Genomic DNA, 57,393 nt, shown 5'->3' with positions numbered 1-57,393 from the left:
CGGCTCGCCAGCGCATCGCGGAGATGGCCAAGGCCGGTCGCCGCCGTACGCTCGAAGAGCTGTTCAGCGACTACGAGAAGGGCAAGATCGACGAGCTCAAGCTCATCATCAAGGGTGACGTGTCCGGTTCGGTGGAAGCACTGGAGGACGCGCTGCTCAAGATCGATGTGGGCGAGGAGGTCAACCTCCGGGTGCTGCACCGCGCGGTCGGCGCGATCACGGAGTACGACGTCAACCTGGCGATCGCGGACGACAACGCCGTGATCATCGGCTTCAACGTGCGGCCCGAGGTCCGGGCCCGCGACCTGGCCGAGCGCGAGGGCGTCGACATCCGTTACTACTCGGTCATCTACCAGGCGATCGAGGAGATCGAGGCGGCCCTCAAGGGCATGCTCAAGCCGGAGTTCGAGGAGGTCAGGACCGGCACCGCCGAGGTCCGCGAGGTCTTCAAGGTCCCGCGGATCGGCAACGTCGCCGGCTCCCTGGTCCGCTCGGGCGTCATCACCCGCAACAGCAAGGCGCGGATCATCCGCGACGGCGTGGTCGTGGCCGACAACCTCACGGTCACCTCGCTGCGCCGCTTCAAGGACGACGCGACCGAGGTCCGCGAGGGCTACGAGTGCGGTATCGGTGTCGGCTACAACGACATCAAGATCGACGACGTCATCGAGACCTTCGAGATGCAGGAGAAGCCCCGCGCCTGAGGCTCAGCAGTAACCGGTTCCCGGGTCCGGCAGGACCCGGGAACCGTCCCGTCCTCACGACCCTCGCGTCAGGGTTAATTGACGCTCACACACATGTATGTCGGTGCTCTGACGTTGGACATCCTGCTCGGCGAGGTGCACTCGCTGAAGGAGAAGCGTTCGGTGATCCGCCCCCTCGTGGCCGAGGTGAAACGCCGTTTCCCGGCGGTCGCCGTGGCCGAGACCGGCCACCAGGAGCTGCATCGGCGGGCGGAGATCGGCATCGCCGTGGTCTCCGGTTCCGCCGTCAACTGCGGCGAGGTGCTGGACGCCTGCGAGCGGGTGATCGCCTTCCATCCGGAGATCGAGTTGCTGTCGGCGCGACATCGGCTCTTCAACGACGAGGAATAAGGCGGCTGCATGCCAGCGTCAGCCGTACATTGAAGGAAAGGGGATCGCGATCATGGACGCCGCGCGAGCCAGGAAGCTCGCGGACCGGATTCAGCAGATCGTCGCCGAGATGCTGGAGCGCCGGATCAAGGATCCTCGGCTCGGTTTCGTGACCATCACCGACAGCCGGGTCACCAACGATCTGAGCGAGGCCACCGTGTTCTACACGGTGTTCGGATCCGAAGCCGAGCGCAAGGACACCGCCGCCGCGCTGGAGAGCGCCAAGGGCATCATCCGCTCCGAGGTCGGCAGGCAGACCGGGCTGCGGCACACGCCCACGCTCGTGTTCACCCACGACCCGCTGCCGGACAGCGCCCGCCACCTCGACGAGCTGCTCGCCGAGGCCAAGGCCCGGGACGAGGAGATCGCCAAGCGGGCCGAGGGGGCCGAGTACGCCGGCGACGCCGATCCGTACAAGCGGGACGAGGAAGAGGACGAGGACGTGCCGGGGCATGTAGGACGCGCCGCCACGTGACCTCGGATCTCACCTCGGATCTCGGTTCGGAGCTCGGTTCGGCTCGACCCCGGCCGCCCGCGGTCGCGGAAGCGGACTGGCAGCGTGCGGTCGATCTGGTGCGCGGTCACGACACCGTCGCGCTGGCCTGCCACGTCACTCCCGACGGCGACGCGCTCGGCTCCATGCTCGCGTTCGGGCAGGCGCTGCGGCAGACCGGCCGGCGGGTGGTGGCCTCCTTCGGGGACCGCTCGTTCGCGGTGCCCAGGCTGCTGCGTTTCCTGCCGGGCCAGGACCTGCTGGTGCCGCCCGGCGAGTTCCCGGCCGCGCCCGAGCTGATGCTCACGTTCGACGCGTCCACCCGGGACCGGCTCGGCCTGCTCATCCCGGCCGCCCGCGCGGCCGGGGAGCTGGTGGTCGTGGACCACCACGCCTCCAACACCCGCTTCGGCACGCTGCACCTGGTGGATCCGCGGGCCGCCGCCACCTCGGTGCTGGTCGAGGAGCTGATCAACCGGCTCGGCCTGCGGGTGGACAAACCTATCGCCACCTGCCTGTACGCGGCGCTGGTGACCGACACGGGCTCGTTCCGCTACTCCTCCACCACCCCGGCCGTGCACGCCATGGCCGGCCGGCTGCTGGCGGCCGGGCTCAACCCGGACGAGATCGCCCGCGAGCTGTGGGACCGTTCGCCCTTCGGCTATCTGGGGGTGCTGGGCGCCGCGCTGTCCAGGGCCGTGCTGGAGCCGGACTCCGCCGGGGGCGCGGGCCTGGTCTGGACGTACGTGACGCGGGCGGACCGCGCGCTCAACGCCTTGCCGTACGACGAGGTGGAGGGCGTGATCGACGTGATCCGCAAGGTGGACGGCGTGGACGTGGCCGTGGTCCTCAAGGAGGACGACGCGGGCGCCTGGAACGTCTCCACCCGCTCGAAGGGCGCGGTCGACGTCGGCCGCGCCTGCGCGGCGCTGGGCGGCGGCGGCCATCCCAGCGCGGCCGGTTTCTCCGCCACCGAACCCCCGGACCAGACGATGGCCCGGCTACGGGAGATGCTCTCTTGAACGGCAAACGCACCCCGCCGCCGAGCGGGCTCGTGATCGTGGACAAACCCGCGGGCTGGACCTCGCACGACGTGGTGGCCAAGATGCGCGGCATCGCGGGCACCCGCAAGGTCGGCCACGCGGGCACGCTGGACCCGATGGCCACCGGCGTGCTGGTGGTCGGCGTGGAGAAGGCGACCCGGCTGCTGGGGCATCTGGCGCTGACCGAGAAGGTGTACGAGGCGACGATCCGGCTCGGGGTGGCCACCAACACCGACGACGCGGAGGGCGAGATCACCGCGGTCACGCCCGCCGGGCACGTCACCGACGCGGCCGTGCTGGCCGGGACCGCCGCCCTGACCGGTGCGATCATGCAGGTTCCGCCGCAGGTCAGCGCCATCAAGGTGAACGGGGAGCGGGCGTACAAGCGGGCCCGCGCGGGCGAGGAGATGGAACTCCAGGCACGGCCGCTGACCGTGCGCGCCTTCGACGTGACCGCCATCCGGCGGGACGGCGACACGGTCGACGTGGACGCTGTGATCACCTGCTCGTCCGGCACGTACATCCGGGCGCTCGCCCGCGACCTGGGCGCGGGTCTGGGGGTGGGCGGGCATCTGACGTATCTCCGGCGCACGAGGGTCGGGCCGTACACGGACGGCAGGACGCTGGAGGAGCTCCAGAAGGAGTGCGTGATCATGCCCATCGCGGACGCGGTGGCGGCGGCCTTCCCGCGCAGGGACGTGACCGAGGAGGAGGCCCGGCTCGTCGCGCACGGCGGCCGGCTGCCCGCGGCCGGCCTCGGCGCCGGGCCGATCGGGGTCTTCGGGCCGGACGGCACGCTGCTCTCGCTGGTGGAGGAGCGGCAGGGGGCGGCCAAGCCCCTCGCCGTCTTCGTGGCATGAGGCGTGTGGCACGCTTGTCTTCTCATCGATGATTGGGGTCGACGTGCAGGGCTGGCACGGACTGGACGACGTGCCCGGGGACTGGGGCAGATCCGTCGTCACGATCGGCGTGTTCGACGGAGTGCACCGGGGTCACCAGCAGATGGTGGCGCGGGCGGTCGCCAAGGCGCGCGAGCTCGGCGTGGCCGCGGTGGCGGTGACCTTCGAGCCGCATCCGGACGAGGTGATCCGTCCCGGCAGTCACCCGCCCCAGCTCACCCAGCAGCGCCGCCGCACCGAGCTCCTCGGCGAGCTGGGCGTGGACGCGGTGCTCGTGCTGCCGTTCACGCTGGCCTTCTCGCGGATGAGCCCGGACGAGTTCGTGCAGACCGCCCTGGTGGACCGGCTGCACGCGGCCGGGGTCGTGGTGGGGGAGAACTTCCGGTTCGGCCACAAGGCGGCCGGCGACCTGGAGACCCTGCGCACCCTGGGCGAGAAGTACGACTTCGTGGCCGAGGGCGTGCCGCTGGTCAGCGACGGCGAGGCGATCTCCTCGACCCTGGTCAGGGAGCGTCTGGCCGCCGGTGACGTGGCCGCCGCCGCCCAGTCGCTGGGCCGCCCGCACCGGGTGGAGGGCGTGGTCGTGCGCGGCCATCAGCGGGGGCGGGCGCTCGGCTTCCCCACCGCGAACGTGGAGTCGCCGCTCTACACGGCCATCCCGGCCGACGGGGTCTACGCGGGCTGGCTGCTGGTGACGCAGTCGCCCTCGCCGTACGAGGGGGAGCGGTGGCCGGCCGCGATCTCCATCGGCACCAACCCCACCTTCTCCGGCGTGGAGCGCACCGTCGAGGCGTACGCGCTGGACCGCGACGACCTGGACCTGTACGGCGCGCACGTGGCCGTGGATTTCGGCATCCGCCTCCGCGACACCCTGAAATTTTCCTCAATTGAGGCGCTAATCGACCAAATGCGTGCCGACGTGGACGAGGCGCGTGACTTCACTGACACGGAAAGCTCCGCGATATAGCCGATCCGGGCGTAATGTCGCCGTGAACTATCTCTCTGGTGTTGGCTGACTTCCCAGAGTGCCGGAACCCCGCTCCTGGGACCGGCGTGCACGGTACGACTATCCGACTTGGTCCCGCTCGCGCGCCCGCGGGCGGGACCCCGGCTTTCACTGGCGGCAGCACATGGCTGACGATCTTCTTGAGTACTACCGGCACCTGCTCGACAAGCACTGGATCCTCCGCGAGGGCGCCTGCGTCTGCTGGATCGGCGACGCCACGAAACCCCTGGCGGCCCGACATTTCGGCATGGACCTGGTCGGGCCCTCGCCGCAGACGCTGCTGGAGGTGGCCGAGGAGGCCGACGGCGCCGGGGAGCACGCCCCCGCCATCGTCATCCTGGACCAGCTCCAGGACGGCTGGGCCCTGTCCGTGGAGCCGCGCGGCGCCGAGGCCATCCGTCCCGAGGTGATGCGCGGCCTGTCCGAGCGGAGCACGGCCTTCGCGGTCAGCTTCGGCGAGCGCCCCGAGTTCGCGCTGTACCGCCTGGGCGCGCGGATCGGCCACGTGCAGCAGGCGACGGGACGCTGGGGCGCGGCCCCGCACGAGCTGGACGAGCCGATGAAGGGCCTGCCGTGCGCGGAGGGCTCGCCGGAGGACACCTGGAAGGAGGCGGCGCTGGCGCTGGGGGAGCGCATCACCGGTGTGCGCCTGGACGCGGACCGCCTGGGCGAGAACCTGGACCGGTACACCATCCTGCGCCGCAAGCCGGTGGATCCGGTGCCGCTGGCGCTGCGCGAGCATCCGGTCGCCCGGGATCCCGAGTTCGCCGCCATCCTGGCCGACCCGGCGGCGCGGCGCCGGACGATCGCGGTGCTGGCCGCCCGGCAGGCGGTCGCCGACACGGGGGTGAGCGGGCCCGAGGTGACGGCCGCGCTGCGCTCCATCGGCACGATGGCGTCGCGGCCCATGGGCGCCGGCGGCCGGCTGGACGCGGCGGCGCTGCGGGCGGGCCTGCGCACCATGCTCCCGGGGCTGGACGGGGAGCGGGCGCAGGCGGTCAAGGTGCTGATCGCGGCCCTGGACCCGGACGACGCCCTCGCGGCCGGGGAGTCGACCCAGGTGGGCTGGCGGATCCGCTCGGGCGGGGCCGAGGCGGAGGTGCGCTGGACGATCCTGCGGACGTGCGCCCGGATGCCGTCGCCCTGATCCGGCCCCGCCAGATCTAGGTCGGGGTGCTGAGCTGCGGTGGTAACCTTGAGCGTCGGCTGAGTATTCGTCGGCCTCGTCACGGCGACTGTAGGCACGCACGGTCGTTCGAGGGCTTGGAAATTCGTTTACCGCGTGCCTCCCAAAGAAGGAGTGAGAGTGTCGCTCGACACCGCCACCACGAAGGCCATCATCAGCGAATACGGCACCGCCGAAGGTGACACCGGTTCGCCCGAGGTCCAGATCGCGCTGCTGAGCCGGCGCATCAGCGACCTCACCGAGCACCTCAAGACGCACAAGCACGACCACCACAGCCGCCGCGGCCTGCTCCTGCTGGTCGGCCGCCGCCGTCGCCTGCTCAAGTACCTGCAGGCCAAGGACATCACGCGGTACCGTACGCTGATCGAGCGGCTGGGTCTGCGCCGATAGCGTGAAAGGAGCGGCGACACCTTCGCCGCTCCTTTCCCATATACGAGTCTCGTAAGCACGAGGCCCGCAGGAAAACTGAATAGCCGAAAGGGAGAGGAAGCCGGAAGGCGGACTCGACCCCGAGAACCAGTGCCCCGCGTCCGCACAGCAAGCACGACACGCGCGATCCCGCGGCGTGAGAGGGCCGGTCCTCGGTAGTGGCCCCCGGTCAAGGTGAACCGGGCGCTTCGATCGAAGACCGGCACTGCACCAACGGGGAGCCGGCGCAACACTCACGGACGTGGGGTGACCGACCGAAAAGGAGGTCCCCCGTGGAGGGTGTCCACAGCACGGAAGCCGTCATCGACAACGGCTCATTCGGCACGCGTACCATCCGGTTCGAGACCGGGCGGCTGGCCCGGCAGGCGGCCGGTTCCGCCGTCGTCTACCTGGACGACGAGACCATGGTCCTGTCCGCGACCACGGCTTCCAAGAGCCCCAAGGAGAACCTCGACTTCTTCCCGCTCACGGTGGACGTCGAGGAGCGCATGTACGCGGCGGGCCGCATCCCCGGCTCGTTCTTCCGGCGTGAGGGCCGGCCGTCCGAGGACGCGATCCTCACCTGCCGCCTGATCGACCGGCCGCTGCGCCCGTCCTTCGTCAAGGGCCTGCGCAACGAGATCCAGGTCGTGGCGACGGTCATGTCGCTTCACCCCGACCACCTCTACGACGTGGTCGCGATCAACGCGGCGAGCCTGTCCACCCAGCTCGCCGGGCTGCCGTTCTCCGGCCCCATCGGCGGCGTCCGGGTGGCGCTCATCAGCGGCCAGTGGGTGGCCTTCCCCACCCACACCGAGCTGGAGGGCGCGACCTTCGACATGGTCGTGGCCGGCCGCGTGCTCGCCGACGGCGACGTCGCGATCATGATGGTGGAGGCGGAGTCCACCAAGGACACGCTGAAGCTGGTCGCCGAGGGCGCGGTCGCGCCCACCGAGGAGACCATCGCCCAGGGCCTGGAGGCGGCCAAGCCGTTCATCAAGGTGCTGTGCGACGCGCAGTCCAAGGTGGCCGAGGTGGCCGCCAAGGAGACCGCCGAGTACCCGATCTTCCTGGACTACCAGGAGGACGCGTACCAGGCAGTGGAGAGCGCGATCCGCAGCGAGCTGGCCACGGCGCTCACCATCGCCGCCAAGCAGGACCGCGAGACCGAGATCGACCGGGTCAAGGCGCTGGCCGCGGAGAAGCTGCTGGCCGACTTCGAAGGCCGGGAGAAGGAGATCTCCGCCGCCTTCCGCAGCGTCACCAAGAAGCTCATGCGGGAACGCGTGATCAACGAGGGCGTGCGCATCGACGGGCGTGGCCCGAAGGACATCCGGCAGCTCAACGCCGAGGTCCACGTGGTGCCGCGGGTGCACGGCTCGGCCCTGTTCGAGCGCGGCGAGACCCAGATCCTGGGCATCACCACGCTGAACATGCTCCGCATGGAGCAGATGATCGACACGCTCAACCCCGAGCGCACCAAGCGGTACATGCACAACTACAACTTCCCGCCGTACTCCACCGGCGAGACCGGCCGGGTGGGCTCGCCCAAGCGGCGTGAGATCGGCCACGGCGCGCTGGCCGAGCGGGCGCTCATCCCGGTGCTGCCGACCCGCGAGGAGTTCCCGTACGCGATCCGCCAGGTGTCCGAGGCGCTCGGCTCCAACGGCTCCACCTCGATGGGTTCGGTCTGTGCCTCCACGATGGCGCTGCTGGACGCGGGTGTGCCGCTGAAGGAGATGGTCGCGGGCATCGCGATGGGCCTCATCGGCGAGGGCGACCAGTTCATCACGCTGACCGACATCCTCGGCGCCGAGGACGCCATGGGCGACATGGACTTCAAGGTCGCCGGCACCAAGGACGTCATCACCGCGCTGCAGCTGGACACCAAGCTGGACGGAATCCCGGCCTCGGTGCTGGCGGCCGCGCTCAAGCAGGCCCGCGGGGCCCGCCTGGCCATCCTGGACGTCATGCAGGAGGCCATCGACTCGCCGGCCGAGATGAACCCGACCGCGCCGCGGATCATCACCATCAAGGTCCCGGTCGACAAGATCGGCGAAGTCATCGGCCCCAAGGGCAAGATGATCAACCAGATCCAGGACGACACCGGCGCCGAGATCACCATCGAGGACGACGGCACCATCTACATCGGCGCCACCGACGGCCCGGCGGCCGAGGCGGCGCGCAGCGCGATCAACGCGATCGCCAACCCGCACATGCCGGAGGTCGGCGAGCGCTACCTGGGCACGGTCGTCAAGATCGCCGCCTTCGGCGCGTTCGTCTCGCTGATGCCCGGCAAGGACGGACTGCTGCACGTCTCCCAGATCCGCAAGCTGCACGGCGGCAAGCGGATCGAGAACGTCGAGGACGTGATGGGCGTCGGCGAGAAGATCCAGGTGGAGATCGCCGAGATCGACGCGCGCGGCAAGCTGTCCCTGGTCCCGGTCGAGGTCGTGGAGAAGGAGGCCGCCGAGAAGGCGGCCCGCGCCGAGGCCGGCGAGCCCGAGCCCGCGCCCGAGGCGCGCGAGCCCAGGGAGCCCAGGGAGTCCCGGGAGTCCCGCGACGAGCGGTCCGACCGGCCGCGCCGCAGCCGCACCCGCGGCGGGCGCGACGAGCGCAACTCGTGAGCGTGACCACCACCAGCACGTTGTTCCCCGGGAAGGACGGCGCCGGCGTCGTACGCCGCACCGTCCTTCCCGGCGGGCTCCGGGTGGTGACCGAGACCATGCCGACCGTGCGCAGCGTCGCGGTCGGCGCCTGGGTGGGCATCGGGTCGCGGGACGAGGCCCCCGAGCACACGGGGGCCACCCACTTCCTGGAGCACCTGCTGTTCAAGGGCACTCCGACCAGGGACGCGATGGAGATCTCCGCCTCCATCGAGGGCATCGGCGGCGAGATCAACGCGTTCACCGCCAAGGAGTACACCTGCTACTACGCGCGGGTCCTGGACGAGGACCTGCCGCTGGCCATCGACGTCCTGGCCGACGTGGTGACCTCCTCGCTGATCAGCGACGCGGACGTGGAGTCCGAGCGTGGCGTGATCCTGGAGGAGATCGCCATGCACGACGACGACCCCTCCGACGTGGTGCACGAGGCCTTCGCCGAGCAGCTCTACGGCGACACGCCCATCGGGCGGCCCATCCTCGGCAACGACGACTCCATCAACGCCCTCACCCGGGACCGCATCCACGAGTACTACCAGCGGTACTACCTGCCCTCGCACACCGTCATCTCGGTGGCGGGGAACGTGTCGCACGAGCGGGTGGTCGAGCTGGTGGCGGCCGCCTACGAGCGGGCCGGCGCGTTCGGCGGGACCGGCGAGCCGATCGCGCCCCGGCTGGACGGCCCCGGCGTGGCCGAACGCTCCGGCGTGCGGGTCGTGGACCGGCCGACCGAGCAGGCCAACCTGGTGCTCGGGACCACCGGCGTCAGCAGGACCGACGAGCGGCGGTTCGCGCTCGGGGTGCTGAACGCGGCGCTCGGGGGCGGCATGTCGTCGCGGCTGTTCCAGGAGATCCGGGAGAAGCGCGGGCTGGCCTACTCCGCGTACAGCTACACCTCGCAGTACGCGGACACCGGGCAGTTCGGGATCTACGTCGGGTGCCTGCCGTCCAAGATCGACGATGTGTTGAAGATCTGCAGGGACGAGGTGGCCAGGGTGGTCGCCGACGGGCTCACCGATGAGGAGATCGCGCGCGGGAAGGGCCAGATGCGGGGCGGTCTCGTACTCGGCCTGGAGGACACCGGTTCCCGGATGTCCAGAATCGGCAAGAGCGAACTCGTCTACGACCACTTGATGTCGGTCGACGAGGTTCTCACCCGAATCGAGTCCGTCACCCCCGACGCCATCGCCGACATCGCGTCCACCATCCTCAGCCGTCCCCTGACCCTCGCCGTCATCGGCCCCTACGGCGACAAGGACTTCAGCTACGCCATCGCCTGACCAGAGGCCCGCGTTATGCGGGCCTCTGGCTTCTCTCTTTACGGCTATCGCCCACCACCCCCGCCCGCCGTCCCCGGATCGCACCGTTCCCGGCGCTCACCATCGCTCCCGCCCCGCTGCCTTACGGCGGTCGGTTGCCATCTCTGCTCGCGGTTCCGGGATCGTGTCATTTGCTGCATTGGCGTGTTGCTGTAGCCCGGGTGCGAGATGACGCGGGTGATCGGCGGCCGACCGCTCGCGCCGGGTGGTCGCCGCCGTTTCTGTTCCGCTGGTATTACGCCCATCGGCTGCTATCTCCGCCCGTCGTTCCGGGGTCGCGGTGCATCCCGAGGGCAGTGTCGTTCCCGTTCCTTGTCGTCATGGGTGGGGCGATAGCCTTGGGCAATGATTCGAGTTGGGGTGCTTGGGGCCCGCGGGCGGGTGGGGGTTGAGGTCTGCAAGGCTGTGCACGCGGCCGCGGACATGGAGCTGGTCGGGGCGGTCGACAAGGACGATCCGCTGGAGTTGCTGGCTCCGGCGGAGGTCGTGGTCGACTTCACGCACCCCGACGTGGTCATGGGGAATCTTGAGTGGTGCATCTCGCGGGGGATTCATCCGGTTGTGGGGACCACGGGGTTCGATGGGGACCGGCTGGAGCGGGTGCGGGAGATGCTCGCGGCCAATCCCGGGACCAATGCGCTGATCGCGCCCAACTTCGGGATCGCGGCCGTGTTGATGATGCATTTCGCGCAGCAGGCGGCCAAGTACTTCGAGTCGGTTGAGATCGTGGAGCTTCATCATCCGGGGAAGGCGGACGCGCCGTCGGGGACGGCTCGGCGGACGGCTGAACTGGTGGCCGAAGCGCGGCGCAAGGCCGGGCTCGGGCCTTCACCCGATGCGACCACGCAGGAGATCGACGGAGCCCGGGGCGCGGACGTCGACGGTGTGCATGTTCACGCGGTGCGTCTGGCGGCTCTCATCGCCCACCAGGAAGTCATCCTCGGCGGCGAAGGCGAAGTCCTCACCATCCGTCACGACACCATGAACCGCTCCTCCTTCACCCCCGGAGTCCTCCTCGGCGTCCGCCGGGTCCGCTCCCTTCCCGGCCTGACTGTAGGCCTGGACGCCCTCCTCGATCTCTAACTCCACGAGCACCATCGCCGTCCCGGCCAGCCCGCTGATCGCGGTGCGGCCTGGACGCCCTCCTCGATCTCTAACTCCACGGGCACCATCGCCGTCCGGGCCAGCCCGCTGATCGCGGTGCGGCCTGGACGCCCTCCTCGACATCTGACCCCACCCCCGGCAAGCCGACTCCCGCTTGCCGGGGTTCTCACCCACTTCGCCGCTGCCCAACCTTTCCGGCCTGGTTGTGCCGGAGACAGGTGACAGCGTTCGCCGGTCCCCTGCGGGAGCGACATCATTGAGACCGGCACTGAGTCCTATCGGCTCGCCCAGCGGGCGCCGGGTATCCGGCTGCTTCGCCCGGGTCTCCGCGGTTAGCCGCGAAGTGGCGGTATCACCGCAGGCGAATCCCCTTCAGTCCCCGGGCCGAAAAGCAGTTGAGGCGACAGCCATGGTGAACCAGGATCCCACCCATGCCGAACACGACGCCCCTATGTCCCGACCCGTCGCTCTCATCACCGGTGCGGGCGGACGCACCGTCGGCATCGGAGCCGTCGTGGCGCGAAGCCACGCCACGATCGGCTGGGATATCGCGTTCTGTCCCCGAGCCCTGCCGAACCTGATGAGCAAACGCCGCTGCTAGTTACGGGCCCGGTATCGCCGCGATCAACCGGTAGGCGCGGTTCGGCCCAAGGAAGTTTCGGGGAGCATCCCAGTTCATGACCGATACGTTCACGACGAAGGCCACCTATGGCCAGGTCTTCGCGGTCACCCAGTTCCGTGCCCTGTTCGCCGCTCGGCTGCTTGGCGTCATGTCGGACACGCTGCGGTCCGTCGCGCTGGCGGTGCTGGTGTTCAGCCAGACCAGCTCTCCGTTGCTGACGGCGGTGGCGTTCACGATCGGCTTCCTTCCCCAAGCGGCGGGCGGCCTGTTTCTGGCCGCGATGGCGGATCGGTTCTCGCCGCGGACCCTCATCACCACGGGCTACGCACTCCAGTGCGCGGTCGGACTGCTGCTCGCGTTCGCGCACCTCCCGGTCGCGGTGAGCCTGCTGCTCGTCGCGGCCGTGGCCTGTCTGACGCCGGTCACCACCGGGGCCGCGGGCCGAGTCCTGGCGGAGATCCTCACCGGCGATACCTACGTGCTTGGGCGTTCGCTGAACTACCTGGTCGCGGTTGCGGCGCAGTTGGTGGGGATGGCCGCTGGTGGGGCGTTGACCACGTGGCTGGGCGTGGAGCGGACGATGCTGGTCACCGCGGGGGCGCACCTGCTCGCGTTGGTGATCAGCCGCCTGTTCCTGTCGCGCACCGAGGTGGTTCGCGTGGGTGGGTCGATCGTGCGTAAGACCTTGCAGGGTAACGCCGCGCTCGTCGCCGCCCCCGGGGTCGCCAAGCTGATCATGGTCCACTGCCTGCCGGCCGCGTACTTGGCCGCGGCGGGAAGCTTGCTCATTCCGTACTCCGCGCAGCGTGCGTTCGGCCCGACGGAGACCGGCCTGCTGTTGGCGGCCACGTCGGTCGGCATGCTCATCGGCGACGTCGTGGTCGGGCGGGCATTCGGGCCTGCCACCCGAGAACGACTTGTCCTGCCATTGCTGCTGATCATGGGTACGCCTTCGCTCGCGCTCGTCCTGGACCTGCCGTATCCGGCGGTCGCCGCGGCGTACGTGATCACTGGGGTGGGATCCGCCTACCTGCTCGGCCTGCAGCGACGCTTTCTGGAGGCGGTACCGTCCGAGCTCCAGGGACAGGGGTTCGCGCTGCTCAACACAACCACCATGACCATCCAGGGGATCGGACCCCTAGTCTTCGGCGTGTTCGCGGAATTCCTTTCGGTCGGCCTCGTGATCGCCCTGACCGGGGTGAGCAGCGTGGCCACCACACTCCTCCTGCGCGACGCGATCCGCCCACGCACGTCCGGCCGAACCTGACGACCAAACGCTGCTCCTGGTCACGCGCGGGCTCACCGACCATGACTAGCCACGTTGTGCCGCCACGCGATTGTCCGCAGGGTTTCTCCCACCCGCCCACCCTTCATTGCCCTGCGGGCCACCCAGCTCGTCGCCCTGCGGGCGTCCCCGCGCGCACCCCTGCGGGTGTCATTGCCTTGCGGGTGTCCATTGCTGGATCAGCTCCCGAGTGCGCCCTGCGTAGGCGCGTCTTGACATGCAGCCTTTTGGCTGCCTAAGTTAAAGGCAGCCTTTTGGCTGCATATCGACAGGTGGCAATCCGGGGACGAGGGCGGGCATGGACGAGGTGTTCAAGGCGCTGGCCGATCCGAGCCGGCGCGCGCTGCTCGACTCGCTCAACGCCCGCAACGGGCAGACGCTGCGTGAGCTGTGCGCGGGACTCGACATGGCCAGGCAGTCCGTCAGCAAGCACCTCGCGGTGCTGGAGGAGGCCGGGCTCGTCGCCACCGTGCGGCGGGGCCGGGAGAAGCTGCACTACCTCAACGCCGCGCCCGTGCACGAGATCGCCCACCGGTGGATCAGCCGTTACGACCGGGCCAGGGTCCAAGCCCTGGCGGACCTGAAACTCGCCCTAGAGGAGACCCCGATGGACGCGCCGACCTTCGTCTACACCACCTACATCCGAACCACCCCGCAGAAGCTCTGGCAGGCGCTGACCGACCCCGCCTTCACCCGCCGCTACTGGGCCACGGAGTTCACCACGGACTGGTCCGTCGGCTCCTCTCCTACAGCTGGCACACCGTCACCCCGGAACTCGCCAAACGCTTCGGCTGGGACGACGAACTGCTCTCCCGGCTGTCCGGCGAAACCCGCTCAAAGGTCACCTTCACGATCGAGGAGTCCGCACAGGTCGTGAAACTCACCGTCATACACGACGGCTTCGAGCCCGGATCGGCCCTGGCCGAGATGGTCAGCCACGGCTGGCCGAACGTGGTGGCAAGCCTCAAGACGCTCCTGGAAACCGGCGAACCCCTGCCAGCCGACGCGTGATCCCCAGGGCGACCAGCCGGCGAGGCCAGGTCGCGACCGCAAGCACTGCAGTGCCGCGGTCATGCCGATGGTCCCGCGTGCGAGTACTGCAGAGTGGTGGCCGTGGCCGGAGCGGGGCGGGGCGGGCAGAGCGCCAGCTCAGAAAGGGTGGGCGGGTGGGAGAACCCCCGTCAGATGTCAGGAGAGCGCCAGGCCGAGTGTGAAGAGGGCGCCGAAGGCCAGTTGGAGGCGGGCGGTTTGTTGGAGGGTGGCGATCAAGGCAGGGCCGGTGGCGCCTTCGCGGATGGATTTGATGGGGGCGATGGCGAGGAAGCCCGAAAGGAGGGTGAGGGCGGTGAAGGGGGCGATGGGGGTGAGGGCTAGGACGACGCCGAAGGGGAGGAGCAAGCAGGCGATGTAGAGGGCCCGCGTACGGGGGTCGCCGAGAAGGACCGCGAGAGTACGTTTGCCCGCGGGGGTGTCGGTGGCGATGTCGCGAAGGTTGTTGACGATCAGGAGCGCGCAGGCGAGCAGCCCCACGGGTACGGCCGCGGCAACGGCGAGCCAGGGAAGCCCTTCGACCTGGACGTACGTGGTGCCCGCCACCGCGACGAGCCCGAAGAAGACGAAGACGGAGAGCTCGCCGAGCGCGCGGTAGCCGTACGGACGGGAGCCGCCGGTATAGAACCACGCGGCCAGGATGCTGAGCGCCCCGACGGCGAGCAGCCACCACGCCCGCGTGACGATGACGAGAACGAGCCCGGCGACGGCGGCGGCGAGGAAGCTGCCCAGGGCGGCCCGGAGCACCTGGGGACCGGTCGCGACACCGGAACCGACCAGCCGCATCGGCCCGACCCGATCGGTGTCGGTGCCCTTCACCCCATCGCTGTAGTCGTTGGCGTAGTTGACGCCGACCTGCAGCGCGAGCGCCACGAACAGCGCCAGCAGCGCCCGCCACCAGACCCAGCCGTCGGCCTGAACCGCCACCCCGGTACCGACCGCCACAGGAACGACGGCCGCGGGAAGGGTACGCGGGCGCGCGCCCGCCAGCCATTGTGCAGGAGTTGCCACGATGAAGCCTCAGCTGATGTCGGTGCCCAGCCGGATCATCCGGATCGGGCGGCCCATGTCGAGCACCCGCTCGGCCATGTCCTCACCCCACCCAGCGGACTCCAGGAACCCGAGCATCGGGTGATTGTCGGCGAAGACCCAGGTCACAACGGCGCTGTAACCGTCTTCGCGGAGATGGTCGACGGTCGCGTTGAGCAGGCGGCTGCCGTGCCCGCGCCGGATGTGGTTGGGGTCCACCAGGAGCGTCAGCAGTTCGGCGGTGGTCGCCGGATGCAGGTCGGGATCCTCGGCCGGCCCGTGCGAGGCCAGCCCGACCACCCGGTCGGAGGCCCGCTCGTACGACGGCGGAGCCAGGATGCCTCCGGGCCCGAGAGCGCTCCAGTGGTCGGTGTCCATGACGACCCGCTCCACCGCGACGAGCACCCGGTGGCGGGGGCTGGGCGGGGACAGGATGGCCTCGTCCCACTGGCGCCGCCACATCTTCTCCGCCGCGGCCCCGGTCATCTGCTCCAGCGGGCCAGGCGGCAGGAATTCCCGGTAACCCTGCTTCCACGCCCGAATCTGGGTGCTCGTCACCGCGTCGACGTCTTCGAGACGGGCAGGTCTAACACCCATTGGGCCGGCTCCTTTCTGTGCCTGTAACACCGTACTGGTCAGGAGGGCCTCGCCGAACCTTCCGCCTGGCGTCGTGCCCGATATGTCCTGGTTTTCGTTCGATTTCCGCAGACGCGCATCGAGCACCATGAGCGGGAACGGTTCTTGGACGAATCGAGGAACGCCCATTGGCACGTGCCCTCGACGCACACCTTAAGGCGTGGCCAGCTTCCGTCGGCATGACTGGCCGAGATCAGTGCCGCGATCCTCGCCAGGCCGCCCGGCACCCCGGTCATGCTCGGCTCCAGCCCGGGCGCCCCCTGGACCAGCGTCACGTGCAGCGGAAGCGCCGCGAGAGCCGCCGCCAGCTCGGGCGGGGCGTCCCGCGTCTCGCCGTCGTGATTGTGCCGCAGCGTGATCCTCAGCCCTTCCCGCAGCCGTACGGCGACCGCCAGGTCGCGGTCCACGGCCCGCGCGCCGGGTTCGGCCAGGCCGCGCTCCCGCAGCCACACCGCCAGCTCGGCGGGGGACGCCAGCTCGTCTATGCCCCCTTCGACGTCGTAGGTGTTCACGAAGTCGCGGAGCAGCTCGGCCGGACTGGACATGGTCACCTCCAAAACCACTGTACGGGAGTTGCAGGTTGCCGGAATAATAGACACCGGTGTAACGCTTTTGCTGGTGTTAGAACTTCCCGAGGAGGAAACCATGCACGTCAGCTGGCTGGCCTACCTGGCCTATGAACAGAAGAAGCGGCGGGCACGCATCGAACGCTTACTCAACGACGACATCCCCACCGCCAAGCGGGCACGCAAGCACCTCTGAGTCATCCGCTGACTCACCCGCTGAGTCATCCGCGTTCGAACGCGGACGCCAGCCGGACCACGCCCTCGGTGAGCTCCGCGTGGTCGGCGGGAGCCGTGTGGGTGAGCCGGATCCGGGGACCGGGCGGTTCCGCGGGGTAGTAGATCGCGCCGGGGCTGACCAGCGCCCCCGCCCGGTGCGCGCGTTCCACCAGCGCGGGTTCGTCGGTCTCGTCCGGAAGGCGTACCCACAGATGCAGGCCGCCGGGTGGGACCAGGTGGACCTCGGCGGCGGGCAGGTGGCGGGCGAGCAACGTGAGCAGCAGGCGCTGGCGTTCGCCGATCTCCCGGCGCGCGGCGAGGAGGTGGCGCCGCCAGGCGGGCGAGGTGACGAACTCGACGGCCGTCTCCTGCAGCGGCCTGGCCACGAAGAACGACTCCACCACCTGGCTGGCGCGCAGCCGGCGCGCCGCGGGCCCGCGCGCGATCAGCCCGGCCACCCGCAGGCTGGGCGCCGAGATCTTGCTCAGCGACAGCACATGGACGACCGTGCCGTGGTCGTCCATGCTGACCAGCGCCGGAGGCGGCGTGCTGGTGGCCAGATAGCGCGAGAAATCGTCTTCGATGATGAACGCGCCGGCCGCCCGCGCCACGGCCAGCACCTGCTCCCGCCGCTCCGGCGTCAGCGTCGCCCCGGTCGGATTGTGCAGCGTCGGCTGGCAGTAGAAGACCCGCGCCCCCGTCACCGCGAACGCCTCCGCCAGCAGCTCGGGCCGCACCCCGTCCCGATCGACCGGTACGGCGACCGCCCGCAACCCCGCCAGCTTCGCCGTCGCCAGCGCCCCCGGATACGTCGGCGTCTCCACCAGCACCGGCTCACCCGGCGCGGCCAGTGCGCGGAACGCATGACTCAACGCCGCCTGCCCGCCGCTGACCACCAGCACGTCGTTGCGCGAAACCCCGACTTCCCCGGCGAACCACCGTCGCAACTCGGGCAGACCGCTCAATGGCGGCAACGCCCACGCGTCCGGCCGCCGTACGGCCCTGGCCGCCGCGGCCGACAGTTCGCGCGCCGGACGCAGATTCGCGTTGAGATAGCCCCCGGTCAGCGGGATCACGCCCTCACCCGGCTCGGCCAGCAGCCCCGCGACCCCGGTGTCGTCCACCACCCGGTCGCCCAGCGCCACTGTCTGCCACGACGAATCCGACGCCTCCGAGGACGCGCGGCGTCCGGGCGCCGCGAAAGCACCGCTACCCGGGCGAGTGATCACCCGTCCTTCGGCGGTCAGGCGCGCGATGGCCCGCGACACGGTCACCGGGCTGACTCCCAGCTCCCGGACCAGCTCCCGGCTGGATCGCAGCTTCGCGCCGGGCCCGAGCCGGTGGGCCTCCTCGCGGAGGATGTCGGCCACCTTGGCGATACTGCTATCCTCATTCATGAGAGATAAGAATAGCGCTATCGCCCCCGGTTCAGTAGCGCTCGCCGAGAGCCCCGCGGAACCCCCCGTCCCGTCCGAGACGGACCGGAGGGTGGCCTGGCGGGGCACGATGCTCGCGGCGCTCGGCGTGCTGGCCTTCTCGATGACGTTTCCGGGCACCGTGTTCGCGATGCGCGGGTTCGACCCCTACCTCGTGGCGATCGGCAGGGCGGTCCTCGCGGCGGCGGTCGCGGCCGTCTGCCTCCTGGTGGCCCGCGTTCCGCTGCTGCCACCCCGCCGGCATCTCCGTTCGTACATCCTGACGTCCCTGGCCGTCGTCTTCGGGTTCCCCCTGTTCAGTGGCCTCGCCCTGTACGGCGGCGCGAGCACGTCCCACTCGGCCGTGGTGATCGGGCTGCTCCCGGCGGCCACGGCCGCGTTCGCGGTGCTGCGCGCGGGGGAGCGGCCCCGGCCGATGTTCTGGGTCGCGGGCGGGCTGGGCGCGGTGTCGATCACCGTCTTCACCCTCGGCCAGGGCGGCGGCCGGCTCTCGGTGGCCGACCTGCTGCTCGTGCTGGCGCTGCTGTCGGCCGGATTCGGCTACACCGAGGGCGCCAAGCTGTCCCGGGAGACCCCGGGCTGGCGCGTCATCTCGTACGCGCTGGTGGTGGCCGTGCCGGTCTCCCTCCCCGTGACGATCGTCCTGGCGTTCACCACCGAGATCCGCCCGTCCTTCGAGGCGTTCGCAGGATTCGCCTGGGTCGGGGTGATCTCGATGTTCCTCGGCTTCGTCCCCTGGTACGCCGGTCTCGCCATGGGCGGCATCGCCAGAGCCGGCCAGACCCAGCTGCTCCAGCCGCTGCTCACCCTGCTCTGGGCCTGGCTCCTGCTCTCGGAGGACTTCGGCGCGTCCACCGTGGTGGCCGCCCTGGCCGTCCTGGTCTGTGTGGCCGCGACCCAGCGTGCCCGGATCGGGGCGATGCCACCGCGGGGTTAGGGGGACGCTGTTTCGGATGGCGTCGGGGGCCAGTGCTCCGGTGGTGAGGCGAAGGTGCCCCGGTAGGGGACGGTGAAGACCCAGCCCTCGGTGCGGAGCAGGGCGATGGCCTGGCGGATGGTGGCCTTGGCGACGCCGTGCTCCAGCATGAGGGTGCGTTCGCTGGGGATCGGGCGGTTGGCGCCGATCTCGCCGGATCTGATGGTGTCCGCGATCTCGTCGGCGATCTGGCGGTAGAGGGGGGCGAGGTAGGAGGCGCGGGGGGTGCCGGGCGTGCCGACGAACGAGCCTTCGCCGGGCACGGTGTGGATGAGCCGGCGGTCGCGGAGCTCCCGGTGCACCCGGCGGGCCGTCATCTGCGCGATGCCGTAGTCGCGCTTGAGTTCGGTCTCGCTGGGCACCGGTTCCCCGGGGCTGAGGTCCCCTTTGACGATCTGTTCCCCCACGATGTCGGCGATCTGCCGGTAAAGCGGTATGTGGCCGTCCCTATCGAGCATGCTCGTATTATAGACGTCTCCATACGATGAGTGGTCGCTATTTCGGCCACTTCTCCGGCTCGTTGGGGTAGGTCCCGCGATGCGGAACCGTGAACACCCAGCCCTGCTCCCGCAGTCGCTGTACGGCCTGGCGGGCGGTGACCTTGGAAACACCGTACTGGTCGATCAGGCCCTGCTCGCTGGGGATCGGGCGATTCGGCGGGAGCTCCCCGGTGCGGATGCGTTCCGCCAGTTCCGTCGCGATCTGCTGGTAGCGGGGGATCTTGCGCAGGCCCCGGGGTGAGCCTTCCGTGCCGACGAACGTGCCCTCGCCCTGGACGGTGAAGGCCAGGCCCTGCTCCCTGAGTTCCCTGGCCACCCGGCGGGCGGTCGTTCTGGCTATGCCGTACTCGTCGACGAGTTCCGCCTCGCTGGGGATCGGGCTGCCTTCGGGCAGGTCGCCGCTGCGGATGCGTTCGGCGATGACATCCGCGATCTGCTTGTAGACGGGGTTCGGCCCCTCGCGATCGAGCACATACGGATGCTATCCAAAACCGGACATGGCACCACAAACCAGACACCTGATCAGGTGTCTACAGACGTATGTAATACGAGCGAAGACATTGCTATGTCGTAGGCGAGTCGCTAACTTGATCCGCAGGGAGTTCGGGCAGGTCCCACCCGCCCGGCCGCTAGGGGCGGCTCTCGTGGGGGTTCCCGTGCGAGAGGCCGTCCCGGCGGTCGGGCGGATCGATCCGGCGCCAGGCGGTGTCGGTGACGACGAGGTGGTCGAGCAGGCGGAGGCCGACGGTCTCGGCGGCGAGATGGAGGTGCGCGGTGACGGCGACGTCGGAGGGGCTCGGCTCCAGGGAGCCGCTCGGATGGTTGTGGGCGAGGCCGAAGGCGGCGCCGCCCGAGACGAGGACGGTGGTGATGATGTCGCGGACCGGGGCCGGCGTGTGGTCGCTGCCGCCCTCGCTCACGACGGCCCGGCGCAGGATGGTCCCGCGCCCGTCGCAGACGACCACGACCAGGCGCTCCCTGGCGTGGCCGTGGAGCATCGGCGCGACCGCCCGGGCCAGATCCGACGAGGACGCGATCCTGGCCCGCTCCGGCTGGGTCTGGGCTCGTCTGACCAGGTGGAAGGCGGCGGAGATGCGGGCGGCCTTGGCCGGGCCGACCCCCGGCACGGCCAGCAGCCGATGCGCCTCCGAGCGCGCCAGCTCGGTCAGATCCCCGCAGTGCTCGATCACCCGCGACGCCAGCTCGACCGCGCTCACACCCCGGCTGCCCGACCCGAGCAGCAGCGCGAGCAGCTCACGATCCGCGAGCGCCACCGCCCCCGACGCCAGCAACCGCTCCCTCGGCTGGTCGGCAACCGGCATGTCCTTGACCCGCATCTCCACCCCCGACTCAGAGACCCACCCCGGTTCTACCAGCCCCCACCGACGTTCCCCCCACCCCGACACCCCACCTCAAAGCCCCGCTCCGGTGTTCGGCCAGCTTCGCCCGTCCGCCCCGGTGTCCGGACGGTGGCGGCACGCGATTCCCCGCCTGCTTCGCGGACGCCGCAGCCTGCGTCCGGCGCCTTCGCGGCTCTGGTCCAGGACGCGGGTTCCCACGCCGCGCGGCCGTGACCGGTCGGTCCGCCGCTCCCGTCGGAGGAACACCCGCCGTCCCGGCCCACGCCCCAGCCCCGGCGAACCACGACCGCCCGTTTCTCCCGCCGCCCGTGTACGCCCCGCCCCGCTCGCCCATCACTGCGCTCCGACCGTTGTCCCGACCGTTGTCCCGGCGCTTCCGCTGGCTCCGACGCGGGCGGTTCCGACTCATGCGGATTCATTCGATGTGGTCACGCACGCTGACATACCGGTCACGACCCCCGTGCGGACGGAGGCGACTCTGGCGTACGCGTGCGGAGTGCCGGAGCGATCAGGGCACGGGGAGGCTGTAGACGAGGCGGAACTGGTCGCAGGGGATGACGATGTCGCTGGTCTCGACCGGGCGGTCGCCGGACCAGTGGGTGCGTTCGATGTGGAGCACGTGGACGCCGGCGGGAAGGTCGAGGACGTCGCTCTCGGCGGGCTGGGGCACGCGGCTGGAGACGTGCTCGATCACCTCGGTGATCTTCATGCCGAGGGCGGAGAGGCGGGCGGCGATGTTGCTGGCGTCCTCGGAGCCGTCCCCCAACCCGACCGGTTCGTACGACGTGGCCAGCTGCACGGGTTTCCCGTCGCCGCGATAGACGAAGCGGGTTCGGGTGATGGGGGCCGCGATGTCGAGGCGCAGACGGGCCGCGATGTCGGGGGTCGCCTCGGCGGGTTCGGACTGCCAGTCCCAGGTGGCGCGCCGGCCCTGGGCCTGCATGTCGGCGGAGAACGGGGCCTGGCCCCGGTGCAGGGGGAGCAGGGTGGGGCGCTGCCTGACCCGGTGGCCGGAGCCGACTCGGCCGATGATCAGACCTTCCTGCGCCAGGACCCGGAGCGCGTGACGGGCGGCGGTCTCGCCGACGCCGTACTTGCGGGTGATCTGGTGCCGGGACGGGATCGGGGCTCCCGGTGGGAGGGTGCCGTCGGTGATCTGTCGGCGGAGGTCCTCAACGACGCGCAGGTAAACCGGATCGGAGTTGGCCATCCATCCATCCCTCGGATTGTGAAGCGTTTTCCAATCTTGGCGTATCCGACGGACAACCCAGAGTAATGGACATGATCTGTGATTCCAACTTTACGCGTCATCACCAGGCCGTCTCGGGAGGATGAGTGGGGGCTCGTGAGGTTGATCATCCGGGCGAACGGGACGGGAACGCCCATGATCCTTCCGGCCTTCCCCAGGAGCCCATCGACCTTCCGGAGGACGGACCGCTCCCCGAAGACACCACGGATCCGCCCGGACGGGACAGGCCCGGCCGCGCGTCTCCCCGTAATCTCCCCGGCGGGTACGAGGTGCACGGACTCCACGTAGCCCCCGCCCAGCCGGGTTGCGAGGCGCTGCTGTGGCTGCCGCCGGTGCCCCGGACCGACCGCACCCGGGTGCGCCAGCACACCTGCGAATGCCGCGCCACCATCTACGAGCTCTGCCAGGCGGGCGGCCTCCGCTTCATCCGCCGTACGGTCAGGGGACCGGACGGATCCCGGATCCACGAGACGGAGCGGGTCGTCACGGCCAGGGCCGAGCAGGTGTGGCTGAGGCTGCTGCTGGGGCAGGCCCGCTGACCTGCGGCTTACTCCAGTCCCAGAAGCGCGAAAAATTCTCTCCAGGAGTCTGTAACGCGCCCGTAAGAAACCGCGATTCTCCGGATAGAGGCCGCTGATGTGTGTACCCCCGAGCACATATCGGCGGCCTCTTTCTCGTTCCCGCCCGCCGTGACAGGGGGCTAGCGGGGTGGCGAGGTCCACCGTTTCGGCGGATCCGGGTAGCGTTCGGTCTATGGCCCCGCCAACTCGAACCTCCGACGCCCCCTTCGGCCGCATGCTCACCGCCATGGTGACCCCGTTCAACGCGGATGGAGCGGTCGACTACCCGGCGGTGCAGCGACTCGCCACCTATCTCGTGGACGAGCAGCGCAACGACGGCCTGGTCGTGAGTGGCACGACCGGAGAGTCCCCGACCACCACGGACGCGGAGAAAGAGCGCATCCTGCGGGCGGTGCTGGAGGCGGTGGGGGACCGGGCGACGGTCATTGCCGGGGTGGGGACCAACGACACGCTGCACAGCGTCGAGCTGGCGCGCGCGGCGCAGCGGGCGGGAGCGCACGGGCTGCTGGTGGTGACGCCGTACTACAGCAAGCCGCCGCAGGAGGGGCTGTACCAGCATTTCGCCACGGTCGCCGACGCGACCGCGCTGCCCGTCATGCTGTACGACATTCCGGGCCGGACCGGCGTGCCGATCCAGGTGGAGACGCTGCTCCGGCTGGCCACCCATCCGGCCGTCCTCGCGGTCAAGGACGCCAAGGCCGACCTGTTCACCAGCTCCCTGGTCAACGCCCACACCGAGCTGGCCTTCTATTCTGGGGATGACACGCTCAACCTGCCCTGGCTGTCCGTCGGCGCGGCCGGGTTCGTCAGCGTGATCGGTCACGTCGCGGGGGCGGACCTGGCGGCGATGATCGCGCACTACCGGGCCGGGGAGGTCGCGGCCGCGCTGGAGATCCACCAGCGCCTGCTCCCCGTGGTTTCCGGGATCATGAACCGCGCCGGGGGCGCGATCATGGCGAAGGCCGCGCTGAGACTTATCGGCCAGGACGCCGGCGTGGTCCGGCTCCCGCTGGTCGACGCAACAACCGAACAAATCGCGCTGCTCCGCGCGGATCTCGTCGCGGGCGGCCTCAAAATCACAGGAGACTGAGTGCTTTCAGGAGAACATAGCGAGGATCGCCGATGAGCCATCCTCACCCCGAACTCGGCCCCCCTCCGCCGCTTCCCGAGCATGGTCTGCGCATCGTCGCGCTCGGCGGCCTCGGGGAGATCGGCCGCAACATGGCGGTCTTCGAGTTCGAAGGGCGACTGCTGATCGTCGACTGCGGGGTGCTGTTCCCGGAGCCCGACCAGCCCGGCGTCGATCTGATCCTGCCGGACTTCGAGTACATCCGCGGGCGCCTGGACGACATCGAGGCGGTCGTGCTGACCCACGCGCACGAGGACCACATCGGGGCGGTGCCGTACCTGCTGCGGGAGCGGCGGGACATTCCGCTGGTCGGCGCGAAACTGACGCTGGCGCTGATCGAGGCCAAGCTCACCGAGCACCGCATCCAGCCGGTCAAGCAGGAGGTGGTGGAGGGGCAGCGGCACCGGTACGGGCCGTTCGAGTGCGAGTTCTTCGCCGTCAACCACTCCATTCCGGACGCGCTGGCGGTGGCCGTGCGCACGCCGGCCGGGATCGTGCTGCACACCGGCGACTTCAAGATGGACCAGCTGCCGATGGACGGCCGGCTGACCGACCTGGGCGGTTTCGCCCGGCTCGGTGCCGAGGGCGTGGACCTGCTCATGTCCGACTCCACCAACTCGGAGGTGCCGGGCTTCGTCACCAGCGAGCGGGACATCGCGCCGGTCATCGACGACGTGATCAGGACGGCCGAGAAGCGCATCATCGTGGCCTGCTTCGCCTCGCACATCCACCGCGTGCAGCAGGCCATCGACTCCGCCGAGAAGTACGGCCGCAAGGTCGCCCTCATCGGCCGTTCGATGGTCCGCAACATGGGCGTGGCCCGCGACCTGGGCTACCTGAGGGTGCCGCCGGGCCTGCTGGTGGACTCCCGCGAGATCGAGGAGTGGCCGCCGGAGGACGTGGTGCTGATCTGCACCGGTTCCCAGGGCGAGCCGATGGCCGCGCTCTCCCGGATGGCCAACCGGGACCACCCGATCCGGGTGGCCGAGGGCGACACCGTGCTGCTGGCCTCCTCGCTGGTGCCGGGGAACGAGACGGCGGTCAACAAGGTCATCAACGGGCTGACCCGGTGGGGGGCCCGCGTGGTGCACAAGGGCAACGCGCTGGTGCACGTGTCCGGGCACGCGGCGGCCGGTGAGCTGCTGTACGTGCTGAACGCCACCAAGCCGTCCAACTTCATGCCGGTGCACGGCGAGTGGCGGCACCTGCGGGCGCACGCCAAGCTGGCGCGCCTGACCGGCGTCCCGGACGAGAACATCGTCATCGCCGAGGACGGCGTCGTGGTGGATCTGCTGGACGGCCAGGCCAAGGTGGTCGGCGCGGTCCCGGCGGGCTACGTGTTCGTGGACGGCACGTCCGTGGGGGACATCACCGAGGTGGCGCTCAAGGACCGCCGCATCCTCGGCGACGAGGGCTTCATCTCGGTCGTGGTCGTGGTCGACACGACGACGGGCAAGCTGTCGGGCGGGCCGGAGATCACCGCCCGCGGCTCCGGCATCGACCCGGACTCGCTGGACCTGGTCATCCCGCAGATCGAGCGGGCGCTGCAGGACGCGGCGGCCGACGGGGTGGCGGACGTGCAGCAGATCCGGCGGGTGCTGCGCCGCACGCTGGGCCGGTGGGTGAGCGACTCCTACCGCCGCCGCCCGATGATCATCCCGGTGGTCGTGGAGATCTAGTACGGCCGAACGGCGCGTGACCTGGGGTCACGCGCCGTTCGTGTGTGATCGGTCAGCCGGTTCTGGCCGGTTCGTCCACCTGGCCTTCGTCGTCCAGGACCACCTCGGGGATCTCCTTGGGGACGCCGCGCAGCGCGTACAGGACGGTGAGGGACAGGACGGCGAGGAGGCAGGCGCCGGTGAGGGCGCTCACCTGCATGCTGTCGATGTAGGTGCGCTGGGCCGCGCCGACCAGGGCCTCGGCCAGGTCGGGCGGGAGCGTGGCGGCCACCTTGAACGCCCCGCCGAGGGACTCGCCGGCCGCCTCCGCGACGCCGGCGGGCAGGCCGGGGGGCGGGGTGAGCCGCTGGCTGTACAGGCCGCCGATGACGCTGCCCAGCACGGCGATGCCGAGCGAGCCGCCGACCTCGGTCGCGGTCTCGGAGATGGCCGAGGCCGCGCCCGCCCGCTCCCGCGGCACCGCGGCGAGGATGGTGTCGTTGGTGACCGCGAAGGTGAAGCCCATGCCCACGCCCGAGATCATCATCGCGGGCAGCATGAGCAGGTACGGCGTGTCGAGTTCGATCAGGCTGTACAGGAACAGCCCGCCGCCGGTGAGCAGCAGTCCGAGCGTGACGACCTTGGCCCGGCCGATCGCGCTGACCAGGACTCCGGCGAGACCGCCGCCGATGGCCGCGGAGAACCCGCCCGGGAGGCCGGCCAGCCCGGCCACCAGCGGCGACCAGCCCCGGATGAGCTGGAAGTACTGGGCGAAGGCGACCGACATGGCCAGCATGGCGAAAAGGATGATCACGTTGGCGCCGATCGAGCCGGTGAACGCGCGGTGCCTGAACAGCCGGACGTCGATGAGCGGTTCGGCCAGCCGGGTCTGCCGCCGGACGAACACGACCAGGGAGAGCACGCCGATCGCGGCCGAGATCCAGACCGCGCGCTCGCCGAGGCCGTCGTGGGCGGCCACCTTCATCGCGTACACCAGGCCGATGACGCCGGCGAACGAGAGCGGCACGCTGATCAGGTCGATCGGGCGGGAGCGCGGGTTGCGGGACTCGGGCAGCAGCAGCCAGCCGCCGATCAGCAGCAGGGCCGTGATGGGCACGTTGATCAGGAACACCGAGCCCCACCAGAAGTGGTCCAGCAGCAGCCCGCCGACGACCGGGCCGCCCGCGAAGCCGAGGGCGGAGATGCTGCTCCAGATGCCGACGGCGGCGGTGCGCTCCTTCGGGTCGGTGAACACGTTCCTGATGATCGACAAGGTGGACGGCATGACGGTCGCCCCGGCCACGCCCAGCAGGGCGCGGGCCGCGATCAGCAGTTCCGGCGTCGGCGCGTACGCGGTGAGCGCGGAGGCGGCGCCGAACGCGGCGGTGCCGATCAGCAGCAGCCGTTTGCGGCCGATGCGATCGCCCAGGTTGCCCATGGTGATCAGCAGGCCGGCCAGCGCGAAGCCGTAGATGTCCAGGATCCACAGCAGCTGGGTGGCGGAGGGGGCGAGGTCCTCCATCAGCTTGGGCATCGCCTGGTGCAGCACGGTGAGGTCGAGCGCGAGCAGCAGCATGGCCAGGCAGGAGATGACCAGCGTGCCCCACTTGCGGGTGTTCGTTACTGGCACTGAGGAAGAAGTCATGGGAGCAGCGTGAGGGAGGCCGCTGACCAGCTGCCCACCGCTCGCTGACGGCCGCTGACGAGGCCGCGCTCATGCGCCTGTTCGAAGCCCGCGGGGCCCAGCGCGGCCCGGCACTGCTCGGCCACCCAGGTGCGGTCCGGGTCGTCGGGGTCGTTGCCGTCGCGCAGGGCGGTACTGACGCCGAGCAGGGAGGCGGCGCGGACCTGGTCGCCGCGGAGCAGCTCGACCCCGGCCAGGCCCTCGGCGACCCGGGCGGAGATGAGCAGGTTGCGGTGCGGGAAACCGGAGGCGAGGGCGGCGCGGTACCAGTGCTCGGCCTGGTCGGGCTCGCCCTCCGCGATGCAGATCCAGCCGAGCGCGATCTGCGCGACCAGCCGGATCTCGTCCGCGCTGAACCATTCGCCCGAGCCGGTCAGCGCGGCCTCGCAGAGCCGCCGGGCGGCGGGCAGGTCGCCCTCGCGGCGGGCCAGCTCGCCGAGGCCGATCCGGGCGCGGGCCAGCATCTCCGGAGCGCCGGCCCGGCGGGACAGCTCCGCGGCCCGCTCGAAGTCGGCGCGCGCCGCGTCCCGCGTGCCGGCGGTGACGGCGAGGTTGACGCCCCTGCGGCACAGCAGCTCGGCCAGGTCCACCGTGGCGTCGAGGCGCTCCATCAGCTCCATGGCCCGCTCGATGTAGGCGAGCGCGCCGGGCCGGTCACCCCGCCATTCGGCCACGTCGGACAGCCCGATCAGCGTCATCGCCATGCCCCAGCGCTCGCCCAGGGCCTCGAAGGCCCGGTAGGCCGGCGTCAGCGCGCCCTCGGCGTCCTCGGTGTGCCCCTCCAGGAGGGCGAGCAGCCCCCAGCCGAACTGGGCGAGCGCGTGGGTCCACGGATCCATCGCCATCCGCCGCTGCTGTTCCATCAGGTAGTCGGACCTGTCCGGCGTGGGCGGCCCCATGACCATCGCCCAGAGCACGTTCAGGTACGGCTGTCGCGGCAGCCAGTTGATCGTGCGCATGATCTCGTCGGCGCGTTCCAGGTGGGGCCGCAGGTCCATCGCCACGTCCCCGCCGGTGGCCAGGGTGAGCACGCACAGCGCGTACTCCTCGCGTTCCGGGGGCTCCGGGCCGAGCTTGGCGAGGAGCTCGCCCGCCAGTCCCGCGCTCTCGCTGCGCAGGCCGCGCAGCCACCAGTACGAGGTCAACGCCGAGAACAGCCGCAGGGCGCTGTCCTCGTCGGCGCGGTGCAGCGCGGAGACGAGGTTGTCGTGCTCGGTGTCGAGCTGACGCAGCCAGTCCAGCTGGTCGGCCGTCCGCAGCCACGGATCCGCCGTCTCCGCCAATTCCACGAAATATCCGACGTAGGCGGAGTGGAGGGCGTCGCTTTCGCCGGCCTCGGTGAGCTTCTCGGCGCAGAACGCCCGGATCGTGTCGAGCATGCGGTACCGGTCGCCGGCCACTTCGAGCAGGGACTTGTCGGCCAGGCCGGTCAGCAGGTCGACGACGTCGTCGGCGGGCAGGCCGCTCACCCGCTCGGCGGCGGCCAGCGTCGCCCCGCCCGCGAACACGGTCAGCCGCCGCGCCAGCGTCCGCTCGGCCTCGTCGAGCAGGTCCCAGCTCCACTCGATCACCGCCCGCAGCGTACGGTGCCGGGGTTCGGCCACCCTGCTCCCCCGGGAGAGCAGCCGGAAGGTGTCCGTACGCTCCAGCCGGGCCGAGATCTCGGCGGCCGTCAGCGAACGCAGCCGGGCGGCGGCCAGTTCGATCGCCAGCGGCAGCCCGTCCAGGGCCCGGCAGATCCTCGACACCGGGCCCAGGTCGTCGGCCGTCAGCGTGAAATCCGGGCGTACGGCGGAGGCGCGGTCGGCGAACAGCCTCATCGCCGGGTACGCCAGCGCCTCCGCGAGGGTCGCGTCCACCGGCGGCAGGGCGAGCGGCGGGACCGGGCAGAGCCGCTCCCCGGTGATGCCCAGCGGTTCCCGGCTGGTGGCCAGCACCCGCAGGTCCGGGCAGGCGCCGAGCAGCCTGCCCGCCAGCGCGGCGGCCGCCTCGATGACGTGCTCGCAGTTGTCCAGAACCAGCAGCAGCGCCCGGTCGGCCAGCGCGCTCGCCAGCCGGTCCAGCGGGTCGGCCGGCTGCCGCACGGCGGACCGCAGCATCCAGGTCTCCCGCAGCCCCACCGCCGCGAGCACGGCCTGCGTCACCTCGGAACCATCCGCCAACGGCGACAACTCGACGAAACAGACCTCGATCCCGTCCCGCGCGCCGGTCCCGCCGCCCGCAGACGTCGTACGCCCTCGCGCGCGTCCCGGAGGCGTCGAGTTCTCTTGCGTGTGTCTGGATGTTTGCGCGCGTTCCGGAGGTGTCGGGTTCTTTTGCGCGTATCCGGATATTTCCGGGCGTTCCAGAGGTGCGGAGTGGCTGGGTGGCTCCGGGCGTTTCGGAGGTGCGGAGTGGCTGGGTGGCTCCGGGCGTCTGGCGCTGCTCGCCTGGATGGCAGCTTCGATGGCGAGGCGGGTTTTGCCGGTGCCGCCGGGGCCGGTCAGTGTCACCAGGCGGGACTCGGCCAGCAGGCCGCCGATCACGGCCAGTTCGTCGCCGCGACCGATCAGCGGGGTCAGCTGGGCCGGGAGGCCGGTGCGCGCGGGCGGGGCCTCCGCGCGCAGGATGGCCAGGTGGATCCCGGCCAGTTCGGGGGAGGGGTCCGCGCCGAGTTCGTCGGCGAGAGTCCGGCGTGCCTCCTCGTACGCCGCGAGGGCTTCGGCGGGCCGGCCGGAGGCGACCAGGGCGCGCATGAGCAGGCCGCGGAGGCGTTCCCTGAGGGGGTGCGCGGCGACCAGGTCGGCCAGTTCGGCGGTGAGGTCGTGGCCGGCGGCCGGAGCGTGGCCGAAGTCGGCTTTGGTGGTGCGGTGGCCGGTGGTGCCGTGGCCGAAGTCGGCTTTGGTGGTGCGGTGGCTGGCGGTGCCGTGGCCGTAGTCGGCTTTGGTGGTGCGGCGGTCGGCGGTGCCGTGGCCGAAGGCGGCGGTTGGGGTGATGTCGGCGGTGGGGTTCAGGCTGAGGACGGCGTCGGCGTGGTCTTCGAGGGCGGTCAGGCGGAGTTCTTCGAGGCGGACGGCGGCGGACGCCAGGTTCTCGCCGAGGTCGGCCAGGGCGGGGCCGCGCCAGAGGTCCAGGGCTTCGCGGAGCAGGCCGGCGGCTCCGCGGTGGTCTCCGACAGCGAGAGCGGCCCGGCCGGCGGCGGCCAGGCGCTCGAACCGGCGGGCGTCCACGGACTCGGGGTCCACGTCCAGCCGGTATCCCGCCGGGTGGCGTACGATCACGGGCTCGTCCAGCAGTTGGCGGAGCCGGGAGACCTGGGCCTGGAGGGCGTTGGCGGCGCCGGTGGGCGGGTCCTCGCCGTACAGGCCGTCGATGAGGTGGTCGACGGTGACCACGCGGCCGGCGTCCAGGGCCAGCATCCCGAGCAGGAGCCGCAGGCGGGGGCCGCCCACGGCGACCGTCTCCCCGCTGTCCCGGCGGACCTCCGTCGGGCCCAGGATGCCGAACCGCATACGTCAATTCTGGCGCACGATCAGTTATTGTCGGCTGATGTCCGGCATCGAGGTGGTCTATCGCAAGTACGGCGGCATCCTGCACTGGAACCATCCGGCCACGCGGCTCGGCGAGGACGAGCACGGGGTGTGGGTGGGCTGCCCCGCCGGAACCGTCGGCCGGCTGGGGGAGGGGCCGCCGGTGGTCTGGCAGCGGCCGTTCGTGCTGCTCTTCCCGAGGGACACGTGGTGGACGGCGACGTTCAACCCGGTCGGGCACAAGATGGCGGTCTACTGCGACATCACCACCGTGCCGGAGTGGCGGGACGGCGAGGTCACGATGATCGACCTGGACCTGGACGTGATCAAGCGGGCCGACGGCACGGTCTTCCTCGACGACGTGGACGAGTTCGCCGAGCACCAGGTCTGGTTCGGGTACCCGCCGGACGTGATCGAGAACGCGGAACGCGCGGCGGAGTGGCTGATGGCGGCCGTCGCCGCGGGAACCGGCCCGTTCGGCGGCGCGCACCGGCGCTGGCTCGACCAGGTCAGCTGACGCCCCTAGGCTCGATCGGCGGCCGTCGGCGCCGCTGACTCGGCTCCGTGGGTCAGGACCACCCCGGCTCCATGATCAGCAGATGGCCCTGCTTTCGTAATACGAGCACTTATCCCAATAAAGTGGCACATATTACTGAAAGGTGGCTAAAATGATCATTTCGTTGGATCCACGGACTGGCCAGGCGGTCGGCGAGCCGATCCCGGAGAGCACGGAAGAGCAGGTCGCCGCCATCGTGGAAGCGGCGGCCACCGCCGGACGGGCCTGGCGCGCCGCCTCCGCCGCCGACCGGGCCGCCGTCCTGGAGTCGGTCGCGGACGCGCTCCTGGCGAGCGCCGACGACCTGTGGCGCGCCGCCGACACCGAGACCGCCCTCGGCGAGGTACGGCTCCGCGGCGAGATCGGCCGTTCCGCCGGCCAGTTCCGTTTGTTCGCCGAAGTCCTGCGTGACGGCGGCTACGTGGACGCGATCATCGACCACGCCGACCCCGGGCTGACCCCTCCCCGCCCGGACATCCGGCGGATGAACCAGCCGTTGCCCGGTGTGGTCGGGGTGTTCGCCGCGAGCAACTTCCCGTTCGCGTTCTCCGTCGCGGGCGGCGACACGGCCTCCGCCCTGGCCGCGGGCTGCGCGGTCGTGGTGAAGGCCCATCCCGGGCATCCTGTCCTGTCCGAGCTGGTCGCCACCGTGGTCCGGCGGGCACTGCCGGCGCCGGAGCTGCTCGGCCTCGTGCAGGGCGCGGACGCCGGGCGTTACCTCGTCCAGCACCCGTCCGTGGCCGCGGTCGGCTTCACCGGCTCGATCCACGGGGGCCAGGCCATCCAGCGCCTGATCAACGAGCGTCCCGACCCGATCCCGTTCTACGGCGAGCTCGGGAGCGTCAATCCCGTCGTCGTGCTGCCGTCCGCGCTCGACGGCGACGTGGCGGCCCTGGCGAGCGGTTTCGCGGGGTCGCTGACGCTCGGCGTCGGCCAGTTCTGCACCAACCCCGGCCTGCTCTTCGTGCCGGACGACGACACCCTGATCAAGGCCATCGCGGACGCGGTCGCCGCGACGACCGGCGGCCCGATGCTCACCCCGAAGATCCGCGACGGGTACGAGGAGGGCGTGGCCCGGCTCGCCCTCGGCGCGGTCCCGCTCGCGAGCGGCCAGGACGACGCCCTCGCGGGAGGCGTTGTCGCGGCGGGCAGTGGGGTCACGGCCTCCGGCGGCGCGACGTCCGGCGGCGTGGTCTCCGGCGGTGCGATGTCCGGTGGTGCTGCCTCCGGTGGTGCGATGTCCAGCAGCGCGGCCCCCGGCGGTGCTCTGGCGGGCGACATTTCCGGTATTGGAGATGCTGTGCCGCAGGTGTTCGTCACCGACATGGATAACTTCGCGGGCCGTCTCCCCGACCTGGCCGAGGAGTGCTTCGGCCCTGCGGCGCTGGTCGTGAAATATGGGGACGTCTCGAAGGTCGGGGACGTCCTGGAAAGCCTCCCGGGTTCGCTGACGGCCACCGTGCACGCGACCGACCCCGCCGAAGCCGAGCAGATCGTCCCCGTCCTTACCCGCCTCGCCGGCCGCGTGATCTGGAACGGCTGGCCGACCGGTGTCGCCGTCTGCTGGGCCATGCACCACGGCGGCCCCTGGCCCGCCTCGACCTCCCCGGCCCACACCTCGGTCGGGGCCACCGCGATCAGTCGCTGGCTGGCGCCCGTCGCGTACCAGAGCTGGCCGGAGGCGCTGCTGCCCCTGGAGTTGCGTGACGCCAACCCGCTCAACGTCCCCCGCCGGGTGGACGGGGTCCGCTGAGGGATCCGCGCGCGGCCGTGGGAGCCCGGTCGCGCGCGGAAGAGTGAGGCGCCGGGCCGGTCACGCCGGCCCGGCGCGGTCAGCGCCGGTGCAAGTGCCCGCGCGTCCGGAGCCCTGCGTGTCCGGAACCTTGCGTGTCAGGAGCCCTGCGTGTCAGGAGGCCTGCGCGTCAGGAGGCCTGCGCGTCAGGAGACTTCGCCCGCGCCCGCGTGCCGGGACACCGAACGCCGCACGTCCTCAGCCGGTTCGACGGCCGTGTGCAGGGTCGGCGTCCAGCCCGCGTCCGGCAGGAAGTCCGGGTCGTTCTTGGCGTTGTACACGGCCACCAGGTCGATGGGCGTGACCTTGCCGCCGACCCGCAGCACGTCGCCGCGGGTCGTCAGCGCCGTCCCGCCCCAGTTGTAGAGCAGCGTGGCCGGATCGACCGCCCGGCCCAGCCGGAAGAAGTTGTTCTCGGCGAAGATCTGCGACTGCACGCCCACCCCGAGCGCGTAGACGAAGTCCTCCGCGTCCGGGATCTCGTAGTAGTTGTTGTAGACGTGCACCTGCCCGAAGCGCACCCGCGGCAGCCGCTGCAGCGTGGTGTCGAACGCGTTGTGGTGCACGGTGACCCTGAGCTTGCCCAGGTCCTGCGCCGGGTTGTTGGTGGACCCGATCAGCATGGTCTTGTCGTGCCCGCGGAAGACGTTCCACGAGACGGTCACGAAGTCGGACCCGTTGGTGATGTCCAGCTGTCCGTCGTGCACCTGGTACGGCCGCCCGAAGTACACCGGCTGCGCCGAGTCCGGGTTCCTCCCGTCGGTGAAGGTGTTGTGGTCGGCCCACACGTGCGTGGACCCGGTCACCGAGATGTTGTCGTACAGCGAGTTCCAGTTGCCGGTCGCGCCGTCGGTCGGGTCCCACTGCGGGAAGCAGTCGTACGCGTCCTCGAAGGTGATGTTCCTGATGATGACGTTGTCGACCTTGTCCACGTGCAGGTTGAACCCGCGCAGGACGGCGCCGGGCAGCCCGACGATGGTGGTGTTCGCGCCGACCTTGCGCTTGATGTGCGCGGTCTGCGCGGCGGCGGAGGCGGCCCTGGCGTCCTCCATCGGGCCGGACGGGTCGGCGGTGCCCCAGGTGGCGGGGTCGTAGGCGGCCAGGTATCCGGCCAGGGTGTAGCCGTTCCTCGCGTACGAGGCGCAGGTCAGCTTCCGGCCGGCGTCGTCGGTGTTGCCGTCGACGACGCCCTTCACGTAGATGATCTTCGGGCCGGGGGCGGCCAGGGCGGTCACGAACTGGGACCGAGTGGAGACCTGGTGGATGGTCGTGGCGGCCGACCCGCCCGTCGTACCGGCGCCTTCGGAGCCCCAGCCGTCACCGGCGGGGAGCGTCTGGCGGCCGAGGTCCACGGCGGCGGCGGGGGCGGTCAGGAGGCAGGAGACGGCCAGTAAGGCCGTCGCCAGAGCGGTTTTGCGCATGGGTCGGGAACTCCTCACGAAAGGGGGTCCGCGCGGCTCCCGCCAGGTCAGGGGGCGGGAGACGCGCGGTGGTCAGGGATGTTCACGGATGCGTAGTCACCCGCCGTTGCGCTGCTTCCAGCCGGCCTGCGCCTCGGTCAGCGCGTTCGCGATCTGGTCGAGCAGCTGGCTCGCCGGCGCCTCCCCGAGCAGGACCTTCTGGAAGACCGGCTCCGCGTCGGTCTTGGTGATCGCGTTGAACTCCGGCAGGTAGTACGGCATCTGAACGATCTTGGTCGCGGGGTCGTTGAGGACTTCCACGGCGGCCGAGATGTGCTGCCGCTCGCCGATCCACGCCTCGCCGTTGACCTCGGTGTTGGCCGGCAGCACGCCGGTCTTGTCGGCCCAGTAGCTGTCCATCTCCTTGGACGCGGCGAACTCGGCGAACTTGAACGCGAGGTCCTTGTTCTTGCCGCTGGAGAAGACGCCGATCCCGGCGACCGGGTTGGACAGCACGACCCGGCCCGCGCCCTCCGCCGGGCGGGGCACCGGCAGGGCCGCCACCTTGTCCGCGCCGAGGGTGTTCACGTGGTCGTTGTAGGAGCCCAGGTTGTGCTGCATGATCCCGATGCTGCCGCCGTCGAACTGGGCGACCATCTTGGGGTAGTCGTTGGTCACGTCGGCGGTGGGCGTGTGCGCCTTGTAGAGCTTGACCAGGCGTTCCAGCGCGGCCACGTTCTTCGGGTCGTTCACGGTGGACTTGCCGGCGGCGTCGAAGATCTCGGTGATGCCGGACTGGCCGTACACGACTTCGAGCATCTGGGCGATGGAGCCGGCCGCGCCGCGGATGGTGAAGCCGTTGCGGTTCTGGTCCTTGTCGGTGAGCTTCTCCACGGTGCTGAAGAACGCGTCCCAGGTCTGCGGGGGCTCCAGCCCGGCTTCCTTGAGCCAGTCGGTGCGGTACCAGAACACGCCCATGTTGGTCGACAGCGGCACCATGTACGTCTTGCCGTCCGGCACGGTGGCCTTCACGGTGTTGACGACCTGCTCGTTGAGCTTGCCGTTCAGGCCGCCGCCGGCGATGCGGTCGTCCACCGCGTCCAGGGCCTTGCGGGCCACCATGTTGCCCAGCATCGCGGTGGAGACGCCGCCCACGTCGGGCAGGCCGCCGCCGGCGATGGCGGTGTCGTACTTCTGCTGGGCCTGGGCGATGGGGATGCCGACGTACTGCACGTCGACGGTGGGGTTGGCCTTCTCGAACTCGGCGATGATGTGCTCCCACACCGGGGTGCGGGCCGGGCCGCCGTTGTCGTCCCAGAAGGTGATCTTCGTTTTGGCGTCGCCGGAAGGGGTCGTCGCCTCGCCGCCGCACGCGGACAGTGTGCTCACTGCGGTCACTGCGACGATCGCGGAGATGAACAGGCGTCTAGCCATGATCGGATGCCTTTCTCGTTGGATTTCCCCCCGACGTTCTGAGGGCGAGCGCCTCGGCCTGGCCACGGGTCAGCCGCCCGTCCGCCACCACCGTGACGACCCGCCGGGTGAGCGTGCGCTCCACCACCAGCGGCCGGTCCCAGGCCAGGGCGGGACCCACGCCCGGGTACTCCTCGACCCGGGCGAACCAGGCGTCCCCCGGGTCCTCGTCCTGGACGAAGAGCAGCGTCCAGTCGCCCTCCGGCGCGCTGCCGGACAGGGCCAGCCAGGGCGAGCGGCTGCCGTGCGGCTCGCCGCCGTCCTGGACGAAACAGTCCCGGCCGGTCGAGGAGCCGGGCGCGCGCCAGAAGAAGCCGCCGTAGCCCGCGCCGGCCCTGCCCTTGGTGGCCGAGCTCTGGACCAGCAGCCGTTCGCCGGTCAGGTCGCTCAGCGTGAACCGGAAGTCCAGCGCCCAGCACCCGGCCAGCGGCACGGCCGTCACCGTGCGCTGCTCCTCCAGGATGTCCACGCCGTCCGGACCGGCCCAGCGCAGCACCTCGGTGAACCCGTGGTCGTCCCTGCGGGTGAACGTCACGTGCCGCTGCACGCCGTGGTCGTCCAGCCAGGTCGGCCCGACGTCCCGGACGTACGTGCGGCCGCCCCAGAAGTTGCGCCCGCCCACGTCCGCGATCGCGACCGACACTCCCAGGTGGTGCACGTGGTCGGCCGGGTTCAGCTCGGTCACCGTGACCCCGCCCAGCGTGCGCACCGGATGCAGGTACGGCCGGGGCGACAGCGTGGCCGCGAGCTCGGGCCGCCAGCTGTACTCGGCCACCGGCCGGTCGCCCACCCGCAGCACCGTCCGCGGGGCGGCCCACGGCACGTCCAGCTCGGAGTAGAGGGACAGATGCTCGGCGCTGCGCGCGGTCAGGTTGGCGATCCCCGGCAGCACCCGCCGTACGGCGGTTCCGTGCTCGTCCCGGTCGATCTCCTGGTGCTCGTCGGGGATCGCCACCGGGTCCGGCGCCAGCCGGATCGCCTCCAGCACCCGCATGAACGCGCCCGTGCCCGCCAGCGGCACCAGCAGCGGCTCCCCGTCCGTGACGTGCGCGACCAGGTTCTCCAGCAGGTCGGTACGGGCGTACGCCACCGTGGTCACCTCCCGGCAGACCCGCTCCACCCGCACCCGGTCCAGCGTGTAGGTGAGCGTGATCCGCCCCTCGGTGCCGTGCACGATCACGTACGGCTCGTGCCGCCGCGACGCCGTGAGGCTCACCGCCACCGTGATCGGCGGCCCGTCCGCGAGCCGGACGCGCAGGCAGGAGGTGTCGTCGGCCTCGATGGCGTTGGCGTGGTAGAGCTCCACGTCCACGCCGGTCACCTCGTCGGCGGAGCCGCGCCCGGCGACGGCCAGCGCGGTCGCCACGGCGTGCGCGAACGGGTTGGTCAGCGCCCCGTCCATCACCTCGACCCCACCCGCCCGCCGCCGCCCGGCCCAGGCGGAGCGGGTGAAGTACGCGGTGTCGCGCTCCCACGCTCCGGCCACCCCGATGCCCTTCACCCGCCCCACGACTCCGTCGGCGATCAGCTGCCGGATGGCCGGGATCGCCGCGGACCCGAGGCTCTGGAACCCCACCTGGCATCCCAGCCCGGTCCTGGCCGCCGCCGCCGCGATGCGCTGGAAACCGGCGAACGTGGCCGCGGGCGGCTTCTCCAGCAGCAGGTGCGACCCCGCCTCCAGCGCCCGCACGGCCAGGTCGGCGTGGGTATGGATGGGCGTCACCAGCACGGTGACGCGCGCGCCGGTCCGCTCGATGAGCCTGCCGAGGTCGCCGGACTGCTCCGGCCGTCCCAGCCCGCGCAGCCGCTCCGGCTCGACCGGCCGTACGTCGCACACCCCCGCCAGCCGGACGATCCCGGCCTCGGTGAGCCTGCGCAGGTTGTCCAGGTGCCACCACCCGTGCCCGTACGCGCCGGCCAGCACGACCGGCACGGGCGCGCGGGTCAGCAGCGGCGCCGGGGTCTCATGTCGAGCCGTGCCGTTCATCGGTGGCCTCCGATCGGTTGGAAGCGGATCCCATGGCCCAGGTGGTCGCGTGCCTTGAGCCCGCCGGGCCCGAGCTCGACGGGCGAGGCGGCCAGCAGCCCGAGCGCGGTGAAGGAGGCGTCCTCGACGTCCTCGACCATGCACGGCAGCGGGAGCGCCAGCGCGAGCTGCCCCGACAGCTCGGGCAGCAGATGCGGATAGGTGGGCACGCTGTAGGCGCGGGCGAGTTCGGCGATGCGCAGCAGCGGGGTGATGCCGCCGACCCTGACCACGTTGGGCTGCACGATGTCGCACGCGCCCGCCGCGAGCAGGTCGCGGAACTCGTAGACGGTGTAGTTGCTCTCGCCGACCGCGATCGGCACGTCGACCAGGCCGCGCAGCCGGGCCAGGCCGTCGATGTCGTCGGCGGGCAGCGGCTCCTCCACCCAGTGCAGCCCGTACGGTTCCAGGGCGGCGATGGCGCGGCGGGCCTGGGGGAGGTTCCAGCGCTGGTTGGCGTCGACCATCAGGAGCGTGCCGGGGCCGATGGCCTGGCGTACGGCCGCCACGCGTTCGACGTCGTCGTCGCGGCCGACCTTGATCTTCACGGCCGGGTAGCCGGTCCAGCGCGCGGCCTGCCGGAGGAGTTCGGGGAGGGTGTAGTGGCGGTTGACGCCGCTGCCGTACACGGGGACGGTGTCGCGGCGGCGGCCGAGCAGGTCGGCCAGGCCGAGCCCGGCCCGCAGCGCCCGCAGGTCCCACAGCGCGATGTCCACCGCGGCCAGCGCGATCGTGGTCAGCCCGCCGCCGCCCGCTTCCCGGAGCGAGGACCAGAGGTGGTCCCAGACGAGTTCGGGATGGGCGGGCAGGCCGGCGACCAGGTCGGCGATCTCGCCGTCGAGCAGGGCCCGCGCCGCCGTCGCGCCGATCTTGGGCGTCCAGGAGAAGCCGGTGCCCACGCTGCCGTCGGCCAGGGTCAGCTCGCAGGCCACCACGTGGTTGGCGGGCACGTCGGGGCCCCACGGGCGGGGCAACTCCGCCCGGTGCAGTTCGGTGCGCAGCCCGGTGACGGTCATAACAGGCTGAGCCCGGTCTTGATGAGCCCGTCGAGCTCGTCGAGGTGGTCGGGGGACAGGTCGGTCAGCGGCGGGCGTACCGGGCCGACGTCCAGGCCGCGCAGGCGCACCCCCGCCTTGACCAGGGAGACGGCGTAGCCGGGGACGCGGCCGCGGAGCCGTACGAGGGGGGCGTAGAAGTCGGTGAGGAGGCGGTCGTGGCCGGAGCGGAAGGCCAGGGCGATCTCGGGGGCGAACGCGAAGACGGCGGAGGAGTAGAGGGTGACGCCGATGGCCCGGTAGGCGGGGATGGTCAGCTCGGCCGTCGGCAGGCCGTTGAAGAAGGTGAAGTCCGGGCGGCCGGCCAGGGCGAGCACGATGCGCTGGATGCGGTCGATGTCGCCGACGCCGTCCTTCAGGCCGACCACGCCGGGGATCTCGGCGAGTTCCAGGACGTCCTCGGGGTCCAGGACGACCGAGTCGCGGGCGTACACGATGACGGGCAGGCCGACGGAGGCGACCGCGCGGACGTAGGCGAGGTAGCCGCCGCGCGGGCCTTTGGCCAGGTAGGGCGGCATCAGCAGGAGGCCGTCCGCGCCCGCGTCCAGGGCGGCGCGGGCCTGGCCGAGCGCGGCCCCGAGCGGACCGCCCGCCCCGGCCACCACCGGCGCGCGACCGGCCACGGTGCCGGTCGCCACCCTGACGGCCTGGGCGTGCTCGGCCTCCGACAGCGCGGTGAACTCGCCGGTGCCGCAGGCCACGAACACCCCGCCGGGGCCGTGGCGCATGCCGGCCGCGATGTGCTCGGCGAGCACGTCGCCGGCCAGCCTGCCGTGCGGGTCGAACGGGGTCACGGGGAAGAACAGGACGCCGGTGAGGTTCATGTGAGGTCTCCCAGTTCGGTACGCCAGCTGCGCTTGGCCTGCCAGCCGAGCAGACGTTCGGCCTTGGCCGAGGAGAACGCGGGCGAGGTGCCGGTCAGCACGGAGGCGTGCCCGGCCGTGGCCGGGATGACGGACGGCAGCAGCTCCGCCAGCGGGTGCCTGGCCAGCGCGTCGGCGGCCCCGGCGAAGAACACCTCGCCGCTGGGCAGCTCGTAGAGCCGCTCGATCAGGGTCAGCAGCAGGTCGGAGGCGTCCCGCGCGTCCACGTAGTTGAACAGCGACACCCCGGCGATGCCGGGCCGTTCCAGCCGTTCCCTAATGGTGTGCCCGGACTGGGTGGGCATGCCCTCCCACTCCTCCGGCGCCACCACGAAGCACGGCCGTACGGCGGCCAGCCGCAGGTCCGGGTGGGCCCGCGCGAACGTGGCCATCACCTGCTCCGCGACCAGCTTGGAGACGCTGTAGGCGTTCCACGGCGCGACCGGGTGCGCCTCGTCGATGGGCAGGTAGGCGGGAGTCCATCCGCCGGGGGCGCCGTACCCGATCACGGTCGGGCTGCTCGCCACCACGATCCGGGAGACGCCCAGCGCGGTCGCGGCCTCGCAGACGTTGAACGCCAGCTGGCTGTTGACCCGGAACGTCAGCCCGTCGGTACGGCTGAACGGCGTCGCCACCGCCGCCAGGTGCACGACGGCGTCGGGCCGGAACCGGCTCATGACGCCGAACGCCTCGCCCAGGTCGGTCAGGTCGGCGGGGAGCGTGACCGCCGCCTCCGCCGGGGTGCCCGGCGCGGTGTCGATGCCGATCACCTCATGCCCGGCCTGGGCCAGGGCGACGACCACGCTGCGGCCGAACCTGCCGGCGCTGCCGGTGACCAGGACGCGCATCAGCCCTTCACCGCCCCGGCCGACATGCCCTGCACGAGGTAGCGCTGGATGACGGCGAAGACCAGCACCACCGGCACGGCGGCGACGACGCCGCCGGCGGCCAGCGCGCCGAAGTCGACGCTGAACTCGCCGATGGTGAACGCCAGTCCGACCGGCAGGGTGAACTTCTCCTGCTCGCTGACGAACATGAGCGCGAACAGGAAGTTGTTCCAGCTGTGGATGAAGGCGAACGAGCCGACCGCGACCAGCGCGGGCCGCAGCATCGGCAGCACGACGGCGAAGAAGCCGCGCAGCCGGCTGCACCCGTCCACCCAGGCCGCCTGCTCCAGCTCGACCGGGATGTTCTTGATGAATCCGCTGATCAGGATGAGTGACAGCGGCAGCTGGAAGACGGTCTCGGCGATCACCAGCGCCCACAGCGAGTTGACCAGGCCGAGGGTGCGGAAGATCTCGAACAGCGGGATCAGCATCATCGCGCCCGGGATGAACTGGGTGCAGAGCATCGCGACCAGGAACAACTGGCGGCCCCGGAAGTCGTAGCGGGCCAGCGCGTACCCGCCGGACAGGGCGATCACCGTGGTCGAGATCAGCGAGGCCACGCCGACCAGCAGGCTGTTCTGGAAGAACATGCCGAAGCCCATGCCGGTCCACACGGTGGTGAAGTTGTCGAACGTGATCGGCCACGGCAGCAGCGAGTCCGAGCCGCGCGGGCGGAACGCGAAGACCAGCATCCAGTAGAAGGGCACCAGCGTGAACAGCAGGTAGAGCCCGAGCGGGAGGTAGATCTGCCAGCGGCTGACCCGGTGGGGCGACCGGCTCCTGGGCGGGGGCGTGCGCACCGGCAGGGGCAGCTGGGCGCGGGGCAGGGTGGTGGTCACGTACGCGCTCCGAACTTGCTCAGCCTCAGATAGGCGATCGAGAAGAAGGTCAGGATCAGGAAGGCGGCCGTCGTCAGGGCCGAGCCGTACCCGAAGTCGTGGGACTGCACGGCTTTGGCCGCGACGTACAGGGGGAGCGTGGTGGTCTGGTGGGCGGGGCCGCCGCCGGTCAGCGTGTAGAGCAGGTCCACGTTGTTGAACTCCCACACCGCGCGCAGCAGGGTGGACAGGATGATCGCGTCCTTGAGGTGCGGCAGCGTGATGTGCAGGAAGCGGCGGACCCGGGTGGCGCCGTCGACGGCGGCGGCCTCGTACAGGTCGTTGTTGATCGTCTGCAGGTCGGCCAGGAGGAGGATCGCGAAGAACGGCACCCCGCGCCAGAGCTCGGCCACCACGGCCGCGGCGAACACCGTGTCCGGGTCGGCCAGCGGGGCGGTGTCGTACGAGCCGATGCCCAGGTCGGCGAGGTAGCGGAAGACGCCCGTGGTCGGGTTGTAGAGCAGGATCCAGATGCCCGTGGTGAGCACGCCGGAGACCGCCCACGGCGAGAAGACCAGCGCGCGGGAGAGCGCGCGGCCGACGAACGTCTCGTTGACGATCAGCGCCAGCGCCAGGCCGAACAGCAGCTGCAGCGTGACCTCGACCAGCACCCATTTGGCGCTGAAGCCCAGGCTCTGCCAGAAGAGCGGGTCGTCCAGCATGGCCTGGAAGTTGGCGAGTCCGGCGAAGCCGTCCTCCCACGGTTTGCTCACGTTGTAGTGCTGCAGGCTGTAGTAGAGCACGCTGGCCATCGGGTACACGAGGAACCCGAGCATCGCCACGACCGCCGGCGCGATCAGCACATAGGGGGTTCTTGGCTTTCCTGGCCGCCGGGGGCGACGGCGTCTTCCTTCCACGGCGACCGCCATGGCCGGTAACTCCTTCAGTTGGAGGGGAAGTTCTGCAACCGGTTGCACGAAACATGGCATTCACCCCCAGGAAACGTCAAGGGGTAAGTTTGGATCGCTTGACACAAATGCAACCGCTTGCAGTAATCTGCGCTCAAAGCGGTGGAAAGGGGTTCCGTGGCAGCGACGATCCGCGACGTGGCACAGGCGTCCGGGGTACACGTCTCGACCGTCTCCCGTACGTTCTCGGCTCCCCACCTGGTCAATCCGGAGACCCGGAACCGGGTGCTGGCCATCGCGGAGGATCTCGGCTACCGCCCCAACCGGGCGGCCCGCGCGCTGACCACCGGGCGCACGCACAACCTCGGGCTGATCGTCGCCGACATCGCCAACCCGTTCTTCCCGCCGCTCATCAAGGCCGCCCAGGCGCACGCCCGGCTCCGCGACTACCACGTCTTCGTCGCCGACACCGACGAGGACCCGCAGGTCGAGGAGGAGCTGATCCAGACCCTGACCAAGCAGGTGGACGGGGTGCTGCTGTGCAGCCCGCGACTGTCCAACCGGGCCATCGAGAAGCTCAGCGAGGACGTGCCGTTCGTCGTGGTCAACCGGCGGCTGCGCGGCATGTCCACCGTGCTCATGGACGTGGGGCACGGCGCCAGGCTGGCCATCGAGCACCTCACCGCCCTCGGCCACCGCAGGATCGCGCTGCTGGCCGGTCCGGCCGGGTCCTGGACCAGCCGGGAGATGTCGGACGCGGCCCGCGCCGCGGACGGCATCGAGCTGACCGTCATCGGCCCCAACTCGCCCACCGAGCACGGCGGCATCGCCGCGGCGGAGGCCGTGCTGGCCGCCGACGTGACCGCGGTGCTCGCCTACAACGACCTGATGGCCATCGGCCTGGTGGAGGGGCTGGACGAGCGCGGCGTCGAGGTGCCGGGCCGGATCAGCGTGGTCGGCGTGGACGACATCGTGCCGGGCCGGCTGACCCGGCCCAAACTCACCACGGTGGCCATGCCGACCGAGGCCGCCGGCCGGACCGCCGTGGATCTGCTGCTCCAGCTCGTCGGCGCGGGCGAGACGGCCACCCCCGCGCTCGCCACCCTGGCCACCCATCTGATCATCCGCGATTCGACGGGACCGGTGCCTTCATGAAGTCTGAACATTTCGGCGTCACGCCCGAGGGCGAGAGCGTCGAGCGGTACACGCTCGCCTCCGGCGGCCTCACCGCGCGCGTGCTCACCTACGGCTGCGTGATCCAGTCGCTGGAGGTGGCCGGGCGGGACGTCGTGCTCGGCTGCGAGACCCTGGCCGACTACCGCACCCGGAGCCGTTACTTCGGCGCCGTCGTCGGCCGGTACGGCAACCGCATCGCGAACGGCCGCTTCGAGCTGGACGGGAAGCCGTACGAGCTGGCGCAGAACAACGGGACCGCGCACCTGCACGGCGGCCTGCGGGGGTTCGACAAGCGGGTCTGGCTCGCCGAACCGGACGGGGACGCGCGGCTGCGGCTCGGCTACGTCAGCCCCGACGGCGAGGAGGGATACCCGGGCACGCTGCGCGTCTCGGTCACCTACACGCTGGGGGAGGGCGGGCTGGGGATCGTGTACTCGGCGTTCACGGACGCGCCGACCGTGCTGAACCTGACGAACCACTCGTACTTCAACCTGGCGGGCTCGGGGGACGTGCTCGACCACGTGGTCATGATCGACGCGGACGGGTACACGCCGGTGGACGAGCACAAGATCCCCACGGGGATCGCGCCGGTGGCGGGCACGCCGTTCGACTTCCGCGCACCCCGGCGGGTGGGGGACCGGCTCCGGGGCGCGTACGACCACAACTACGTGCTCAACCCCGGGGACGGCGTGAAGGCCAGGGTCGAGCACGAGGACCTGACGCTTGAGGTGGCCACCACGCAGCCGGGCGTGCAGTTCTACACCGGGGGCATGCTCACCCGCGAGATCACCCCGTTCGGGCCGCACGCGGGCCTCTGCCTGGAGACCCAGCACTTCCCCGACTCGCCGAACCGGCCGGACTTCCCGTCCACCGTGCTCCGCCCCGGCGAGGAGTTCACCTCCCGGACGGACTACCGCTTCCGCTCCAGGTGAGCTTTCTTTATGCTCACTTGTGTTCCATGTAGCAATTAGATGTTCTGTGTAGTGGAATACGGAGCCCGAATGGACATCAGGTACGCCACCGCGCCCGACCAGATCCCCGGCATGAGCACCGACCGGCTGCGGGACCGCTTCCTGGCCGGAGACCTGTTCGCCGAGGGCGAGGTGCGGCTGCTCTACTCCCACGAGGACCGCCTGGTCCTCGGCGGCGCGGTGCCAGGCCCGGAGCCGCTGCCGCTGCCCTGCCCGGAACCCCTCGGCTCCGCGTACTTCCTGGAACGCCGCGAACTGGGCGTGGTCAACGTCGGCGGCCCCGGCGTGGTGACCGTGGACGGCACGCCGTACCCGCTGGCGGGCAAGGAGTGCCTGTACGTCGGCAGGGGAGCGGTCGAGATCACCTTCGCCGGCGGCGCGTTCTACCTGGTGTCCACCACCGCGCACACGACCTTCCCCACCGCCAAGTCCGCCGACCCCGAACCCGTGCGGCTGGGCGGCCGGGAGGGCGCCAACGAGCGCGTGATCTACAAGCACATCCACGCCAAGGGGGTGCGCAGCTGCCAGCTGGTGCTGGGGGTGACCGTGCTCGCGCCCGGGAGCATGTGGAACACGATGCCCTGCCACACCCACCGGCGGCGCACCGAGGCGTACCTGTACTTCGACCTCGAACCCGGGCACCGCGTCGTGCACCTGATGGGGGAGCCCGCCGAGACCCGCAACCTGATCGTCGCCGACCGGCAGGCGGTGATCTCGCCGCCCTGGTCGGTGCACTGCGGGTTCGGCACCCGGAGCTACTCCTTCGTGTGGGCGATGGGCGGGGAGAACCAGGCGTACGAGGACATGGACCTGGTGCCGATCGGCGGCCTGCGGTGACGCTCTTCTCCCTGGCCGGCCGGACCGCGCTGGTCACCGGCGCCAGGACCGGCATCGGCAGGGCCGTCGCCGTCGGGCTCGCCCGCGCCGGCGCCGACCTGGTCCTGCACGGCCACCGCGACGACCTGGACGAGGTCGAGGCCGACGTGGTGGCCCTCGGCCGCAAGGCCGACCGCTGGGTGCTCGACCTCGCGCTGCCCGCCGCCATCGCGCCCGCCGCCGCCGAGCTGCTGCGCTTCCGGCAGGTGGACGTGCTGGTCAACAACGCCGGGATCATCCGCAGGGCGCCCGCCGCCCAGCACTCCTACCGGGACTGGCGGGACGTGCTCGACGTCAACCTGGACGCGGTCTTCCTGCTCAGCCAGGCGTTCGGGGCGCCCATGGTGTCCCGCGGCACCGGGAAGATCATCATGCTGGCCTCGATGCTCTCCTTCCAGGGCGGGGTGACCGTGCCCGGGTACACGGCCGCCAAGCACGCGGTGGCCGGGCTGACCAGGGCGCTGGCCTGCGAGTGGGCGGGGGCGGGCGTACAGGTCAACGCGATCGCGCCCGGCTACGTCGCCACCGGCAACACCGCCGCCCTGCGGGCCGACACCGAGCGGGAGGCCGCGATCCGGGCCAGGATCCCGGCCGGCCGGTGGGGCGCGCCGGACGACCTGGAGGGCGCGGCGGTCTTCCTGGCCGCCCGCGCGTCGGACTACGTCAACGGCCACGTGCTGGCCGTGGACGGCGGCTGGCTGGCCCGCTAGGGAGATCATCCGCGGCGGGTGGACAATGCGATGATCGTGGCACAATCCCCCCATGCAGGCGATGTTCCGCGTTCTCGGTCCTTTCACGGTGTCCGTCAACGGAGACCCGAGTGATGTCGGCGGCCCGCGGCCACGCCTGCTGCTGGCCCGCCTGCTCATCGCGCGCGGCGCGACCGTCTCCGTCGACGCGCTGCTCGACGACCTCTACGACGGCGAGCCCCCGGCGCGTGCGCTGGGAACGCTCCACAGCTACATCTCCAACCTGCGCCGCCTCCTCGAACCCGGGCGCGCGCCGCGCACCCCCTCGACCCTGCTGATCAACAGGCCGCCGGGGTACGCGCTGGGGCCGCACTGGCTGGACGCCGACGAGTTCGACCGGCTGTCCGGGCAGGGGCGGTACGACGCGGCCCTGGAGCTGTGGCGGGGCACGCCGTACGAGGAGTTCGCCGACGTGCCCTGGCTGCGGCCGGAGATCGAACGCCTGGAGCAGGCCCGCCTGGCCGTGCGCGAGCAGCGGCTGGCGAGTATGGAGCCGTCGCCCGGCATGCTCGCCGAGCTGACCGCGCTGGCCCACGCGAACCCGCTGCGGGAGAGCCTGTGGCAGGCCCTGGCCCGCGCCCTGTACCGGCTCGGCCGCCAGGCCGACGCGCTCGACGCCCTGCGCGCGGCCCGGCGCCATCTGGCCGAGGAGCTCGGGCTGGACCCGGGGCCGGGCATCCAGCGGCTGGAGGCGATGATCCTGGAGCAGGATCCCGCGCTGGGCGGCGCCGTCCTCGTCGCAGCGGCGGAACCCCGGCCGGCGGCCCGGCTGACCGTCGGGCGGGCCGCCCAGCTCGACCGGCTGACCGAGGTCGCCGCGGACGTCAGCGCCGGCGTCACCCGCATGGTGGTCGTCTCCGGCGAGCCGGGCATCGGGAAGACCTGGCTCGCGGGGGAGTTCGCGCGCGGGCGGGAGGCCGCCGGCTGGCAGGTGGCCTGGGGCCACTGCCATGAGATGTCGGGCGCGCCGCCGCTCTGGCCGTGGCGGCAGATCGCCCGGGAGCTGGCCGCGCGCACGCCACCGGGCCCGGCGGAGGCGGACGCCCTCAGGCCCCTCACCGACGACCACGACGACCAGGGCGACCGGATCGGCCGTGACCATCGGGAGGATCCGGATGAGCGCGTCGGCGAACACCCTGGCGCCGGCCTTCGTGAGGGCGTCGGCGTTCGTGAGGGCGTCGGCCTTCGCGACGGCGTGGGCCGTCGCGAAGACGGGGAGGCCAGGTTCAGGCTGCATCGGGCGGTGGCCGCCTACCTGGCCGCGGTGTCGGCCGCCCGGCCCCTGCTGCTCGTCCTCGACGACCTGCAGTGGGCGGACGCGGCCTCCCTCGGGCTCCTCGCCGACCTGGCCAAACTGCAGCGGGGGCGGGTCGCCGTGGTCATCACCGTACGCTCGGGGGAGGGCCCGCCCGCCATGTACGACGCGCTCGGCATGGTGGGGCGCAGCCAGGCGTTACGCCTGCCGCTGGCCGGACTGGACGCCGCCTCGGTCGCCGAACTCTCGGGCCTCGATCCCGAACGGGCCACCGCGCTGGCCGAGCGCACCGGCGGCAACCCGCTGTTCATCCGGGAAACCCTGCGCCTGGCCGAGGACCAAGGGCTGGCCCGGGCGCTCGGCACGGTGCCGGAAGGGCTCGCGGACGTGTTGCGGCAGCGGATCAGGCGGCTGCCCGAGGCGTACCGCGCCGTGCTGGAGGCCGCCGCCGTGGCGGGCGGCGCGGCGGACCCGCTGCTGCTGGCCGAGACGCTCGCCGAGGACGGGACGCGGCTGGTGGCGGAGGCCGTGGCGGCGGCTCAGGCCACCCGGCTGCTCGGCGACGACCACGAGTTCACCCACGACCTGATCAGGGAGACCTGCTACGCCGACCTGCCGCCCGGCCGCCGGGCCGAGCTGCACCTGGCGGTGCTGCGCGGGCTGGAGCGCCGCCCGGCCGCCGACCTGATGGCGATGGCCGCGCACGCCCTGGCCGCCGGGCCCTCCGGCGCGGCGCAGGCCGTCGACCTGTGCGCGGCGGCGGCCCGGCAGGCCGCGAACCGGTACGCCCACGACGACGCGGTCCTGTGGTGGCGGCGGGCGGCCGACACGCACGGCCGCCTGCCCGGCGCGGATCCGGCGCGGCACGTGGAGCTGCTGCTCGGCCTGGTCCGCGCCCAGCTCGACGCCGGTGACGGCTTCGGCGCGCGGGCCACCCGCAACGAGGCGGTGCTGGCCGCCGACAGGACCGGCGGCGACGCCTTGGCCGCGAGCGCCCTGACCAGCCTCGACGCCCCCGGCCTGTGGAAGTTCTACACCTACGGGGACCGGGAGGTGCAGGCGGTCGAGCGGATCGAGAGCGTGCTCGGCCGGCTGCCGGAAGGCGACTCCGAGCTGCGCTGCCGCCTGCTCGGCTGCCTCGGCATGGAGCTCTACGACGGCTCCGCCGACCCGCGCGGCGACACCGCCACGGCCGAGGCGCTGGCGATCGCCCGCCGCCTGGTCGCGGCGGGCGCGGACCGGCGGCTGCTCGCCGTCACGCTCAACGCCCGCTACCTGGGCGTCCAGCTGGCCGAGCGGATCCCCGAACTCGACGCCATCGGCGACGAGCTGGCGGCGCTGGGGCTGCCCGGCTTCGAACTACTCGGCCTGCTGATCCAGGAGCGCACCCGGCTGGAGCTGTACGACGCGCGCGGCGCGGACCAGGCGGCCCACCAGGCGGGCAGGCTCGTCGAGCGGCTCGATCTGCCCTGGCCCCGGTTCCAGCACCTCATCTACTCGGGCGCCCGGCGGCTGGTCGAGGGCGACCGGGCGGGCGCCGAGGAGCGGTACACGGCCGCGGCCGAGGCGGGCGAGCGGCTCAACCTCTGGCACACCGAGGCGTCCCTGGCCGCCGCGCTCATCGCCACGAACCTCCACCACGGCGAGCCCGTCCTGGACGACGAGCTGATCGCGCGGTTCTCGCCGTTCCCGGCCCACCGGCAGGTCATCCAGGCCGTGTCGGCGTCCTTCACCGGTGATCGGGAGACGCTGGCGGCGATCCGCCGCGAAGGCTGGCAGCCGGTGCCGCGGGACTTCACCGAGCTGCCCACGCTCTGCCTGGGCGCGCTGGCCAGGCAGGCGACCGGTGACGTGGCCGGGACCCGGGACATGTACCGGCGGCTGCTGCCGTACGAGGACCGGCTGGCGATCGGCGCGGGGACTTTCCCGGCCGGGCCGGTCGGCTACTTTCTCGGCCTGGTCGCGGAGGACGCCGAGGCCCGCCGCGCGCACTTCGACGCGGCCGCGGCACGCTGTGAGCGGGCGGGTCTGACCTGGTGGGCTGAGCGCATCACAAGTGTTCGTTGAGCCGGGCCGAAGTGCGCGGAGCCATCGTCGTCGCATGACGACGAACACCGAAGACACCGCCGGGAACACCACCGGGAACACCACCGGCCCCGACCTCACTCTCTTCCTGGCCTTCCACCGCGGGCTCCGCCGCGACTTCGGCCGCCTCGCCGACGCGCTCGACCGCTGCCCGCCCGGGGACGCGAGCCGCCGCGCGCTCATCGACGAGCACACCGCCATGCAGCTGCGGGCGCTGCACCACCACCACACCGACGAGGACGTCAACATCTGGCCCAGGCTCCGCGCCCTGGCGCCCGGGGCCGCCGGCGTGCTGGACCAGCTGGAGGCGGAGCACCAGGAGATGGACGCCGTGATCGAACGCCTCGGCATCCCGCGGCGCCCGGGCCCGGACCAGGCCCGCGACCTGCGCCGGCTGCACGATCTGCTCAACGCGCACCTCGACCTGGAGGAGTCCCGCGCGGTGCCGCTGATCCGGGCGCACCTGTCCGCGCAGTGGTGGGAGGAGCTCGGCAAGGAGGTCGTCAAGAGCCACGGACGCGACCTGCCCATGGTCGCCGCGTGGGCTCTGGACGCCGCCAGCGAGGAGCAGCGGGCCCACCTCCTCGCCACCGTGCCGCTGATGCTGCGGGTGCTCTACCGGCTGGCGTGGCGCCGGGCGTACGAGCGGCGGGCCGCGCAGGTCTTCGGCTGAGGTCGCGCGGCGTGTCGCGGCTCAGCGGCACTAGTAGGCTCGGGGCGTGGTGAGGGAAGGCAGTTCCATCGACAAGGCGCTCGCGGTTCTCGAGGCGATCGCCGAGCATCACCGGATCACCGACATCGCGGCGGCCACCGGGGTGTCCAAGTCGACCGTGCACCGCATCCTGCAGTCGCTGGTGGAGTGGGGGTTCGCCAGGACCGACGGGAACGGCGGCTACGAGCCGGGGCCGCGCATCCTCACCCTCGCCGGGCGGGTGATGAGCCGGTTCGACCCGGCCCGCCAGGCCGCGGGAGCGCTCCGGGCACTGCACGAGCGGACGGGGTTCACCACGCACTTCGCCATCCGCAGCGGGGACGAGGCCGTCTACGTGGAGAAGCTGGAGGGGCGGCGGCCGTACCAGATGCCGTCCCGGGTGGGCATGAGCCTGCGGCTCTACTGCACCGCGATCGGCAAGGCCGTGCTCGCCCAGCTCGACGACGACGAGGTCCGCGCCATCTGCGCCCGCACCGAGCTGGTACGGCTCACGCCCAACACCATCACCGGCGAGGAGGAGCTGCTCGCCCACCTGAGCCGGGTCAGAGCCCTCGGCTACGCGGTCGACGACGAGGAGAACGTCCCCGGCATCCGCTGCGTCGGCGCCGCCGTCTTCGACCACACCGGCCAGGTACTCGGCGGCATCTCCATCTCCACCCTCGCCATGGACCTCGAACGCGACGCCCTCCGCGACCTCGCCCCCGAAATCGTCTCCGCCGCCCGCGAAGTCTCCCTCGCCCTCGGCGCCCCCACCACCCTCACGCTGCGCTGAGGGTTACTCGCCGCTATCCGGCGCCGTCTACGCAGGCGACGCCTCTCGCCGTCCCGGCGCCAAGGCCTTGGGCGCGCCCACTACCTTCACCTTTCGCTGAGGGTTGGCGTTGTCCGGTTCCGTCTATGCAGGTGATGCTTCTTGCCTTCCCGGTGCCCAGTTGTCAAGGAGTAGGTCGGCCTACTGGCGCCGGTGCGGCGAGGACCGGCCGACCGCGTTGACGGCGCCGGATAACGGCGGGAGGTGACGGCCTTGGTTCAGGCGCCGGTGACGGTTCCGGCGAGGAGGGTTTGGATTTCGGGGGTGGTGGCTACGCGGCCGGTGCCGCCCTGGCCGGCCAGGGAGATGGAGGCGGCGGCGGTGCCGGCGCGTACGGCGTCGAGGAGGGGGGCGTCGCGGGAGAGCCAGGCGGCGAGGGCGCCGGTGAAGTTGTCGCCCGCGCCGGTCTGGTCGACGATCATGGGGGCCGGGGCGGCGGGGATGAGGTCGGTGGAGTCGCCGGTGTCCAGGAGGACGCCGCGCGCGCCGAGGGTGACGGCCACGGCGGGGGCGCCGAGGCGGCGGACGCGGCGGGCGGTCTCGGCCGGGTCGGCGGTGCCCAGCAGGGGGAGGCTGTCGCCGGGGGCGGAGATCTTCAGCAGGGCGGTGTGCGGGGCGACGGCCGCGAGGGTGGACATCGCGGCTTCTGGGCCGGTCAGCCGGGAGCGGTAGTTGGGGTCGTACACGACCAGGCCGGTGGCGGCGCGGGCGGCGGCGCGGACGGCGGTGTCGCAGCTGCCGGAGAGCGCGGCGGTGATGCCGCTGAGCACCAGGACGCGGCAGGAGGCGGCCGGGGAGCCGGCCAGGTCGGCGGGGGAGAGGCGGGAGGCGGCGCTGCCCTGGCGCATGTAGGCGAAGGCGCGGGTGCCGCTGGGGTCGGCGCCGACGGCGTACGCGCCGGTGGAGCCTGGGCCGGGCAGCATCCAGCGGGTGTCCACGCCGCGGGAGCCGGCGAACCTGATCAGCCGCGCGCCGAACTCGTCCTCGCCGAGCAGGGTGACCAGCGCGGTCCTGGCCCCGGCGGCGGCCGCCGCCACCGCCACGTTGAGCGCGTCGCCGGAGAACGACAGCCGGAAGGTCTCCGCCTCGGTCAGTGCCCGGTCCGCCGAGAACTCGACCAGCGGTTCGCCCATCACGACGACGTCCATGCTCACCTTGTTTCATGTAGCGGAATGTGGTGTTATGTTACGCAACGTCTGAGGAGGATTCTATGCCGAACATCACCGTGGAGCTTCTGTCCGGCCGGACGATGGACCAGCGCCGGGACTTCGTGGCGGCCGTCACCGAGGCCGCCGTGGACATTCTGAAGGCCCGCCAGGAGGCCGTGCGCATCGTGTTCTGGGAGATCGAGAAGGCAGACGTGGCCAACGGCGGCACCTTGGAGTCCGACAGATAGGCAGGGCGAATGGACAGGGCGTTCTCTCTGCTCTAACACGAAAGCCCGGAGAAACGCGAAGAACCCCCGCCGGAGCGGGGGTTCTTCTCATGCGCGGGCCGGTTGCTCCGCCGGATCGGAGTCCAGCGAATCGATCAGCTCGTCCCGGTCCCGGGTGTTCTCCGGCCGGAGCAGGCCCACCGCCACGTACAGCACCAGCGAGGTGACCAGCGGCACGCCCACCACCGTCGCCTGGTCGGTGGACCCCACGATCCACTTGACGTACGCCCAGACGCTCAGCCCCGCCGCCCAGGACACGATCGCCGCCGTCGGGCCGCTGCGCCGGAACCAGGGCAGCATGCCCAGCATCAGCGGGATGGAGATCGGCCCCATGGTCGCCGCCACCAGATCGACGACGATCTTGAGCACCACCCCCTGGCCCTCGGTGGAGATCGCGATCACCATGCTGACCAGCACGAACGAGAACGTGGTCACCCGGGCGAAGGTCAGTTGCGCGCGGTCGGTCAGCTGCCGTACCCGGCGGACCAGGACGGGCGCGATGTCCCGGGTGATGACCGAGGAGATCACGTTGGCGTCCGAGGACACCATGGCCATCGTGTGCGAGAAGAACCCGGCCAGCACGAGCCCGATGACGCCCTGCGGGAGCAGGGTCTGCGCCAGCCGTACGTAGGCCTCCTCGGGGTTGGCCAGGCCCGGCACGATGAGCGGCGCGGCGAACATCGGGATGAACAGGATGAGCGGCCAGACCAGCCAGAGGCCGCTGGACAGCAGGGCGGAGCGCTTGGCCGCGCTGCCGGAGGGGGCGGCCATGTAGCGCTGCGCCAGGTTCCACATGCCGCCGTTGTACTCGAAGGTCTTGATGAACAGCAGCGCCAGGAAGAACGTCCCGGTGTACGGCCCCGCGAACGGATCGCCGTGCCCGTCCGGCAGTCGCTCCCACATCGTCCAGAGCGTGGACACCCCGCCCAGGTGCGCCAGCACGGCCAGGAACATCGCGATGCCCGCCACGCCCTGGATGACGAACTGCCCGAAGTCGGTGAGCACGTCGGCCCAGAGCCCGCCCGCCGTGATGTAGACCATGGTCACCGCGCCGGTGATCAGGATGCCCCACCCGATCGGGATGCCGGCGAAGCCCCGGAGCAGGATCGCGATGGCCACCCACTTGGCGGCGATGTCGACCACCTTCAGCAGCGCGCCGCTGTAGGCGAGCACCTGCTGGGCCGGCAGGTTGTAGCGCCGGGCCAGGTACTCCAGCGGTGAGGCGACCCCGTGTTTGGCGCGCAGCCGGTTCCAGCGCGCCGCCCAGACGAACGCGCCGATGCCGACGCCGATGCCGATGGTGAGCGCCCACCAGACGTACATGGCGAGCCCGTAGGTGTAGGCCACCGCCGCGAAGGCGACGAACATGATCGCGCTGTAGCCGGACATGTGGTGCGAGATTCCGGCCAGCCACCAGGGGATCTTCCCGCGCGCGGTGAAGAAGTCGATGACGGTGGCGATGCGCCCCTTGGACCAGACGCCGATTCCGATCATCACGATGAAGTACGCGGCCAGGACGGACCAATCGAGAACGGACATTTGTGACTCCTCCTTGTGCTGAGGAGGTTTCACTACACAGAATGGTGTGTCAATACATAGAACGAGCCAACCTGAAACTTTCACGATGAACCCGCTGTTCGCGCATTTCGCAGAGATCTCCAGGCCTAATCTGTTCCACTACATGGAACGCCGCGCTTATGTTGCGGTACCACTCCGGTATCGCCCGAAGAAGGGAGGTCGTCGCACTCCCACCGGATGTCCCACGAAGTGTCCCGGCCACCTGACCTGTCCGGGGCGTTGCTCGCAGACCAACACTCCGAAGGGAACTGAACGTGTTACGCAGAAGTCTCTCCATCGCGCTCGGCGTGGCGCTCGCGGCGGCCGTCGCCGTCGTGGCCCAGGGCACGGCCTCCGCCGCGCCCTCGCCGGGCACGTACACGCTGGTCAACGCCAACAGCGGCCAGTGCCTCGACGTGCCGGGCGGCAACACCGCCGACGGCGTGCAGCTGGTGCAGTACACCTGCAACAACGGGACCCCCCAGCGGTTCGGCCTGACCGCGCAGGGCAGCGGCTACCGGCTCACCGCCGCCGTCAGCGGCCGGTGCCTCGGCGTCGTCGACGCGTCCACCTCCGCGGGCAAGGCCGTGGTGCAGCAGTCCTGCACCGGCGCCACCTCGCAGACCTGGACGCTCACCCAGGTCGGCTCCACCTACCGGGTGATCAACGTCAACAGCGCCAAGTGCCTGAACGTCATCGACAGCTCCACCGCGCTCAGCGCGCGGGTGCAGCAGAACTCCTGCGACTCGGTGACCAGCAAGCACTGGACCTTCAACCTGGTCGGCTCGACCCAGCCCAGCCCGAGCAACCCGCCGGCCAGCCCCAGCCCCACGCCCAGCAACCCGCCGACCCAGCCGCAGACCGGCCTGGTCGGCTGGGCCACCCAGGGCGGCGGCACCACCGGCGGCGGCACCGCGTCCGCCACCACCGTGACCAGCTCCTCCGCGCTGAGCAGCGCCGTCTCCGGCACCACCGCCCGGGTGGTACGGATCTCCGGCACGATCTCCTGCTCGGGCATGATCACCGTGGGCTCCAACAAGACGATCCTCGGCAACTCCGGCGCCACCATCGCCGGCTGCGGCCTGAACGTCTCCAACGCCGCCAACGTGATCATCCGTAACATCAACTTCCGGGACTGGAACGACGACGCCATCAACGTCCAGTACTCCACCCGGGTGTGGATCGACCACAACTCGCTCAGCAACGGCTACGACGGCGCCATCGACATCAAGCGGGCCAGCGACTACGTGACCGTGTCGTGGAACCGGATCTTCAACCACGACAAGTCCATGCTGCTCGGCCACGACGACGGCAACGGCTCCGAGGACCGCGGCCACCTGCGCGTGACCTACCACCACAACTGGTTCGACGGCACCGGCCAGCGCCACCCGCGGGTGCGCTTCGGCAACCCGGTGCACGTGTACAACAACTACTACGGCAGCGTGGACTCCTACGGCGTGGCCTCCACCGAGGGCGCGGGCGTGCTCGTCGAGGGCAACTACTTCGAGAACACCGACGACCCGTACCACCTGGGCGAGGGCGACTCCGGGCCGGGCACGCTGGTGGCGCGGAACAACCACTTCGTGAACTCCGGGAGCGGGCAGGCCGGGGGCAGCGTGGCCTCCATTCCGTACTCGTACTCGCTGGACACCGCGAGCAACGTGAAGTCGATCGTGACCGGCGGCGCGGGCGCCGGGCGGATCAGCGTCTGATCGATCCGTGAAGCGCCGGTCCCCTCGCCGGGGCCGGCGCTTCCTCGCGCCGGGACGGCGAGCCTAAATGACGGACGCGGTGGCTGCGCTCTACGTTGGTCATCATGGCCACCCGTGCGTCTGGAAGCGGATCCGGTAAGCGCCCTGCCCAGCGCTCCGGGTCTCGTCCGGCTGCCGCCAAGCGGACGCCGCCGCCCGCGCAGAAGCGGCGCGCGCCCGCGCGTCCGGCTCCGCGCAGGCCCGCGCCGGCGCCGAAGCGGCCGGTGGGCACCGGGCAGGATCCGGTCAGCTGGGTCTTCATGATGATCGGCAAGCTGGTCATCGGGCTCTGGCAGCTGGTCGCCAACGCCATGGGCAGCGCCGTACGGGCGCTGGGACAGGGGGCGAAGGAGTTGGACCCCGCACACCGGCGCGACGGAGCCGGGCTCGCCGTGCTGGCCGGATCGATCACGCTGGCGGCGATGACCTGGCGCGAGAACAAGGGCGAGTTCGCCACCGTGGTGGACGCCATCGTGCACGGCGCGGTCGGGTCCCTGGCCTGGTCGGTGCCGGTGCTGCTGGCGCTGCTGTCCTGGCGGTTCCTGCGGCATCCCGACCAGAACGCCGAGACCGGGCGCATGGTCATCGGGTGGGCCGCGCTGCTGGCGGGCATCCTCGGGATCGTGCACGTGGCGCACGACACGCCGTACCCGTCCGGGGGGCCGGCCGACGGGATGGACAAGGTGTCGCAGGCGGGCGGCATGCTCGGGTTCGTGGTGTCCGCGCCGCCGGCCAGCATCCTGCCGTCGTTCGTGACCGTCCCGCTGCTGCTCATGCTCTCCGGGTTCGGCGTGCTGGTGATCACGGCGACGCCGGTGCACCGGGTGCCGGAGCGGCTGGCGGAGATCAGGCACATGCTCTTCCAGCGGCCCGAGGGCGGTGCCGCGCCGTCGGCCGCGCCGCCGCGCAAGCGCAAGCGGGCCAGACCCGAGCCCGAGGTGGGCGACCGGGTCAAGCCGTACGACACTCCGGTGATCAAGGACAATTCGCCGGAGATCATGCCGGGGTTCGAACCGGAACCCGAGCCCGAGCCCGAGTCGGTGGCGGCGGCCCCGGAGCCCCCGCTGGTGGCGCCGGAGCCGACGCCCGCGCCGCGCAAGGTCGAGCAGCTGGTGCTGTCGCCGCAGGCGGGGCCGTACACGCTGCCGGACGCGCAGGCGCTGCGGCCGGGCAGCGCGCCGAAGGCGGAGACCAAGGCCAACAAGGTCGTGGTGAACGCGCTGACCAGCGTGCTGGAGCAGTTCGCCATCGACGCCCAGGTGATCGGCTTCACCCGGGGCCCGACGGTCACCCGCTACGAGATCGAGCTGGGCCCGTCGGTGAAGGTGGAGAAGGTCACCGCCCTCGCCAAGAACATCGCCTACGCCGTCAAATCCGCCGACGTCCGGATCCTGTCTCCGATTCCCGGGAAATCCGCCATCGGGGTGGAGATCCCGAACACCGACAAGGACCTGGTCTCGCTCGGGGACGTGCTGCGCTCGCAGGTCGCCCAGGCC

51 protein-coding genes (1 of these 51 only partly in view) are annotated in these 57,393 nt (G+C 71.2%); 31 read left to right on the top strand and 20 right to left on the bottom strand.

The features are described 5' to 3' along the window. The 14 genes from infB to Aph01nite_RS41400 form a co-directional block, all read left to right on the top strand. Nucleotides 1-704, top strand: partial view of a translation initiation factor IF-2 gene (gene infB / locus Aph01nite_RS12800; RefSeq protein ID WP_204041055.1) — the 3' portion only. It extends 2,503 nt beyond the left edge of the window; only the last 704 of its 3,207 coding nucleotides appear in the window; the start codon falls outside the window, past its left edge; it ends in the stop codon at nt 702-704. Between the two features lie 93 nt (nt 705-797). Beyond that, complete coding sequence (locus tag Aph01nite_RS12795; protein WP_204041054.1) at nt 798-1,094, top strand: DUF503 domain-containing protein; 297 nt, start codon at nt 798-800, stop codon at nt 1,092-1,094. A 49-nt stretch (nt 1,095-1,143) separates the two neighbouring features. Further along, nucleotides 1,144-1,608, top strand: a complete 465-nt coding sequence (gene rbfA, locus Aph01nite_RS12790) for a 30S ribosome-binding factor RbfA (RefSeq protein WP_204041114.1) — start codon at nt 1,144-1,146, stop codon at nt 1,606-1,608. After that, nucleotides 1,605-2,648: a DHH family phosphoesterase gene (locus Aph01nite_RS12785; protein ID WP_204041053.1), complete on the top strand. Its 1,044-nt coding sequence runs from the start codon at nt 1,605-1,607 to the stop codon at nt 2,646-2,648. The genes rbfA and Aph01nite_RS12785 overlap by 4 nt, the downstream gene beginning before the upstream one ends. Continuing rightward, the gene (truB, locus tag Aph01nite_RS12780; protein ID WP_204041052.1) at nt 2,645-3,529 is read left to right on the top strand and encodes a tRNA pseudouridine(55) synthase TruB; all 885 of its coding nucleotides are present in this window, start codon (nt 2,645-2,647) and stop codon (nt 3,527-3,529) included. Before Aph01nite_RS12785 ends, truB begins: the two co-directional genes overlap by 4 nt. Before the next feature lie 43 nt (nt 3,530-3,572). Further along, nucleotides 3,573-4,535 (top strand): bifunctional riboflavin kinase/FAD synthetase, encoded by a 963-nt coding sequence (locus Aph01nite_RS12775; RefSeq protein ID WP_204041113.1) that lies wholly within the window; start codon nt 3,573-3,575, stop codon nt 4,533-4,535. Nucleotides 4,536-4,698: 163 nt separating this feature from the next. Beyond that, nucleotides 4,699-5,721, top strand: a complete 1,023-nt coding sequence (locus tag Aph01nite_RS12770) for a DUF6461 domain-containing protein (RefSeq protein WP_204041051.1) — start codon at nt 4,699-4,701, stop codon at nt 5,719-5,721. Nucleotides 5,722-5,880: 159 nt separating this feature from the next. Further along, a complete protein-coding gene (gene rpsO, locus Aph01nite_RS12765; RefSeq protein WP_204041050.1) occupies nt 5,881-6,150 on the top strand; it encodes a 30S ribosomal protein S15 in 270 nt (89 codons plus the stop codon). A gap of 311 nt (nt 6,151-6,461) precedes the next feature. Continuing rightward, nucleotides 6,462-8,795: a polyribonucleotide nucleotidyltransferase gene (locus tag Aph01nite_RS12760; RefSeq protein WP_204041049.1), complete on the top strand. Its 2,334-nt coding sequence runs from the start codon at nt 6,462-6,464 to the stop codon at nt 8,793-8,795. Then, nucleotides 8,792-10,111, top strand: a complete 1,320-nt coding sequence (locus Aph01nite_RS12755) for a M16 family metallopeptidase (RefSeq protein ID WP_204041048.1) — start codon at nt 8,792-8,794, stop codon at nt 10,109-10,111. Before Aph01nite_RS12760 ends, Aph01nite_RS12755 begins: the two co-directional genes overlap by 4 nt. 384 nt (nt 10,112-10,495) lie before the next feature. After that, entirely contained in the window at nt 10,496-11,233 is a 738-nt protein-coding gene (gene dapB / locus Aph01nite_RS12750) for a 4-hydroxy-tetrahydrodipicolinate reductase (RefSeq protein WP_204041047.1), read from the top strand. A gap of 698 nt (nt 11,234-11,931) precedes the next feature. Next, nucleotides 11,932-13,143: an MFS transporter gene (locus Aph01nite_RS12745; RefSeq protein ID WP_204041046.1), complete on the top strand. Its 1,212-nt coding sequence runs from the start codon at nt 11,932-11,934 to the stop codon at nt 13,141-13,143. 316 nt (nt 13,144-13,459) lie between these two features. Further along, on the top strand, nt 13,460-14,038 hold the full coding sequence (locus Aph01nite_RS12740; protein ID WP_239161629.1) for an ArsR/SmtB family transcription factor: 579 nt from the start codon (nt 13,460-13,462) through the stop codon (nt 14,036-14,038). Beyond that, on the top strand, nt 13,966-14,172 hold the full coding sequence (locus tag Aph01nite_RS41400) for an SRPBCC domain-containing protein (RefSeq protein WP_239161641.1): 207 nt from the start codon (nt 13,966-13,968) through the stop codon (nt 14,170-14,172). The genes Aph01nite_RS12740 and Aph01nite_RS41400 overlap by 73 nt, the downstream gene beginning before the upstream one ends. Before the next feature lie 177 nt (nt 14,173-14,349). Here Aph01nite_RS41400 and Aph01nite_RS12735 read toward each other — a convergent pair whose 3' ends face one another. From Aph01nite_RS12735 to Aph01nite_RS12725, 3 genes are read right to left on the bottom strand one after another with little or no spacing between them, the layout of a single operon-like run. After that, complete coding sequence (locus Aph01nite_RS12735) at nt 14,350-15,222, bottom strand: 1,4-dihydroxy-2-naphthoate polyprenyltransferase (RefSeq protein WP_204041045.1); 873 nt, start codon at nt 15,220-15,222, stop codon at nt 14,350-14,352. A gap of 9 nt (nt 15,223-15,231) precedes the next feature. After that, on the bottom strand, nt 15,232-15,837 hold the full coding sequence (locus Aph01nite_RS12730; RefSeq protein ID WP_204041044.1) for a GNAT family N-acetyltransferase: 606 nt from the start codon (nt 15,835-15,837) through the stop codon (nt 15,232-15,234). A gap of 38 nt (nt 15,838-15,875) precedes the next feature. After that, a complete protein-coding gene (locus Aph01nite_RS12725; RefSeq protein ID WP_204041043.1) occupies nt 15,876-16,421 on the bottom strand; it encodes a CGNR zinc finger domain-containing protein in 546 nt (181 codons plus the stop codon). On the opposite strand from Aph01nite_RS12725, the gene Aph01nite_RS12720 reads away from it, so the two are divergent. Next, nucleotides 16,420-16,638 carry a hypothetical protein gene (locus Aph01nite_RS12720; RefSeq protein ID WP_204041042.1) on the top strand — a complete coding sequence of 73 codons (219 nt, stop codon included), beginning with the start codon at nt 16,420-16,422 and terminating at the stop codon, nt 16,636-16,638. The genes Aph01nite_RS12725 and Aph01nite_RS12720 overlap by 2 nt on opposite strands. Nucleotides 16,639-16,663: 25 nt before the next feature. Here the strand turns inward: Aph01nite_RS12720 and Aph01nite_RS12715 are convergent, their stop codons facing one another. Next, a complete protein-coding gene (locus Aph01nite_RS12715) occupies nt 16,664-18,055 on the bottom strand; it encodes an aminotransferase-like domain-containing protein (RefSeq protein ID WP_204041041.1) in 1,392 nt (463 codons plus the stop codon). Here Aph01nite_RS12715 and Aph01nite_RS12710 point away from each other — a divergent pair. Then, complete coding sequence (locus Aph01nite_RS12710; protein ID WP_204041040.1) at nt 18,054-19,031, top strand: DMT family transporter; 978 nt, start codon at nt 18,054-18,056, stop codon at nt 19,029-19,031. The two genes, Aph01nite_RS12715 and Aph01nite_RS12710, sit on opposite strands and share 2 nt — an antisense overlap. Here Aph01nite_RS12710 and Aph01nite_RS12705 read toward each other — a convergent pair. From Aph01nite_RS12705 to Aph01nite_RS12690, 4 genes are all read right to left on the bottom strand, one after another. Then, nucleotides 19,028-19,528, bottom strand: a complete 501-nt coding sequence (locus Aph01nite_RS12705; protein ID WP_204041039.1) for a winged helix-turn-helix domain-containing protein — start codon at nt 19,526-19,528, stop codon at nt 19,028-19,030. The two genes, Aph01nite_RS12710 and Aph01nite_RS12705, sit on opposite strands and share 4 nt — an antisense overlap. 37 nt (nt 19,529-19,565) lie before the next feature. Next, nucleotides 19,566-20,042, bottom strand: coding sequence for a GntR family transcriptional regulator (locus tag Aph01nite_RS12700; protein WP_204041038.1), 477 nt, complete (start codon nt 20,040-20,042; stop codon nt 19,566-19,568). Nucleotides 20,043-20,199: 157 nt separating this feature from the next. Next, nucleotides 20,200-20,907 carry a JAB domain-containing protein gene (locus Aph01nite_RS12695; RefSeq protein WP_204041037.1) on the bottom strand — a complete coding sequence of 236 codons (708 nt, stop codon included), beginning with the start codon at nt 20,905-20,907 and terminating at the stop codon, nt 20,200-20,202. Nucleotides 20,908-21,439: 532 nt separating this feature from the next. Continuing rightward, nucleotides 21,440-22,141 (bottom strand): GntR family transcriptional regulator, encoded by a 702-nt coding sequence (locus Aph01nite_RS12690; RefSeq protein ID WP_204041036.1) that lies wholly within the window; start codon nt 22,139-22,141, stop codon nt 21,440-21,442. 125 nt (nt 22,142-22,266) lie between these two features. On the opposite strand from Aph01nite_RS12690, the gene Aph01nite_RS41395 reads away from it, so the two are divergent. The 3 genes from Aph01nite_RS41395 (at nt 22,267) to Aph01nite_RS12675 (ending at nt 25,569) form a co-directional block, all read left to right on the top strand. Then, nucleotides 22,267-22,719 carry a hypothetical protein gene (locus tag Aph01nite_RS41395; RefSeq protein ID WP_239161628.1) on the top strand — a complete coding sequence of 151 codons (453 nt, stop codon included), beginning with the start codon at nt 22,267-22,269 and terminating at the stop codon, nt 22,717-22,719. Nucleotides 22,720-22,933: 214 nt separating this feature from the next. After that, nucleotides 22,934-23,851, top strand: coding sequence for a 4-hydroxy-tetrahydrodipicolinate synthase (dapA, locus tag Aph01nite_RS12680; protein WP_204041035.1), 918 nt, complete (start codon nt 22,934-22,936; stop codon nt 23,849-23,851). A gap of 32 nt (nt 23,852-23,883) precedes the next feature. Beyond that, a complete protein-coding gene (locus Aph01nite_RS12675) occupies nt 23,884-25,569 on the top strand; it encodes a ribonuclease J (RefSeq protein ID WP_204041034.1) in 1,686 nt (561 codons plus the stop codon). A gap of 52 nt (nt 25,570-25,621) precedes the next feature. On the opposite strand, the gene Aph01nite_RS12670 is transcribed toward Aph01nite_RS12675, so the two are convergent. Both Aph01nite_RS12670 and Aph01nite_RS12665 read right to left on the bottom strand, forming a co-directional pair. Further along, nucleotides 25,622-27,178 (bottom strand): DHA2 family efflux MFS transporter permease subunit, encoded by a 1,557-nt coding sequence (locus Aph01nite_RS12670; protein WP_239161627.1) that lies wholly within the window; start codon nt 27,176-27,178, stop codon nt 25,622-25,624. 11 nt (nt 27,179-27,189) lie between these two features. After that, nucleotides 27,190-30,723, bottom strand: a complete 3,534-nt coding sequence (locus Aph01nite_RS12665; protein WP_204041032.1) for an AfsR/SARP family transcriptional regulator — start codon at nt 30,721-30,723, stop codon at nt 27,190-27,192. A gap of 37 nt (nt 30,724-30,760) precedes the next feature. Between Aph01nite_RS12665 and Aph01nite_RS12660 the strand changes: the two genes are divergently transcribed. Then, on the top strand, nt 30,761-31,258 hold the full coding sequence (locus tag Aph01nite_RS12660) for a DUF402 domain-containing protein (protein WP_204041031.1): 498 nt from the start codon (nt 30,761-30,763) through the stop codon (nt 31,256-31,258). Nucleotides 31,259-31,421: 163 nt separating this feature from the next. Continuing rightward, nucleotides 31,422-33,050 (top strand): aldehyde dehydrogenase (NADP(+)), encoded by a 1,629-nt coding sequence (locus Aph01nite_RS41390; protein WP_373872290.1) that lies wholly within the window; start codon nt 31,422-31,424, stop codon nt 33,048-33,050. Between the two features lie 185 nt (nt 33,051-33,235). Here Aph01nite_RS41390 and Aph01nite_RS12650 read toward each other — a convergent pair whose 3' ends face one another. The 8 genes from Aph01nite_RS12650 to Aph01nite_RS12615 all read right to left on the bottom strand — a co-directional run bounded on the left by Aph01nite_RS12650 (nt 33,236) and on the right by Aph01nite_RS12615 (nt 42,474). After that, the gene (locus tag Aph01nite_RS12650) at nt 33,236-34,510 is read right to left on the bottom strand and encodes a pectate lyase family protein (RefSeq protein WP_204041030.1); all 1,275 of its coding nucleotides are present in this window, start codon (nt 34,508-34,510) and stop codon (nt 33,236-33,238) included. Between the two features lie 96 nt (nt 34,511-34,606). Then, on the bottom strand, nt 34,607-35,923 hold the full coding sequence (locus Aph01nite_RS12645; RefSeq protein ID WP_204041029.1) for an ABC transporter substrate-binding protein: 1,317 nt from the start codon (nt 35,921-35,923) through the stop codon (nt 34,607-34,609). Continuing rightward, nucleotides 35,916-37,949 (bottom strand): DUF6807 family protein, encoded by a 2,034-nt coding sequence (locus Aph01nite_RS42445; RefSeq protein WP_204041028.1) that lies wholly within the window; start codon nt 37,947-37,949, stop codon nt 35,916-35,918. Before Aph01nite_RS42445 ends, Aph01nite_RS12645 begins: the two co-directional genes overlap by 8 nt. Continuing rightward, complete coding sequence (locus tag Aph01nite_RS12635; protein ID WP_204041027.1) at nt 37,946-39,004, bottom strand: mandelate racemase/muconate lactonizing enzyme family protein; 1,059 nt, start codon at nt 39,002-39,004, stop codon at nt 37,946-37,948. The genes Aph01nite_RS42445 and Aph01nite_RS12635 overlap by 4 nt, the downstream gene beginning before the upstream one ends. Then, complete coding sequence (locus Aph01nite_RS12630; protein ID WP_204041026.1) at nt 39,001-39,867, bottom strand: 5-dehydro-4-deoxyglucarate dehydratase; 867 nt, start codon at nt 39,865-39,867, stop codon at nt 39,001-39,003. Before Aph01nite_RS12630 ends, Aph01nite_RS12635 begins: the two co-directional genes overlap by 4 nt. Beyond that, complete coding sequence (locus Aph01nite_RS12625) at nt 39,864-40,754, bottom strand: NAD-dependent epimerase/dehydratase family protein (protein ID WP_204041025.1); 891 nt, start codon at nt 40,752-40,754, stop codon at nt 39,864-39,866. The genes Aph01nite_RS12630 and Aph01nite_RS12625 overlap by 4 nt, the downstream gene beginning before the upstream one ends. Next, nucleotides 40,754-41,632: a carbohydrate ABC transporter permease gene (locus tag Aph01nite_RS12620; RefSeq protein WP_204041024.1), complete on the bottom strand. Its 879-nt coding sequence runs from the start codon at nt 41,630-41,632 to the stop codon at nt 40,754-40,756. The genes Aph01nite_RS12625 and Aph01nite_RS12620 overlap by 1 nt, the downstream gene beginning before the upstream one ends. Then, nucleotides 41,629-42,474 (bottom strand): carbohydrate ABC transporter permease, encoded by an 846-nt coding sequence (locus tag Aph01nite_RS12615; RefSeq protein WP_239161625.1) that lies wholly within the window; start codon nt 42,472-42,474, stop codon nt 41,629-41,631. Before Aph01nite_RS12615 ends, Aph01nite_RS12620 begins: the two co-directional genes overlap by 4 nt. A gap of 222 nt (nt 42,475-42,696) precedes the next feature. Between Aph01nite_RS12615 and Aph01nite_RS12610 the strand changes: the two genes are divergently transcribed. From Aph01nite_RS12610 to Aph01nite_RS12580, 7 genes are all read left to right on the top strand, one after another. Then, nucleotides 42,697-43,674, top strand: coding sequence for a LacI family DNA-binding transcriptional regulator (locus Aph01nite_RS12610; RefSeq protein ID WP_204041022.1), 978 nt, complete (start codon nt 42,697-42,699; stop codon nt 43,672-43,674). Next, on the top strand, nt 43,671-44,627 hold the full coding sequence (locus Aph01nite_RS12605; RefSeq protein WP_204041021.1) for an aldose epimerase family protein: 957 nt from the start codon (nt 43,671-43,673) through the stop codon (nt 44,625-44,627). Before Aph01nite_RS12610 ends, Aph01nite_RS12605 begins: the two co-directional genes overlap by 4 nt. A 69-nt stretch (nt 44,628-44,696) precedes the next feature. Further along, nucleotides 44,697-45,503, top strand: a complete 807-nt coding sequence (gene kduI, locus Aph01nite_RS12600; protein WP_204041020.1) for a 5-dehydro-4-deoxy-D-glucuronate isomerase — start codon at nt 44,697-44,699, stop codon at nt 45,501-45,503. Then, nucleotides 45,500-46,252, top strand: a complete 753-nt coding sequence (gene kduD / locus Aph01nite_RS12595) for a 2-dehydro-3-deoxy-D-gluconate 5-dehydrogenase KduD (protein WP_204041019.1) — start codon at nt 45,500-45,502, stop codon at nt 46,250-46,252. Before kduI ends, kduD begins: the two co-directional genes overlap by 4 nt. Nucleotides 46,253-46,304: 52 nt before the next feature. Beyond that, nucleotides 46,305-49,613, top strand: a complete 3,309-nt coding sequence (locus Aph01nite_RS12590; RefSeq protein ID WP_204041018.1) for an ATP-binding protein — start codon at nt 46,305-46,307, stop codon at nt 49,611-49,613. 34 nt (nt 49,614-49,647) lie between these two features. Beyond that, entirely contained in the window at nt 49,648-50,304 is a 657-nt protein-coding gene (locus Aph01nite_RS12585) for a hemerythrin domain-containing protein (protein ID WP_204041017.1), read from the top strand. Between the two features lie 49 nt (nt 50,305-50,353). Further along, the gene (locus Aph01nite_RS12580) at nt 50,354-51,115 is read left to right on the top strand and encodes an IclR family transcriptional regulator (RefSeq protein WP_204041016.1); all 762 of its coding nucleotides are present in this window, start codon (nt 50,354-50,356) and stop codon (nt 51,113-51,115) included. 257 nt (nt 51,116-51,372) lie between these two features. Here the strand turns inward: Aph01nite_RS12580 and Aph01nite_RS12575 are convergent, their stop codons facing one another. Further along, the gene (locus Aph01nite_RS12575) at nt 51,373-52,302 is read right to left on the bottom strand and encodes a sugar kinase (protein WP_204041015.1); all 930 of its coding nucleotides are present in this window, start codon (nt 52,300-52,302) and stop codon (nt 51,373-51,375) included. 62 nt (nt 52,303-52,364) lie between these two features. On the opposite strand from Aph01nite_RS12575, the gene Aph01nite_RS12570 reads away from it, so the two are divergent. Beyond that, nucleotides 52,365-52,550, top strand: coding sequence for a tautomerase family protein (locus tag Aph01nite_RS12570; protein ID WP_204041014.1), 186 nt, complete (start codon nt 52,365-52,367; stop codon nt 52,548-52,550). A gap of 87 nt (nt 52,551-52,637) precedes the next feature. Here Aph01nite_RS12570 and Aph01nite_RS12565 read toward each other — a convergent pair whose 3' ends face one another. Continuing rightward, nucleotides 52,638-54,128 carry a sodium:solute symporter family protein gene (locus tag Aph01nite_RS12565; protein ID WP_204041013.1) on the bottom strand — a complete coding sequence of 497 codons (1,491 nt, stop codon included), beginning with the start codon at nt 54,126-54,128 and terminating at the stop codon, nt 52,638-52,640. Between the two features lie 293 nt (nt 54,129-54,421). On the opposite strand from Aph01nite_RS12565, the gene Aph01nite_RS12560 reads away from it, so the two are divergent. Together Aph01nite_RS12560 and Aph01nite_RS12555 are read left to right on the top strand one after the other, a co-directional pair. Then, nucleotides 54,422-55,858, top strand: a complete 1,437-nt coding sequence (locus Aph01nite_RS12560) for a pectate lyase family protein (protein ID WP_239161624.1) — start codon at nt 54,422-54,424, stop codon at nt 55,856-55,858. A 104-nt stretch (nt 55,859-55,962) separates the two neighbouring features. Then, a partial coding sequence (locus Aph01nite_RS12555; RefSeq protein WP_204041012.1) for a DNA translocase FtsK 4TM domain-containing protein occupies nt 55,963-57,393 on the top strand: 1,431 nt, incomplete at its 3' end.

Source organism: Acrocarpospora phusangensis, from assembly GCF_016862995.1.
In the GTDB taxonomy this organism is placed as follows: Bacteria; Actinomycetota; Actinomycetes; order Streptosporangiales; family Streptosporangiaceae; genus Acrocarpospora; species Acrocarpospora phusangensis.
Note: the sequence above shows the minus strand (reverse complement) of the source record. Positions and strands in the feature narration are given on the sequence as shown.

Bases quoted from the DNA above. Each gene is read 5' to 3' on its own strand.
- Aph01nite_RS12740 (WP_239161629.1), top strand. From the start codon at position 13,460: ATGGACGAGGTGTTCAAGGCGCTGGCCGATCCGAGCCGGCGCGCGCTG.
- Aph01nite_RS12725 (WP_204041043.1), bottom strand. From the start codon at position 16,421: ATGTCCAGTCCGGCCGAGCTGCTCCGCGACTTCGTGAACACCTACGAC.
- Aph01nite_RS12720 (WP_204041042.1), top strand. From the start codon at position 16,420: ATGGTCACCTCCAAAACCACTGTACGGGAGTTGCAGGTTGCCGGAATA.
- kduI (WP_204041020.1), top strand. From the start codon at position 44,697: ATGGACATCAGGTACGCCACCGCGCCCGACCAGATCCCCGGCATGAGC.
- Aph01nite_RS12630 (WP_204041026.1), bottom strand. From the start codon at position 39,867: ATGAACCTCACCGGCGTCCTGTTCTTCCCCGTGACCCCGTTCGACCCG.
- Aph01nite_RS12570 (WP_204041014.1), top strand. From the start codon at position 52,365: ATGCCGAACATCACCGTGGAGCTTCTGTCCGGCCGGACGATGGACCAG.
- Aph01nite_RS12770 (WP_204041051.1), top strand. From the start codon at position 4,699: ATGGCTGACGATCTTCTTGAGTACTACCGGCACCTGCTCGACAAGCAC.
- Aph01nite_RS12575 (WP_204041015.1), bottom strand. From the start codon at position 52,302: ATGGACGTCGTCGTGATGGGCGAACCGCTGGTCGAGTTCTCGGCGGAC.
- Aph01nite_RS12585 (WP_204041017.1), top strand. From the start codon at position 49,648: ATGACGACGAACACCGAAGACACCGCCGGGAACACCACCGGGAACACC.
- Aph01nite_RS12650 (WP_204041030.1), bottom strand. From the start codon at position 34,510: ATGCGCAAAACCGCTCTGGCGACGGCCTTACTGGCCGTCTCCTGCCTC.
- Aph01nite_RS12660 (WP_204041031.1), top strand. From the start codon at position 30,761: ATGTCCGGCATCGAGGTGGTCTATCGCAAGTACGGCGGCATCCTGCAC.
- Aph01nite_RS12715 (WP_204041041.1), bottom strand. From the start codon at position 18,055: ATGAATGAGGATAGCAGTATCGCCAAGGTGGCCGACATCCTCCGCGAG.
- Aph01nite_RS42445 (WP_204041028.1), bottom strand. From the start codon at position 37,949: ATGAACGGCACGGCTCGACATGAGACCCCGGCGCCGCTGCTGACCCGC.
- Aph01nite_RS12745 (WP_204041046.1), top strand. From the start codon at position 11,932: ATGACCGATACGTTCACGACGAAGGCCACCTATGGCCAGGTCTTCGCG.
- Aph01nite_RS12635 (WP_204041027.1), bottom strand. From the start codon at position 39,004: ATGACCGTCACCGGGCTGCGCACCGAACTGCACCGGGCGGAGTTGCCC.
- Aph01nite_RS12730 (WP_204041044.1), bottom strand. From the start codon at position 15,837: ATGGGTGTTAGACCTGCCCGTCTCGAAGACGTCGACGCGGTGACGAGC.
- Aph01nite_RS12565 (WP_204041013.1), bottom strand. From the start codon at position 54,128: ATGTCCGTTCTCGATTGGTCCGTCCTGGCCGCGTACTTCATCGTGATG.
- Aph01nite_RS12690 (WP_204041036.1), bottom strand. From the start codon at position 22,141: ATGGCCAACTCCGATCCGGTTTACCTGCGCGTCGTTGAGGACCTCCGC.
- Aph01nite_RS12710 (WP_204041040.1), top strand. From the start codon at position 18,054: ATGAGAGATAAGAATAGCGCTATCGCCCCCGGTTCAGTAGCGCTCGCC.
- Aph01nite_RS12590 (WP_204041018.1), top strand. From the start codon at position 46,305: ATGCAGGCGATGTTCCGCGTTCTCGGTCCTTTCACGGTGTCCGTCAAC.
- Aph01nite_RS12795 (WP_204041054.1), top strand. From the start codon at position 798: ATGTATGTCGGTGCTCTGACGTTGGACATCCTGCTCGGCGAGGTGCAC.
- dapA (WP_204041035.1), top strand. From the start codon at position 22,934: ATGGCCCCGCCAACTCGAACCTCCGACGCCCCCTTCGGCCGCATGCTC.
- Aph01nite_RS12705 (WP_204041039.1), bottom strand. From the start codon at position 19,528: ATGCTCGATAGGGACGGCCACATACCGCTTTACCGGCAGATCGCCGAC.
- Aph01nite_RS12645 (WP_204041029.1), bottom strand. From the start codon at position 35,923: ATGGCTAGACGCCTGTTCATCTCCGCGATCGTCGCAGTGACCGCAGTG.
- Aph01nite_RS12695 (WP_204041037.1), bottom strand. From the start codon at position 20,907: ATGCGGGTCAAGGACATGCCGGTTGCCGACCAGCCGAGGGAGCGGTTG.
- dapB (WP_204041047.1), top strand. From the start codon at position 10,496: ATGATTCGAGTTGGGGTGCTTGGGGCCCGCGGGCGGGTGGGGGTTGAG.
- Aph01nite_RS12625 (WP_204041025.1), bottom strand. From the start codon at position 40,754: ATGCGCGTCCTGGTCACCGGCAGCGCCGGCAGGTTCGGCCGCAGCGTG.
- Aph01nite_RS12665 (WP_204041032.1), bottom strand. From the start codon at position 30,723: ATGCGGTTCGGCATCCTGGGCCCGACGGAGGTCCGCCGGGACAGCGGG.
- Aph01nite_RS12675 (WP_204041034.1), top strand. From the start codon at position 23,884: ATGAGCCATCCTCACCCCGAACTCGGCCCCCCTCCGCCGCTTCCCGAG.
- Aph01nite_RS12605 (WP_204041021.1), top strand. From the start codon at position 43,671: ATGAAGTCTGAACATTTCGGCGTCACGCCCGAGGGCGAGAGCGTCGAG.